Annotated in this window: 56 protein-coding genes (1 of these 56 running past the window's edge); 36 read left to right on the forward strand and 20 right to left on the reverse strand. The window is 37.4% G+C overall.

Going from position 1 to position 57,671, the window contains the following annotated elements; all coding sequences use genetic code 11:
* Positions 1-644: 644 nt before the first annotated feature.
* Positions 645-1,106 carry a VOC family protein gene (locus tag EKM60_RS02715; RefSeq protein WP_125712193.1) on the reverse strand — a complete coding sequence of 154 codons (462 nt, stop codon included), beginning with the start codon at positions 1,104-1,106 and terminating at the stop codon, positions 645-647.
* Between the two features lie 195 nt (positions 1,107-1,301).
* Here EKM60_RS02715 and helD point away from each other — a divergent pair, with 195 nt between their 5' ends.
* Positions 1,302-3,608: an RNA polymerase recycling motor HelD gene (gene helD, locus EKM60_RS02720; RefSeq protein ID WP_125712195.1), complete on the forward strand. Its 2,307-nt coding sequence runs from the start codon at positions 1,302-1,304 to the stop codon at positions 3,606-3,608.
* Between the two features lie 328 nt (positions 3,609-3,936).
* Positions 3,937-5,256, forward strand: a complete 1,320-nt coding sequence (locus EKM60_RS02725) for a replication-associated recombination protein A (protein WP_125712197.1) — start codon at positions 3,937-3,939, stop codon at positions 5,254-5,256.
* Between the two features lie 154 nt (positions 5,257-5,410).
* Here the strand turns inward: EKM60_RS02725 and EKM60_RS02730 are convergent, their stop codons facing one another.
* From EKM60_RS02730 to EKM60_RS02740, 3 genes are all read right to left on the reverse strand, one after another.
* A complete protein-coding gene (locus EKM60_RS02730; RefSeq protein WP_125712199.1) occupies positions 5,411-5,797 on the reverse strand; it encodes a hypothetical protein in 387 nt (128 codons plus the stop codon).
* 87 nt (positions 5,798-5,884) lie between these two features.
* Positions 5,885-6,520, reverse strand: a complete 636-nt coding sequence (locus tag EKM60_RS02735) for a GPP34 family phosphoprotein (protein WP_125712201.1) — start codon at positions 6,518-6,520, stop codon at positions 5,885-5,887.
* A 10-nt stretch (positions 6,521-6,530) separates the two neighbouring features.
* Positions 6,531-7,115, reverse strand: coding sequence for an SGNH/GDSL hydrolase family protein (locus EKM60_RS02740; protein WP_125712204.1), 585 nt, complete (start codon positions 7,113-7,115; stop codon positions 6,531-6,533).
* Positions 7,116-7,207: 92 nt separating this feature from the next.
* Between EKM60_RS02740 and coaA the strand changes: the two genes are divergently transcribed.
* The 16 genes from coaA (at position 7,208) to EKM60_RS02820 (ending at position 28,580) form a co-directional block, all read left to right on the forward strand.
* Positions 7,208-8,134 carry a type I pantothenate kinase gene (coaA, locus tag EKM60_RS02745; RefSeq protein WP_125712207.1) on the forward strand — a complete coding sequence of 309 codons (927 nt, stop codon included), beginning with the start codon at positions 7,208-7,210 and terminating at the stop codon, positions 8,132-8,134.
* A 65-nt stretch (positions 8,135-8,199) separates the two neighbouring features.
* Positions 8,200-9,750 (forward strand): glutamine-hydrolyzing GMP synthase, encoded by a 1,551-nt coding sequence (gene guaA, locus EKM60_RS02750; protein WP_125712208.1) that lies wholly within the window; start codon positions 8,200-8,202, stop codon positions 9,748-9,750.
* A 337-nt stretch (positions 9,751-10,087) separates the two neighbouring features.
* Positions 10,088-11,614, forward strand: a complete 1,527-nt coding sequence (locus EKM60_RS02755; RefSeq protein WP_125712210.1) for a type I restriction-modification system subunit M — start codon at positions 10,088-10,090, stop codon at positions 11,612-11,614.
* Positions 11,604-12,794 carry a restriction endonuclease subunit S gene (locus tag EKM60_RS02760; RefSeq protein WP_125712212.1) on the forward strand — a complete coding sequence of 397 codons (1,191 nt, stop codon included), beginning with the start codon at positions 11,604-11,606 and terminating at the stop codon, positions 12,792-12,794. Before EKM60_RS02755 ends, EKM60_RS02760 begins: the two co-directional genes overlap by 11 nt.
* On the forward strand, positions 12,787-15,930 hold the full coding sequence (locus tag EKM60_RS02765; RefSeq protein WP_125712214.1) for a type I restriction endonuclease subunit R: 3,144 nt from the start codon (positions 12,787-12,789) through the stop codon (positions 15,928-15,930). The genes EKM60_RS02760 and EKM60_RS02765 overlap by 8 nt, the downstream gene beginning before the upstream one ends.
* Before the next feature lie 196 nt (positions 15,931-16,126).
* Positions 16,127-17,227, forward strand: coding sequence for a nucleotidyltransferase domain-containing protein (locus tag EKM60_RS02770; RefSeq protein ID WP_164508297.1), 1,101 nt, complete (start codon positions 16,127-16,129; stop codon positions 17,225-17,227).
* A gap of 70 nt (positions 17,228-17,297) precedes the next feature.
* A complete protein-coding gene (locus EKM60_RS02775) occupies positions 17,298-17,681 on the forward strand; it encodes a hypothetical protein (protein WP_125712218.1) in 384 nt (127 codons plus the stop codon).
* Positions 17,632-18,516, forward strand: coding sequence for a hypothetical protein (locus EKM60_RS02780; RefSeq protein ID WP_125712220.1), 885 nt, complete (start codon positions 17,632-17,634; stop codon positions 18,514-18,516). The genes EKM60_RS02775 and EKM60_RS02780 overlap by 50 nt, the downstream gene beginning before the upstream one ends.
* A gap of 428 nt (positions 18,517-18,944) precedes the next feature.
* On the forward strand, positions 18,945-20,225 hold the full coding sequence (locus EKM60_RS02785; protein ID WP_125712223.1) for a replication initiation factor domain-containing protein: 1,281 nt from the start codon (positions 18,945-18,947) through the stop codon (positions 20,223-20,225).
* Between the two features lie 77 nt (positions 20,226-20,302).
* Positions 20,303-20,509, forward strand: coding sequence for a DUF3173 domain-containing protein (locus EKM60_RS02790; protein ID WP_003575700.1), 207 nt, complete (start codon positions 20,303-20,305; stop codon positions 20,507-20,509).
* Positions 20,502-21,776, forward strand: coding sequence for a tyrosine-type recombinase/integrase (locus tag EKM60_RS02795; protein ID WP_125712224.1), 1,275 nt, complete (start codon positions 20,502-20,504; stop codon positions 21,774-21,776). The genes EKM60_RS02790 and EKM60_RS02795 overlap by 8 nt, the downstream gene beginning before the upstream one ends.
* Positions 21,777-21,977: 201 nt before the next feature.
* Positions 21,978-23,222, forward strand: coding sequence for a hypothetical protein (locus EKM60_RS02800; protein ID WP_125712226.1), 1,245 nt, complete (start codon positions 21,978-21,980; stop codon positions 23,220-23,222).
* A 13-nt stretch (positions 23,223-23,235) separates the two neighbouring features.
* A complete protein-coding gene (locus tag EKM60_RS02805) occupies positions 23,236-24,480 on the forward strand; it encodes an SIR2 family protein (RefSeq protein ID WP_164508298.1) in 1,245 nt (414 codons plus the stop codon).
* Positions 24,480-26,123, forward strand: a complete 1,644-nt coding sequence (locus EKM60_RS02810) for an ATP-binding protein (protein ID WP_125712230.1) — start codon at positions 24,480-24,482, stop codon at positions 26,121-26,123. The genes EKM60_RS02805 and EKM60_RS02810 overlap by 1 nt, the downstream gene beginning before the upstream one ends.
* A 241-nt stretch (positions 26,124-26,364) precedes the next feature.
* A complete protein-coding gene (locus EKM60_RS02815; RefSeq protein ID WP_125712232.1) occupies positions 26,365-27,567 on the forward strand; it encodes a hypothetical protein in 1,203 nt (400 codons plus the stop codon).
* A 116-nt stretch (positions 27,568-27,683) separates the two neighbouring features.
* Positions 27,684-28,580: a YitT family protein gene (locus EKM60_RS02820; protein ID WP_125712234.1), complete on the forward strand. Its 897-nt coding sequence runs from the start codon at positions 27,684-27,686 to the stop codon at positions 28,578-28,580.
* 249 nt (positions 28,581-28,829) lie between these two features.
* Here EKM60_RS02820 and EKM60_RS02825 read toward each other — a convergent pair whose 3' ends face one another.
* The 3 genes from EKM60_RS02825 to EKM60_RS02835 form a co-directional block, all read right to left on the reverse strand.
* Complete coding sequence (locus EKM60_RS02825; protein WP_125712236.1) at positions 28,830-29,132, reverse strand: hypothetical protein; 303 nt, start codon at positions 29,130-29,132, stop codon at positions 28,830-28,832.
* Between the two features lie 226 nt (positions 29,133-29,358).
* Positions 29,359-30,357: a lipid II:glycine glycyltransferase FemX gene (locus tag EKM60_RS02830; protein WP_125712238.1), complete on the reverse strand. Its 999-nt coding sequence runs from the start codon at positions 30,355-30,357 to the stop codon at positions 29,359-29,361.
* Positions 30,357-31,589 (reverse strand): carboxylate--amine ligase, encoded by a 1,233-nt coding sequence (locus tag EKM60_RS02835; protein WP_164508299.1) that lies wholly within the window; start codon positions 31,587-31,589, stop codon positions 30,357-30,359. The genes EKM60_RS02830 and EKM60_RS02835 overlap by 1 nt, the downstream gene beginning before the upstream one ends.
* A gap of 343 nt (positions 31,590-31,932) precedes the next feature.
* Between EKM60_RS02835 and EKM60_RS02840 the strand changes: the two genes are divergently transcribed.
* The gene (locus EKM60_RS02840) at positions 31,933-32,508 is read left to right on the forward strand and encodes an SLAP domain-containing protein (RefSeq protein ID WP_125712242.1); all 576 of its coding nucleotides are present in this window, start codon (positions 31,933-31,935) and stop codon (positions 32,506-32,508) included.
* 28 nt (positions 32,509-32,536) lie between these two features.
* Positions 32,537-33,520 carry an Lreu_0056 family protein gene (locus tag EKM60_RS02845; RefSeq protein ID WP_125712244.1) on the forward strand — a complete coding sequence of 328 codons (984 nt, stop codon included), beginning with the start codon at positions 32,537-32,539 and terminating at the stop codon, positions 33,518-33,520.
* Positions 33,521-33,770: 250 nt separating this feature from the next.
* On the opposite strand, the gene EKM60_RS02850 is transcribed toward EKM60_RS02845, so the two are convergent.
* Complete coding sequence (locus tag EKM60_RS02850; protein ID WP_125712246.1) at positions 33,771-34,859, reverse strand: SLAP domain-containing protein; 1,089 nt, start codon at positions 34,857-34,859, stop codon at positions 33,771-33,773.
* Positions 34,860-35,155: 296 nt separating this feature from the next.
* On the opposite strand from EKM60_RS02850, the gene EKM60_RS02855 reads away from it, so the two are divergent.
* Both EKM60_RS02855 and EKM60_RS02860 read left to right on the forward strand, forming a co-directional pair.
* On the forward strand, positions 35,156-35,968 hold the full coding sequence (locus EKM60_RS02855) for an SLAP domain-containing protein (RefSeq protein ID WP_125712248.1): 813 nt from the start codon (positions 35,156-35,158) through the stop codon (positions 35,966-35,968).
* A gap of 179 nt (positions 35,969-36,147) precedes the next feature.
* Positions 36,148-36,372 (forward strand): hypothetical protein, encoded by a 225-nt coding sequence (locus EKM60_RS02860; RefSeq protein WP_125712249.1) that lies wholly within the window; start codon positions 36,148-36,150, stop codon positions 36,370-36,372.
* Here the strand turns inward: EKM60_RS02860 and EKM60_RS02865 are convergent.
* Positions 36,367-36,678, reverse strand: a complete 312-nt coding sequence (locus EKM60_RS02865) for a helix-turn-helix domain-containing protein (protein ID WP_125712251.1) — start codon at positions 36,676-36,678, stop codon at positions 36,367-36,369. The two genes, EKM60_RS02860 and EKM60_RS02865, sit on opposite strands and share 6 nt — an antisense overlap.
* 321 nt (positions 36,679-36,999) lie before the next feature.
* On the opposite strand from EKM60_RS02865, the gene EKM60_RS02870 reads away from it, so the two are divergent.
* The 4 genes from EKM60_RS02870 to EKM60_RS02885 all read left to right on the forward strand — a co-directional run bounded on the left by EKM60_RS02870 (position 37,000) and on the right by EKM60_RS02885 (position 40,269).
* A complete protein-coding gene (locus tag EKM60_RS02870; protein ID WP_125712254.1) occupies positions 37,000-37,827 on the forward strand; it encodes a hypothetical protein in 828 nt (275 codons plus the stop codon).
* Positions 37,828-37,844: 17 nt separating this feature from the next.
* Positions 37,845-38,399 carry an SLAP domain-containing protein gene (locus EKM60_RS02875; RefSeq protein WP_125712256.1) on the forward strand — a complete coding sequence of 185 codons (555 nt, stop codon included), beginning with the start codon at positions 37,845-37,847 and terminating at the stop codon, positions 38,397-38,399.
* Positions 38,400-38,482: 83 nt separating this feature from the next.
* Entirely contained in the window at positions 38,483-39,373 is an 891-nt protein-coding gene (locus tag EKM60_RS02880; RefSeq protein ID WP_125712258.1) for a hypothetical protein, read from the forward strand.
* A 20-nt stretch (positions 39,374-39,393) separates the two neighbouring features.
* The gene (locus EKM60_RS02885) at positions 39,394-40,269 is read left to right on the forward strand and encodes a hypothetical protein (protein ID WP_125712260.1); all 876 of its coding nucleotides are present in this window, start codon (positions 39,394-39,396) and stop codon (positions 40,267-40,269) included.
* Positions 40,270-40,307: 38 nt separating this feature from the next.
* On the opposite strand, the gene EKM60_RS02890 is transcribed toward EKM60_RS02885, so the two are convergent.
* Positions 40,308-41,249, reverse strand: coding sequence for a helix-turn-helix transcriptional regulator (locus EKM60_RS02890; RefSeq protein WP_125712262.1), 942 nt, complete (start codon positions 41,247-41,249; stop codon positions 40,308-40,310).
* Between the two features lie 272 nt (positions 41,250-41,521).
* Between EKM60_RS02890 and EKM60_RS02895 the strand changes: the two genes are divergently transcribed.
* Positions 41,522-41,974 carry a LytTR family DNA-binding domain-containing protein gene (locus EKM60_RS02895; protein ID WP_164508300.1) on the forward strand — a complete coding sequence of 151 codons (453 nt, stop codon included), beginning with the start codon at positions 41,522-41,524 and terminating at the stop codon, positions 41,972-41,974.
* 2 nt (positions 41,975-41,976) lie between these two features.
* The gene (locus EKM60_RS02900) at positions 41,977-42,726 is read left to right on the forward strand and encodes a LiaF transmembrane domain-containing protein (protein ID WP_125712266.1); all 750 of its coding nucleotides are present in this window, start codon (positions 41,977-41,979) and stop codon (positions 42,724-42,726) included.
* 169 nt (positions 42,727-42,895) lie between these two features.
* Here EKM60_RS02900 and EKM60_RS02905 read toward each other — a convergent pair whose 3' ends face one another.
* Positions 42,896-43,354: a nitroreductase family protein gene (locus EKM60_RS02905; RefSeq protein ID WP_125712268.1), complete on the reverse strand. Its 459-nt coding sequence runs from the start codon at positions 43,352-43,354 to the stop codon at positions 42,896-42,898.
* A gap of 168 nt (positions 43,355-43,522) precedes the next feature.
* Here EKM60_RS02905 and EKM60_RS02910 point away from each other — a divergent pair, with 168 nt between their 5' ends.
* From EKM60_RS02910 to EKM60_RS02925, 4 genes are all read left to right on the forward strand, one after another.
* Complete coding sequence (locus EKM60_RS02910) at positions 43,523-44,359, forward strand: SDR family oxidoreductase (protein WP_125712270.1); 837 nt, start codon at positions 43,523-43,525, stop codon at positions 44,357-44,359.
* A 145-nt stretch (positions 44,360-44,504) separates the two neighbouring features.
* On the forward strand, positions 44,505-45,545 hold the full coding sequence (locus EKM60_RS02915; protein WP_125712271.1) for a zinc-dependent alcohol dehydrogenase family protein: 1,041 nt from the start codon (positions 44,505-44,507) through the stop codon (positions 45,543-45,545).
* 95 nt (positions 45,546-45,640) lie between these two features.
* Complete coding sequence (locus EKM60_RS02920) at positions 45,641-46,522, forward strand: LysR family transcriptional regulator (protein WP_125712273.1); 882 nt, start codon at positions 45,641-45,643, stop codon at positions 46,520-46,522.
* An 87-nt stretch (positions 46,523-46,609) separates the two neighbouring features.
* Positions 46,610-46,981 carry a nuclear transport factor 2 family protein gene (locus EKM60_RS02925; RefSeq protein WP_125712275.1) on the forward strand — a complete coding sequence of 124 codons (372 nt, stop codon included), beginning with the start codon at positions 46,610-46,612 and terminating at the stop codon, positions 46,979-46,981.
* Between the two features lie 122 nt (positions 46,982-47,103).
* Here EKM60_RS02925 and EKM60_RS02930 read toward each other — a convergent pair whose 3' ends face one another.
* The 4 genes from EKM60_RS02930 to EKM60_RS02940 all read right to left on the reverse strand — a co-directional run bounded on the left by EKM60_RS02930 (position 47,104) and on the right by EKM60_RS02940 (position 48,836).
* Positions 47,104-47,388 (reverse strand): iron-sulfur cluster repair di-iron protein, ric, encoded by a 285-nt coding sequence (locus tag EKM60_RS02930; protein ID WP_125712277.1) that lies wholly within the window; start codon positions 47,386-47,388, stop codon positions 47,104-47,106.
* Positions 47,389-47,465: 77 nt separating this feature from the next.
* Positions 47,466-48,224, reverse strand: coding sequence for a Fic family protein (locus tag EKM60_RS02935; RefSeq protein WP_125712279.1), 759 nt, complete (start codon positions 48,222-48,224; stop codon positions 47,466-47,468).
* A 38-nt stretch (positions 48,225-48,262) separates the two neighbouring features.
* Positions 48,263-48,610 (reverse strand): DUF2178 domain-containing protein, encoded by a 348-nt coding sequence (locus EKM60_RS11090; protein ID WP_164508301.1) that lies wholly within the window; start codon positions 48,608-48,610, stop codon positions 48,263-48,265.
* Entirely contained in the window at positions 48,600-48,836 is a 237-nt protein-coding gene (locus EKM60_RS02940) for a helix-turn-helix transcriptional regulator (RefSeq protein WP_125712281.1), read from the reverse strand. The genes EKM60_RS11090 and EKM60_RS02940 overlap by 11 nt, the downstream gene beginning before the upstream one ends.
* A 140-nt stretch (positions 48,837-48,976) precedes the next feature.
* Here EKM60_RS02940 and EKM60_RS02945 point away from each other — a divergent pair, with 140 nt between their 5' ends.
* On the forward strand, positions 48,977-49,213 hold the full coding sequence (locus EKM60_RS02945) for a cytochrome b5 domain-containing protein (protein ID WP_125712283.1): 237 nt from the start codon (positions 48,977-48,979) through the stop codon (positions 49,211-49,213).
* A gap of 318 nt (positions 49,214-49,531) precedes the next feature.
* Positions 49,532-52,069 carry a M1 family metallopeptidase gene (locus EKM60_RS02950; RefSeq protein WP_125712285.1) on the forward strand — a complete coding sequence of 846 codons (2,538 nt, stop codon included), beginning with the start codon at positions 49,532-49,534 and terminating at the stop codon, positions 52,067-52,069.
* A 247-nt stretch (positions 52,070-52,316) separates the two neighbouring features.
* Here the strand turns inward: EKM60_RS02950 and EKM60_RS02955 are convergent, their stop codons facing one another.
* The 3 genes from EKM60_RS02955 to EKM60_RS02965 form a co-directional block, all read right to left on the reverse strand.
* The gene (locus EKM60_RS02955) at positions 52,317-53,012 is read right to left on the reverse strand and encodes a Bax inhibitor-1 family protein (protein ID WP_125676519.1); all 696 of its coding nucleotides are present in this window, start codon (positions 53,010-53,012) and stop codon (positions 52,317-52,319) included.
* Positions 53,013-53,132: 120 nt separating this feature from the next.
* Positions 53,133-53,357 carry a hypothetical protein gene (locus EKM60_RS02960; RefSeq protein ID WP_125712287.1) on the reverse strand — a complete coding sequence of 75 codons (225 nt, stop codon included), beginning with the start codon at positions 53,355-53,357 and terminating at the stop codon, positions 53,133-53,135.
* A gap of 91 nt (positions 53,358-53,448) precedes the next feature.
* Positions 53,449-53,853, reverse strand: a complete 405-nt coding sequence (locus tag EKM60_RS02965) for a winged helix-turn-helix transcriptional regulator (protein WP_125712289.1) — start codon at positions 53,851-53,853, stop codon at positions 53,449-53,451.
* A 132-nt stretch (positions 53,854-53,985) separates the two neighbouring features.
* On the opposite strand from EKM60_RS02965, the gene EKM60_RS02970 reads away from it, so the two are divergent.
* Together EKM60_RS02970 and EKM60_RS02975 are read left to right on the forward strand one after the other, a co-directional pair.
* On the forward strand, positions 53,986-55,149 hold the full coding sequence (locus EKM60_RS02970; RefSeq protein WP_125712291.1) for an NADH-dependent flavin oxidoreductase: 1,164 nt from the start codon (positions 53,986-53,988) through the stop codon (positions 55,147-55,149).
* A gap of 151 nt (positions 55,150-55,300) precedes the next feature.
* On the forward strand, positions 55,301-55,561 hold the full coding sequence (locus EKM60_RS02975; protein ID WP_125712293.1) for a hypothetical protein: 261 nt from the start codon (positions 55,301-55,303) through the stop codon (positions 55,559-55,561).
* On the opposite strand, the gene EKM60_RS02980 is transcribed toward EKM60_RS02975, so the two are convergent.
* Both EKM60_RS02980 and EKM60_RS02985 read right to left on the reverse strand, forming a co-directional pair.
* On the reverse strand, positions 55,546-56,625 hold the full coding sequence (locus tag EKM60_RS02980; RefSeq protein ID WP_125712295.1) for a YdcF family protein: 1,080 nt from the start codon (positions 56,623-56,625) through the stop codon (positions 55,546-55,548). The genes EKM60_RS02975 and EKM60_RS02980 overlap by 16 nt on opposite strands.
* 15 nt (positions 56,626-56,640) lie before the next feature.
* Positions 56,641-57,671 carry the 3' end of an AAA family ATPase gene (locus tag EKM60_RS02985; RefSeq protein WP_125712297.1) on the reverse strand. The gene runs 2,140 nt beyond the window's last position, so only the last 1,031 of its 3,171 coding nucleotides appear in the window; its start codon lies beyond the right edge, outside the window; it ends in the stop codon at positions 56,641-56,643.

Raw genomic sequence — 57,671 nt, forward strand, 5'->3', positions numbered from 1 at the left:
TAAGTAGTACGAATATCGCTTAAAGCGGTGGCAAAAGTGATAAAAGCAGTTTGGCTTTGGTATACAAAAGCCAGCGTCTTGAGACGCTGGCTAGTGGAAGAGGCTTATAGCCTCAGAGAAAACCACCCGTTTTACGGGTGGTTTTTATTTAGGACTTATTTAAATTATTGTTTAGCGGGTTAATATTTGGAATCTTAACTTTATACCAGCATACTAATAATATAGTGATTTTGTTGGAGAGCTGGCTACTTCTAGAAAAGAGGTGGACGTTATGGTGCAATCAGTAATCATAACTGAAATTTTTAAGAAGTGGAGTAGCGATGTATGCTTGGATAGTATCAATTCTGGTAATACTCTTTGGGGCTCAACTAATTGTCATACGGGTTGAAAAACTCATTTTGACAGTTACCCATTGTGTATTAGTTATACGGAAATGTTTGAAGATACTAAAAAAGTAAGCACTCCAAACTTTGGCAAGTTAGTGCTTACTTTTTAGTAAAATTAGCCACCGCTTCGGTGGGATCACTATAAAATGATTGACGGTATAACACATTGTAGGTGTTTACCGTCTTTTTTATTGCACCCACATTGTATCAGGTTAAAAGTTAATCATCAATTATTTAAGAGAAGACAATTAACACTATCTAACTATGATCTACACTAGTTGACCAAGGGGATGTATGCAACATCCAGTTGATACCATATTTGTCAGTGAAACCACCCATTTTACCACCCCAGAATTGCTCTTCAAAAGGCATAGTGACTTCTACTTCGTCAGATTTTTCTATTTTGGCGTAAAAGTCGTCAGCAGCTTTGGCACTTTCTGGATCTTCACTATTGATATCGAGCAGTAGTGAAACTTGTCCAGATGGTTCGGCGTTGCCGTTAAAGGCGTCAGCACATTCAACTTTCATACCAAGGATCGTAAATCCAGCGTGCATGGTCAAATTATCTAAGTCGACTCCTTCAGGAATACCAAATTCTTTAGCTTGCTCAGCCTTAGGGCTTAAACGATAAACTTCTGTGGCACCAAAGACTTCTTGGTAGTATTCGATAGCCTCTTTAGCGTTTTTAAAAGCAAAATATGGATAAATTTGTGATTGCATATGACTGATCTCCGTATTAGATTTGATGGCTAAATTGTACCAGATAATTGTCTTCAAAATGAGATAATATTTTATTGTTTTTGAAAGCATTTTGCGACGCTGATTATTGTTATATCAATAGATTGGCGAGTGTCAATTTTTGAATTTACTTTATAAAAATGGTAATATTATATAACTAAAAATTTCGAGGTTAATATGACAGAAAAATCTGAAATTAAGCAACTAGATGAAAAACAAATTGAACAAGCACATTTAGATGATGTGGTTGAAAAAATCAAAACTTCTGAAAAGAAGTTAGAAGAGCATATTGATGTGGCAGAAGAAGACCTGAAGGTTATTAATGATGCCTTTGACGATATTCACGTTGGTATGGATGGTGACGCTATCTCAATGGATGCGGCACTCTCGATCCATGCACAGCAACAGATGCTGGATGAACGTAACAACAGTTGGCACCAATCGCAACAACGTCTGGGTGTTTTAAAACGACTCGAAAAAACACCTTTCTTTGCTCGTCTGGATTTTCAAGAGAAGGGTGAGCCTAAGCGTGAAAAAATCTATATTGGGTTAACTTCCTTTACAGATAAAGCTGATCATTTTCTCGTTTATGACTGGAGAGCTCCAATTTCTTCTATTTATTATGATGGAAAACTTGGCGATGTTGAATATCAAACACCAGATGGTTTGCAGCATGTTGAATTATTCTTAAAGCGACAATTTTTAGTTGAAAATGGTAAGATCCAAGCTTACTTTGATACTCAGGAAACAATTGGCGATCAAATGCTTTTGGAAGTTTTGGATGGTAAATCTTCGACTCATATGAAGGGCATCGTTAAGACTATTCAAGCTGAACAAAATAAGATCATTCGTGACACCAAATCACGACTCTTATTTGTGCAGGGGGCTGCCGGATCAGGTAAAACATCGGCCATTTTGCAACGTATCGCCTTCTTACTTTATAGATATCGTGGCACATTGACATCTAGTCAAGTTGTCATGTTCTCGCCTAATATGCTGTTCAATGATTATATCCAAAACGTTTTGCCTGAAATGGGTGAGCAAAATATGGTCCAGATGACATATGGTCAATATCTGGCACGCCGTTTACCAAATATTTCGATGGAAAGTCTCTCACAACGTTTTGAAAAACAAGATAATCCAGTTAATAAAAATATTTCTAAGTTTGTTTCTGATATTGAATTCTTCAAAGTTTTGACTAACTACGGAAAACTTCTCAATGAGAGTGGTGTTAGTTTCAAAAATATTAACTTTAAGGGTAAAATTTTTATTCCTAAAGAGAAGATTGCAGAAATCTATTACAGCTTTGGTCCACAGTACAATCTTGGCAACCGTTTGGACGCTACAGTTGAACGCTTGCAGAAGATGTTACGCCGTAAAGTAGGTTCAGAGATGCGTTCTAAATGGGTTTCTGAGCAAATTGAAGATTTGAGTCAAGAACAATTGAAGATGCTTTATAACACAGCTGATCAAGAATTCAAAAATGGTGACGAAGAACAACGTTTCTTAGCTCGTAAAATCGTCATGGCCGCTATGCAAAAGGTTTATAGCCAAATTAATCACTTGAGGTTCTTGAGCGTTTCGACTAATTACTTAAACTTTTTGAGAGCTGTACCTAAGATCACAGATTTAAGCAAAAATGGCATTACTGAAGATCAATGGAAGAGTTATGTTGATGAATTCATTGAAATGTTTAATGATAAGCAGATTTCGATGGATAATTTGAGTCCATATCTTTATCTATATGACCTTGTTACTGGTAAACATGGCGAGTTAGATATGAAGTTTGTCTTTATTGATGAGATTCAAGATTACACACCATTTCAGTTGGCATATTTGAAGTATAAGTTCCCAAGAGCACGCTACACAATGCTCGGAGACTTGAACCAGTCGATCTTTACGAAGAAAAATAGTCAAACTTTGCTATCTGAGGTTCAAGGATTATTTGATGCGGATGATACGAGAGTTGTGCAATTGACGCATTCATATCGTTCTACTAAACAAATTACGGATTATACCAAAGCTATTTTGACAAATGGACAAAAAATCGAGCCATTCAATCGTAATGGTGATTTACCTAATGTCATGATGTCTGATAATGAAGACCAAGCTTTGAGTAATGTGGTTGCACAGTTGAAAATAAATGATAAAGATAAATTTACGACTGCGATTATCACTAAGAGCTTGGCGGAATCGGAGCACGTTCAAAAGATGCTATCAGATCAAGGTATCGAAGCAACTTGGATTCGTTCTGAAAATCAACGTTTAGCTTCTGGTACGATTGTCTTGCCATCATATTTGGCTAAGGGACTGGAATTCGATGCAGTTATTATGTGGGATGCTTCGGAAAAGAAGTTTGATGAAGATGAACAGCAGTTGGTTTATACGATTGCTTCACGTGCTATGCATAGATTGACAGTGACAGCTATTGGCGAATTGTCTGAGTTGTTGCAACGGGTACCGGAAAAATACTATACGGAATAAGATTATGGAACAGCTACTGCGGTAGCTGTTTTTTTGATCTGTATCTACGGATAAAAAATAGGATACCTGCAGTAGGACCGATTTCAACCGAGGTCTGAAATCTCGCATTTGAACTTCTACGAATTTCAAATGACGTCCAGTGTTGTAATAACGGAAAACCGCCGTTCTAACAACACTATTACTGCTGGCACCCTATTTTTCATCCTCCGAATTATTCTTTGATCTTATAGATTTTAAACATATAAATTTTGTTCAGTTGACTGTCACGTAACGTTATAGTTTAGAATGGGACTATAAGATATAGGTTAGGAATGTAGGTGGCTTCTTTATGAAACAAGAATCGCTTTTTTCAAATCAGCCTGAGAATACGCCTTTGGCTAGTCGTGTTCGCCCTAAAGATCTGGATCACTTTGTTGGGCAGCAGCATTTATTGGGGACTGGGAAAATTCTCAGAGAAATTATTGAGAATGATCAGGTATCGTCGATGATTTTCTGGGGTCCACCTGGTGTTGGTAAAACTACTTTGGCTGAAATTATTGCTCATAAGACTAAATCTAGTTTTTTGAGCTTTAGTGCTGTGGATAGTAGTATCAGTAAAATTAAAAAAATTATGAAGCAGGCTGAATTGGACCGTGAAATTGGTCAACGAACGATGGTGTTTGTGGACGAGATCCATCGTTTCAATAAGGCTCAACAAGACGCTTTTTTGCCATACGTGGAACGCGGCAGCATTATTCTAATTGGAGCCACTACGGAAAATCCTTCATTTGAAATTAATTCAGCGTTGTTATCTCGCTGTAAAGTATTTGTCTTACAGGCTTTGAAACAAGCTGATATTGTTAAATTGATCGAGAATGCTTTGAGTAATCCGGATGGCTTTGGCAAGCAAAAGATCGATATTGGTCAAGATGAGATTGAGATGATTGCTAACTTTGCTGACGGTGACGCCAGAATGGCACTAAATACTCTGGAAATGTCGATCCTCAATGGTGAAAAAGATGGTCAAACTACTAAAGTAACTACGAAAGATCTGAGTCAGCTGATCACCAAAAAATTCGTCCTGTATGATAAAAATGGTGAAGAACACTATAATATTATTTCTGCTTTGCATAAATCTATGCGTAATAGTGATACAGATGCTGCAATTTATTGGCTTTCTCGGATGCTGGAGGGTGGAGAAGATCCGCTCTATATTGCTAGGCGATTAGTGAGATTTGCGAGTGAAGATGTAGGATTAGCAGATACGAATGCGCTTAATGTTGCCATCAATGTCTTTCAAGCCTGTCAATTTCTGGGGATGCCAGAATGTGATATTCATTTAGTCGAAGCGGTAACTTATTTGTCATTGGCTCCGAAATCAAACGCTGTTTACAAGGCTAGATTGGCTGCCGCCAAGGATGTTAAGCAGACGGCAAATGATCCAGTACCATTACAGATCCGGAATGCACCAACTAAATTGATGAAGGATCTGGGCTATGGAAAAAATTATGAATTGGCTCACTATGCAAAAGATAAATTAACAACAATGAAGACGATGCCACCTTCATTGGAAGGCCATGAATATTATTTACCAACTGAAGAAGGTAATGAAAAAAGATTTAAAGGTCGGCTTGAACAGATCAAAGCTTGGCATAAACGAAATGATTAGGTAAAGAGTGTGACAAGATATGATCATTTAAGGTGCTTTTTTCAAGATTAATAACCTTTTCAGTTAATTCAGTATTTTCGTTAGTCATAAAATTCTTGGTTTGATCAGTGTAATCTATGACGTAACTTTACAGTCAACACAAAAAACGCATCTGTCAGGCGACAGATGCGTTTTGCATTACTTGAATTTTATTTACTCGCAGAACTGGGTTGAAATCGTCCATACGATTATTTGGTGAGGCAAATTTAATATAGATTCTTATCAACTTATTATTTTTGGTTTGACCAATGAAGTACTCTCCTTGACCGTCAACGCCCTGATTGTTAGTGATCTTCCGCAACGACAAATATGGGTGTGACTTTAGGAACTTCTTGCTTTTATTATCGTAACCATACTTTTCAGAATCGCTCTGCTTTAAAACAGCTGAAGTTTCATTCAGAACGCGATTACGTATGGCAAGATCTGAAGATAGCAATGAGGCCATAGGGATAAAAGCAATCAAAAAAACTGTGGCGATTGTTGATAGAATTATTTTGTTCAATTCGATCCTCCATGGTTAGTGCTTCCAGCTAGATAATACCACCAAAAGAGGATTGAAAATTATTTAAGTTTTTCTGAAAAATATGGTCTAACTTAATAACGTCAAAATAACTCTGCTTAATCTTTTTGATAACTCCAATAATTTTTCATAGGTTGGATCATCTTTAGATTTCTCGAGTTTAGTCTTGATCTGTTTCTGTTCAAAAGCTGAGAAATAGGTCTTTAAGTCATGGTTTCCATAGAGTACGACCAATAAAGCAAAAGTCTCGGGAGAAATTTTGTCAGCGGTCAGGATCTCTTTTCTGACTTCAGACACCAATGACTGCTTGACCCTGATGTCTGGAATATAGTTGTTAGTTTTGAAAACTAAGCCAGTCGTAGCCTTAGTTACATCAACTTTTGTAACTAATGAATCGCCGATTTCGTTATAGATGTGTTTAGTGATTTTCTCTTTCGTCGCCATCGCTCTGAGTACGTGTGTAACACTCTTACCCTGATTGCGGTTGATGATCTGGAAAAATTCATTGAGATATGTTTTATCGTCTGGCAAAACCTTATTGATGATGACACTATTATCGGTTAAATCAATAATATCGTTTAAAGCTAGATCAAAAAAGGAACTAGCAGCCAAGTAAGCACGTCGTCTCGTGTTTTTAAAAATACGAATGCTGCCTTTTTCATTGCACGATAAAATAAAATATTTTTGAGGAATATTTAAATTCATATGGTGCTCCTTAATTAGATACTAGCTCAGACTGTTTGGCTAGCGTCAGTTTGATTTGTGGTACTAATAATTCTTCTAAAAGATTGTAACCTTTGCTGGTGAAGTGCAAACCATCAGTCTGTAATAGTTTTTGAACTGAATTTGAGTTAGACATTTCATGCAATAGATCAATGTAGGCAATATCTGACTCTTTTCCAATGTGTTCAGTGACTAAATCAAATTGCAATTGTCTGGTCCAAGGACGACTAGGTACTTTGTGCCAATCCGTATATGGCGGTGAAAGTAAAACGATTTTATCTTTGCCAACAGCATCGATGATAGTTGCTAGGTTTGAAGCAAACTTACCAGGTTTGATCTCGTCGTTAGTTGAGATATCGTTGGCACCAAAGCCAAGAATCAATAAATCGGGATGCAATTCCAAAATATTTTGTTGAATATTTGAAACGGCATTACTAGTCTTATATCCCGGGATCGATAAGTTTATCACTTTGTCGTCAGGAAAATGTTTACTGATACGATCGGTCAATGCATCAGTCATTTTTCCGTCTGAATAACCAGCGAAAATCGAATCTCCGAATAATACTATTTTTTTCATATGTGTTCCTTCTAAAAAATGTTCTATACTATACTAGAATACCAGAAAATTGGTAAAAGTTAATTAACTATTAGGTAAGTAGGTTCATAATTATGAAAGAATTGTCGAACTATAACGAATTCTCCCGTGAGGAATGGAAGCACTTCCATGGTGAATATAATAAACAGGCTATCACTAACGGTGAATTGCGCAAGATCAAATCACTCGATGACGAGATCTCAATTGAAGACGTTAGGTCTGTTTATGCTCCTGTTCGCCATTTGCTTCATATCTATTTGAAGAATTATCGCAAATTAACTAAGCTAAAGAATGACTTTTTGGATCACTCCAATAAAAAAGTTCCCTTCATTATAGGAGTTTCCGGATCAGTTGCCGTCGGTAAAAGTACCACTGCCAGATTGCTGAAGATCATGCTTGAGAGAGCTTATCCGCAATATACAGTTGCTCAAATGACAACTGATGGCTTTTTATATCCTAGTAAAGTTTTGAAAGAAAAAGGTTTGATGGATAAAAAAGGCTTCCCGCAAACCTATGATATGCCAAAACTTTTGAAGTTTTTGAGTGATGTTAAAACACAGAGCGGTCCAATTCGTTATCCTCTATATTCGCATAATATTTACGATATTATCCCAGATAAATATGAAGAGATCGATAGCCCTGATATTTTGATCGTTGAAGGTATCAACGCATTACAGTTGACCCAGAATACCAGAATTTTTATGAGTGATTTTTTTGATTTCTCCATTTATATAGATGCTGACGTCAAAAATATCGAGAAGTGGTTTTTAGATCGTTTTGAAACGTTATTGAGTTTGGCAAGAAATGATCCTAATAGTTATTATTATCAATTTACGCAGTTACCTGAAAAAGAGTCGCTGCAAATGGCAAAAGATGTTTGGCAGAATATCAACTATCCAAACCTGCTAAACTATATTCGACCTACCAAAACACGTGCTGATTTGATCCTACATAAATCAGATGATCACCAAATTGATAAAATTTATTTGCGTAAGTACTAGTAAAAAGTGACATGAGGTAGGATTTTAGATACAATAAAATAAATCAAACTAGGGGGAAATTGGATTTGAACAAACAATGGCCAGATGCAGACAGCATCATTGTTTTGGATTACGGTAGTCAATACAATCAATTGATCACTCGTCGAATCAGAGATATTGGCATTTACTCTGAATTGCTTCCAAACACAATTACTGCCGCTGAAATTAAAGAAATTAATCCAAAAGGTATTATTTTATCAGGTGGACCAAACTCCGTTTATGATAAAGAAGCCTTTTCAATTGACCAAGATATCTACAAACTAGGCATTCCTATGCTTGGTATTTGTTACGGTATGCAACTAATGGCTTACAACTTGGGTGGTAAGGTAGAATCAGCCGATAACCGTGAATATGGTAGAGCTGATATTGAAGTAACTGATGATAATGCAGCTATTTTCAAAGGATTACCTAAGAAACAATACGTTTGGATGAGCCATGGTGACTTGGTTCGTGAAGCCCCTACAGGCTTTAAAGTTACTGCTACAAGTAAGAATGCACCAATCTCATCTATTGCTGACGATGAACGTAAGATGTACGGTGTGCAATTCCATACAGAAGTTAGAAATACTGAATACGGCATGGACATCCTAAAGCACTTTGCTTTTGATGTTTGTGGTGCAGAAGCTAACTGGACAATGGATGACTTCATCAACCAACAAATCCAAAAAATTCGTGCAGAAGTTGGCGACAAGAAAGTTCTTTTGGGACTTTCTGGTGGTGTTGATTCATCAGTTGTTGGTGTCTTGTTGCATAAAGCAATCGGTACACAACTAACAAGTATTTTCGTTGACCACGGTCTATTGCGTAAAGGCGAAGCCGACCAAGTTATGGCAAGTCTTGAAGGCAAATTTGGTTTGAACATCGTTAAAGTTGATGCTCAAAAACGTTTCTTGGACAAGTTGGCCGGAGTTTCTGACCCTGAAAAGAAACGTAAGATCATTGGTAACGAATTTATCCAAGTGTTCGATGAAGAAGCAACTAAGTTGCATGGTATCGACTTCTTAGCTCAAGGAACACTTTATACAGACGTTATCGAAAGTGGTACAAGTACCGCTCAAACAATCAAGTCTCATCATAATGTCGGTGGACTTCCAGATGACATGCAATTCAAGTTGATTGAACCATTGAGAACTTTGTTCAAAGATGAAACTCGTGAATTAGGTGAAAAATTAGGTATGCCACATGACCTAGTTTGGCGCCAACCATTCCCAGGTCCAGGCCTTGGAATCCGTGTTATCGGTGAAGTTACCGAAGAAAAACTTAAGATCGTTCGTGACTCAGATTATATCTTGCGTGACGAGATCAAAAAAGCCGGCCTAGATAAAGAAATCTGGCAATACTTTACAGTATTACCAGGCTTTAGAAGTGTCGGTGTTATGGGTGACGGTAGAACGTACGATTATACAATCGGAATTCGTGCCGTTACATCTATTGATGGTATGACAGCAGACTTTGCTAAAATCGACTGGGATGTACTTCAAAAAATCTCAGTAAGAATCGTAAACGAAGTTGATCATGTCAATCGTGTAGTGTATGACACTACTTCTAAGCCACCAGCAACTATTGAATGGGAATAAAAGGTACATGTAAATTGAACCCGGAATGTTGATTTAACGGCATTTTCGGAAGATATAAAGGATACGATTGGCGGGGAATAAGTTACGTTCCCCGCCAAAATCCCCGCCAAGTTTGGGCCAAATGAGGGCTGAGTTGGCGGGGATTTTTGTTGACTTGTCATTAACGCCCGGGCCATCCGATGTCCTGCAACAAGAATTCGGAAGTTAAGCATTTTGTAAAAACATAAGGTGTGACAGCACTCAGATATTTGTTGAATGAAAGATTACGCAAAGACGAATATTTACTGACCAAATCTAGTAAAATGAAACTAATAAGAATCCATTGGAGGATAAGCTGATGCCAGCCAAAAGCAATGAACTGAAGATTGAAGATAAGCTCTGGGAAGCCTGTGACAAGTTGCGGGGATCGATGGATCAGTCCACTTATCGGAATGTTGTACTAGGACTCATTTTTCTGAAGTACGTGTCCGATACATTCGAAGAACGACACGCTGAACTTGAGGCAACTGAATATCCAGAGGATGCGGAAGATCGTGATTTTTACGATGCCGAAAATATCTTCTGGTTGCCTGAGAATGCACGTTGGTCTGTCATTGCTGCGGCTGCCAAAACGCCAGATGTCGGAACCATTATTGATGCTGCTATGACCTCGATTGAAAATGAGAATGACAGTATCAAAGGTGTGCTGCCAAAGAACTATGCATCTGACGACCTATCTAAGGAACGACTCGGTGAAGTTATTGATCTGTTTACTGATGTGCAGGTTGGGGATGAGGAATCGCGGAAGAACGACGTGCTGGGGCGCGTCTACGAGTTCTTCTTGCGCAAGTTTGCAACAAATGGTGATGGTGAGTTCTATACACCGCGCTCTATTGTCCGAACGCTGGTAGACATGATTCAACCGTTCAGTGGCAAAATCTATGATCCATGCTGTGGTTCAGGCGGTATGTTTGTTCAGTCTGAGGAGTTTGTGAGTGAACATCAGGGAAATATCCTTGACCTTTCTGTTTATGGTCAAGAGTGGAATCCAACGACTTGGCGCTTGGCAAAGATGAACTTGGCAATTCATGGTATCGACAACAATCTTGGCCCACGTAATGCTAACACGCTGCTAGATGATCAGCATCGTGGTGAACGTTTTGATTACGCCCTAGCAAACCCACCATTTAACGTTAAGGATTGGGGTGCGGATAAGGTTGCTGACGATGCACGTTGGAAGTGGGGCATGCCGGGAAACAGCAATGCCAACTATGCATGGATTGAACATATTCTGAGCAAGCTCGCACCTGATGGTAAAGCTGGTATAGTTCTCGCCAATGGTGCACTGTCCACATCAAGTAAAGATGAACTCGCTATCCGCAAGGCTCTACTTGAGGATCATAAGGTGGATGCGATTGTGGCAATGCCATCTCAGATGTTTTATTCGGTTTCGATTCCTGTCGCCGTTTGGATTTTTGATATGAATCAGGCAAGTGCAGGTGAGCGTGATCGGATTGGTGAGACGCTCTTTATTGATGCGCGGGAGATGGGAACCATGACTGACCGTACACATCGTGAATTTAGCCGGAAGGATATTGATAAAATTGCTGGCATTTATCATGCATACACAGGAACTTCTGGCAAAGTGTATAAAGATGTACCCGGCTTTTGCAAGGTGGCAACGCTAGAGGATATTGTTGCCAGTGATTATGTTCTTACACCAGGTCGATATGTTGGACTGGCTGACGAGGAGCAGATGAGCGACGAAGAATTTGATGATGAGATGAATAAATTAAATTCTGCCCTACACGATCAATTTGTACAGAGTGACAAACTTCAGGAACGAATTCTAAATGCACTACGGGGTATTGGTTATGGAGACTAAATTAGTAAAACTCAGTAACGTTGCCGTTATCAACCCGCGTCTACGACTCGCAAAAAATGAAGTAGCACGTAAGATTCCAATGGAGGCCCTGACACCTTTTCAAAAAAAGATTGATAGTTACAGCTTTGAAAAGTACTCTGGTGGGGTTAAGTTTCAAAATGGAGACACCTTGGTGGCTCGTATCACGCCATCGCTTGAAAATGGGAAAACATCATATGTTGATATACTGGACGCGGATGAAGTTGCCTTTGGATCGACTGAATTTATTGTATTGCGAGCGGACAAGCACGTGTTGAATGAAGAGTATTTGTACTACATTGCCACGTCCAACGATTTTCGGCAAGTTGCAATTCAGTCAATGACGGGTACGTCTGGTCGTCAACGTGTGCAAAATGAGGCTATTAGTAACTACGAATTGGAACTGCCACCACTTGATGTTCAACAACAAATTGTATTTTTCCTTGATTCCATAGATACCAAGATCGAACTCAATCAGCAGATCAATAATAACCTATTGAAGATAACTGATGATATGTTCAACAGAGTGTACCTAGGCAATGAACTTGTCAAAAATTCTGGAAAGGTGAAGTTATCGAGCATAATACGAACAAAGTCTGGTACGTTTAATCCAAAGAAAACTAGTGAGGTCTTTGTTAACCATTTCAGTATGCCTGCGTTCGACGCCGCTAGATTTCCGGTTATCAATGCTGCTTCAGGTATCAAAAGCAATAAAAATATAGTTGAGCCATTTTCAATTTTAGTATCTAAGATGAATCCAGATGTAAAGAGAGTGTGGTTGCCAAACACGTCTAAGAAGTTACTAAATGTTGCCTCAACCGAGTTTCTAACATTTAATGCTGATGCACCTGAAATGCAAGCATTTGTGTACGCTGTTGTGAATGATAAAAGGTATCAGAAGTATCTTGAATCCAATACAACAGGGTCGACAAATTCACGCCAGCGAGTATTGCCTAAAGTAGCGTACTCATACGAAATCCCATACGTCAAAGAAGCTGCTCAACAATTTGGATTCCAAATTGTGGATATTATTGACATGATCAAACTGAACAAAGAGCAGAATCAGCATTTGATTAGGCTTCGCAACATACTCTTGCCTAAACTACTTGCTGGTGATATTGATCTGTCAAATATCGAAACGGTGATGAATAATAATGCCTAACACCAAATCATTTACAAACGAACAGGATGTTGAGCTGGAGGCAATCGATGCGCTGGTTTCTTTGGGGTATCAAGATTACCGCAGTGAAAGCTATAAGGACCCCAATGATATCATTGACGCCGAGCGTGACAATGACCACAAACAGGTCATTTTGCGCCAGCGTTTACGTGACGCGTTGGAACGCAATACGCCAGGACTGAAGGACACCATTTATAAAGAGGCAGTCCGTCGGTTTTATTTGGTGACGGACGGCCCTGACTTGATGGCAAACAACCATCAACTACACAAGCTAATTATTGAGGGTGCGAAGGTTAAAGTTTCTGAAGGTGGGCAAGACCACACCTATGTGCTTAAACCAATTGATTTCGATAATGTGGATGCCAACGATTTTGTAGTGACTAACCAGTTTACGATGGAGCAGGGTGAGCGTAAGCGGCGGCCGGACATTACGATATTTATCAATGGCTTGCCACTTGTGACGTTTGAACTGAAGAACCAGGCAAATGTTAATGTAGGAATTGAAGACGCGTTTAACCAGTTACAGACCTACAAGCAAGATATTTCTGACTACATGGCCTACAACGAAATTCTTGTCGTTAGCGACGGGGTGAATGCGCAAACGGGTTCCCTGTCTGCGGGCTTTGATCGCTTCATGCAATGGCGTTCACCTGAGCAGCGCGATGACAAGCAGTTGGATGTCTATGCAATGGAGACGTTAATCAATAACATGATGAAGCGTGACGTTGTATTAGACTTGATTCAAAACTTCATCATCTTTGAGACTGATGGGGCGAAGACTTTCAAGATTCTCGCTGCCTACCATCAATACTACATGGTCAACAAAGCAGTTGAAGCTGCGGCTAAAACTCTCAAAGATCCTGATAGCAATCGTATCGGGGTGGTTTGGCATACGCAAGGTTCTGGTAAGTCCCTCTCAATGGTGTTCTTCTCGGGGATTGTCAGTCGTAAGCTGGGCAATCCAACGATTCTGGTTGTGAATGACCGCAATGATCTTGATGACCAATTAGGACAGACTTTTGCCGCGGCGCATGAATATTTGCGGCAGACGCCAACACAGGCAAAATCACGTACAGAAGTCCGAGACTTATTGGAGCGTAAGGGCGGTGGTATTGTCTTTTCTACTATCCAGAAGTTCGCGCCAGAAGACAACGAAGATAGAATGCCGGTTCTTAATACACGGTCTGACATCATTGTGATCTCTGACGAAGCGCACCGTTCGCAGTATGGGTTGAAGGCGAAATTTACCAAGAATGGGGTGAAGTACGGTTACGCACAGTACATGCGAGAAGCATTACCTAACGCTTCCTTCATCGGTTTTACTGGTACGCCGATTGACTTCAGCGATAAGTCGACGCGTGGTGTATTTGGTGACTACATCGACGTATATGATATGTCTGCCGCGGTGCGTGACCACGCAACCGTACGGATTTACTACGAGAACCACATCATCCCGCTAGATCTTGATCCTCAAGTCCAGCACAAGTACGAAATGGTGATGGAAGAAGCCGGGGTCTACAATGCAGGCGAGCAAACCGAAGAACAGAAGCGTCGCGCTGAGTTTACCAAGCTGGAGCGACTGGCTGGTACGAAAGGACGCTTAGAAGTCCTGGCGAAGCACTTCGTAAAGCATTTCGAGGCGCGTCAAGCGCAGGAGTTCGGTAAGTCAATTATCGTTGAAATGTCACGGCGGAACGCCGTGAAGCTTTACGATGAGATTATCAAGTTGCGTCCAGAGTGGCATTCTGATGATTTGATGAAGGGCAAAATTAAGGTCATCATGACCTCCGACGCTGCCTCTGATGGGCCGGAACTTGCTAAACATCACACGAATGCTTCTGATCGTCGTAAATTGCAACAGCGAATGAAAGACGACCAAGATGAGCTTCAAGTAGTCATTGTGGTAGACATGTGGCTGACCGGATTTGATGCGCCAGCAGTTAATACAATGTACATCGACAAGCCAATGCACGGTCACAACCTGATGCAGGCTATCGCTCGTGTCAACCGGGTCTTCAAAGATAAAGATGGTGGCTTAATCGTTGATTATATCGGGATTGCTGACAGTCTAAAGGCAGCGTTGCAACAATACTCTGATTCTGACCAAGAGCAGACTGGAATTAACGTGGACAAAGCCATCATGTTGATGAAGGAAAAATACGACATCATCACGAACGACTACTTGTACCATGTTGATTACAGTGACTTCACTAGCGATGATCGTAAGAAGAGCCAAAAGGCATTCCGCACGGCGCTAAACGCTGTCGCAATGTTGCAACCTGATCAGCAGCGCAAGTTTGCCGATACCGTTGTTCAGCTCCAGAAAGCGCATGCGCTAGTCGTCACGACGGATCAAGCAGTCGCCATTGCCGGTGAGGTAGGCTTCTTTGTTGCAGTTAAGAATGCGTTGGTTAAGCTGATGCAAACCGCTAGTGATTCACGACGCAAAATTGGTAACAGCCAGTTAAACCTGAAGCTTGATCAATTGGTTAATCAATCTGTTTTGGCAGAGAAACCTATTGATCTGTACGAAGAGCTAGGATTAGAGCGACCGGAGCTAAGCTTACTATCCGAAGATTTTCTGGACAGTGTTGGGCAAATGCCGGAGAAGAGTCTGGCGATGAAGCTGCTTGAACGGTTACTCAAAGGCAAAATCAAAGCGATGACCAAGGTAAACTTAGTTCAGTCGCGTAAGTTCGGCGAGATGTTGGAGGCATCATTAGACGCGTACAACCAACGTGGCGTAACTACTGAATTAGTGATTCGTAAGCTCATTGAGCTCGCTAAGACCATGCAGACTGCGGAGACTGACGGCCAAGATTTGGGGCTATCCATTGAGGAAAAAGCATTCTATGATGCACTAGCCGATGAAAAACGTGCAGCTGAGGAACTCGGCGCTGATAAGCTACAAGAAATTGCCAAAGCTCTAGTTAAAGAAGTGCGCGATTCTGCTCAAAGGACAGACTGGGTACAGCGTGAGTCAGCTCGAGCAAGCATGCGAATCGCTGTTAAGAGGTTGTTGCGCAAGTATGGGTATCCGCCTGATTTTACAAGGTCTGCTGTGGAGACTGTTGTTGAGCAGGCTGAGAAGATGGCATTCAATGAAATCGAAAGGTAGTACTAGCAATTTAAAGGCTGAAATTGGGTAGAATTTTTGAGTTTACGGTACTTTTGTGAAACAAGCAAACATGTGTCTGATCCAAGTAAGAAGTTTCGGGAGGTTCAGTATTTTGATGAGGCTATAAAGAACATATGTTCGAAAATGCTGAATGGGTGTATTATTAATTGTAGAATTCATGTGTGAGGGAGAAAAAATGAGAGATACAACTTTTGTTTTACAAAAAATCTGTAAGCAGATTGCCTTATCGGATACTGCAAAAGAAACCGTCGTGCGAGAATACAAAGCGCTTGGTGAGTTAATTACAAATTCTGACAGAATAACGAGTGATGTCGACGTCAAGCCTCAAGGATCGTACAATTTAGGCACTGCAATTAAGCCGCTTAATGGTTCCGATGACGATTTTGACATCGATTTGGTTGCAGTAATTCACGGTAGTTTGAATGCTGCGGAGACTAAGCACTCGGTTGGTGATGTCTTGAAATCAAGCGGCTTGTACGCCAAAAAATTACTGCCTGAAAAGAATCGTGCATGGACGATTAAGTATCAAGATTCTCACGTTGATGTTGTCCCGGGAGTTGATGGTCAACAGTCAGATATAATGATTACTAATAGAATCGATAAAAACACTTATCGATATCGGCAAAGTAGCCCATTTGAGTTTAAAACTTGGTTTATGCAGAAGGGACAAGACATTTACCAGAACTCAACCTTTTCTAAAGGTTACGTCCGGGCTGAAGTAGAAGCACCAGAGGAGTACAAAGAATACACAATTTTGCAGGAAGTTGTGCAGCTACTCAAGTACCATCGAAACAAAATGTTTGAAAAACGCGATGATAAGTTAAAGCCGATTTCAATGATTGTTACAATCCTTGCAGCAAAAGCATATACAGGACAGGATGACCTGTCTGATGCGCTGGTATCAGTTGTAAATGGACTGCGAAAACAGATTGAGTATGACTTGAATGAAAATCCGCATATCTTTAATCCGACAAACAACAGTGAAGACTTTACGGATAAATGGCAAGATCATCCGGAAAGAAAAGATGCGTTTTTCGAATGGTTGCGTTCTGTAGAGTCGGATCTTGGTACAACCAATCAGACTGAGATCATGCAGTGGCATGAACGGCTATCGAGCATTTATGGTGCTAATCGGGTGCAGAATGCATTTGAAGCACTCGGCGAACGGCAGTCTGAAGTTCAGCGTCAAGGTAGGGTGAGTCTGAACTCCAACGGCGTTTTCGAAGGAGATACAAGTGAGAAAAAAGTCCGGCCACATACCTACTGGGGTGATTAAGAAATCAAACCCGGTTAGGTTCAGATATTTTCGCGAACTATCTAAACTTTTTCCGAATAGGCGAAACATCATGACGCCCAACGGATATTTCCATATTTACGGAATGATCAGTGCAAATTCAGCAAGCTCCAGCTATCGCATTGAATTTCGATCGAAGGGAAAGAAATTGATGGTTCTGTTGCACGGTATTAAGATGCCAGAAAACGGGCTAGAGGGCGTTCCCCATATTTACAAAGAAGAATCCGATTTAGAAAGTGGTACCATTTCATTGTGTTTGTTTAGAAACAAACCAAACCAATGTGAGTTTACGTTTGGTGATGATCCCCAAGAGACGATTATTCCATGGACTAGAGAGTGGATTTATTTTTATGAATTGTTTTTAATGACAGGAAAGTGGTTTGGAAATGGCGAACATCCTCAAAAAACGCGCGGGAAGAGTCATAAGAACAGGTGAATTTATATTCTTGCGCATCGCTGTGCCTGTGCTTTTGATTGTATCAATGGCAATCGTTGCATTAACTTATTTTCCCGAAAAGCAGATAATTACCGTTGCAGAATCTTTGCCAGTGTTTAACGATAATATTGATAATTTAATTGCAGTATTTCCATTTGTTTATCCATTCTTTGTGATTTTATTTTTCTATGTGTTGTACTATCTATTTTTACACTTGATTTTGAGACAAAAAGAAATCCTTCCGGAAAATCACTATTATCTGGTTCCGACTTGGACAATTAAGTTGGCAGCCTTCGTTAATGCCTTGCATGCGGGAAGTGCAACGAGCATTCCAGTTTGGCAATTTTGTGAATACCTATTCAACCATACATCTTTGGGGTGGAGAGGTATTTCTCTTGAAATACCAGATGTGAATGCCGCCGATACGGATACGCAAGTAAAGGTCTTAAAAATCGAGCCTAAACAAATAGTAACAGACGACTCTATACTTTCGGTTGTGGTGGCAGATACTTATCCCATCGATCTGAAGCGTTTACCTAAAGTTGTACTTGCTAATAAGCGCGTTGTACTCCAAACGCTCCAAAATGGCGTTCAGGACCGAGTGCGCAGATACAATCCCAAACTTGTATCGGAATTGTTAGGCACTGTTCGAGGAGCAGAAACTGAAGGAGTAAAGTCGCTGTATCTTCTCCTGAATACAAATCCAAAGCAAATCTCTGAAATTTTTCGTGAAGTGTTCAACGATGCAGGTAGAAACTCTATTGAACATTTATATGTCTTTGAGAGTCAACCCAATCCACCATATCTGTTCACTAAAGCTCACCAAATTTTCTGAAAAGTTTTTCGGATTCGGTAATTGAAAGGCAAGACCATCCTAGCAAGTGAGGATGGCTTTTTTATTTGACGAGTTTTACGTTCGTTATAGCGATTCAGTATTGCCAATATTAAAATTCTGTTACAGCCTAACTTTCAGTTTCAAAACGCGTCCTACAAACCGTCTGTATATGTTGAGAGCGAAAGTTCTCACGGACCTTCCGGAAGGGTCTTGCAACGTACGCCGCCGTGCGCGGCGTGCAGCGCGAAAGCCGCTAGCGCGAGCGGCGGCGGTCGGCGTTAGCCGGCCGCCACAAGCCCCCGGTCTCTAATAGGGGGGCAAATATTAGAGACAAAATACACGTAAGTAGGACGAAAGCGCCGGTGGCAAGCCACTTTGCGTAGGCAGATAGGTGGCTTTGCTGTCAGGTTGCTTCGAAAGGAGCTAACATGCTGAAAGATTTGAACTTAGTCGGCGGGATGACGAATACCGACTGGCTAAACCAGTTTCATGATGAGATGCGCATGCACAAGATTACTCAGGGTCAATTAGCGAAGACGGCTGATTATAGTCGGTCGCATTTGAACCAGTTGCTGACAGGGAAGAGTCCGATTAACAAGCAAGCGCGATTGCGATTGACGTTGGCACTGCGATCGCTGACCGGTCAGAACAATATTGACGTCTGTATTGATTATTTGGGCGTCACCTTCAAGTCACACGACTATGAAGAGCTGGTGACGGAGTTGTTCCAGCTCAACCTCAATCACTTCAGTCTTAAGGAAGGCGCGCGCTATGGTTACAGTGCGACCTTCAAATGTGGCGAAATCGACGTGTTGCTGTCGCCATATCAAGATGTAAATGCAGACGGTTATGATCCTAGTGAGGATAGTGGCACGATGATTGAGTTGAAAGGTCAAGGCTGCCGCTACGTTGAATCGTACTTGCGCCAGCAGGATCGCACCTGGTACGACTTCCTAGAGACGTGCATTGCGCTTGACGGTCATTTCACCCGAGTTGACCTCGCCATCAATGATCGCAATGGCTTGCTTGACGTACCAACCTTGATTGAGAAGTGTGACCGTGATGAATTCACCTCACGTTTTCATGGTTTCCGAGATAATCGCACCAAGCAGTGGAAGGTATCGGGCAGAACCTTGTATCTGGGGTCGCCGCAAAGTGAAGTGTACTTCTGTATTTACGACAAGGCCTTTGAGCAACACCAGAAGCACCCTGAGATTGCGATTGAAGATCAGCCGATACGGACACGCTTTGAAGTCCGGTTACGTCGCAAACGCGCCGCTGCGGCAATTAAGAATTTGTTGGCAGAGCATGATCCAGAGAAAGTTGTGTTCGGCATCATCAATCGCTACCTGCGTTTTTTGACGCCGAGTCACAAAGCGAAGAGTCAGTGGGCGACAGATCCGCGCTGGGATGCTTTCATCGGCAATTATCGCGACAAGCTGCGACTTTCTACCAATCCTGAACCATTGAGTTACGCGCACATTACCCGTTGGCTCAAGAAGCAGGTCGCGCCGTCGCTGAAGATGTTGCAGCTGATTGATCAATACAATGGCACTACTGAGCTGAAGGCGATTATTGACGGCGGCAAGCTGACGCAGCGCCACTGGGACTTGATTCACCACTATCAGCACCACCGTAATGGCGTTTTGACGGATGCAGAAACAAGTGAGACATCAAAAAAGAGCGACTATGCCGACCAAAGCAAGTAGTCACCCTTCACAGATAAGATTTGGGTCCTATCTGGTTTGATTATCTCACTTCAATCAATGAGAAGGAAGTGACGTAATTGGATAAGAGTTTTGTCTGCTATCAAGATCTGATGGCATTAGGGTTTAAGCAGCACACCGCGCGCGATATCATTAGACAAGCGAAGCAAAGGATGGTACAAAAGGGGTATCCCTTGTATCTCAACCGAAACTTAGGGCGCGTGCCGCGTTCTGTCGTTGAGTCCATTCTCGGATCACCGATGAATGGAGCTGTTGAGAATGAGTAAAACCAAATATCCAGGCGTATTCATAGACGCCAAAGGTAACTTCTACTATGAAACCGAGTTAGGCACCGACAAGATGAGTGGCAAGCGCGTCCGCAAGAAAGGGCGGAAGGACAGTCAAGGAATGCCATTCAGTACCGCGTTTGCCGCGAACAAGGAGCTGACGCGGGTGAAGCGTGAATATCATGAGGCGCATGGGTTTACGAACTTCCGCATGACTTACCGCCAATTCATGAAAGACTCGTATATCCCAGCGTACAAAACCGACGTGGAGGAAAGCACCTTCGCCGTCCGTAATCGCAGCTTTGATATCTGTATCGCGCGGTTTGGCGACTTGCTGCTGCGTGACATCGATATCACCGACGTGCAGAACTTCCGCACGTGGTTGCTCACAGATGAGAAAGACGGCGGTGCGGGCTACTCGCAAGGCTATGCTGGATTGGTGTTCGGCTGTTTCCGCAAGTCCCTTGACCACGCGGTGCAGATGCAGTATCTGTCCAGCAATGTGTCGAAGCGCGTTAAGGCGATCCCCAAGGCCAAAAGCAGCGTACCATTTTGGACGAAAGCCGAGTTTGAACAAGTTATCGCGCAAATCTGCATTGATGATATCTACGGGCACCTGAACTTTGTGATGTTGTGGCTGTACTTCCTGACTGGCGTGCGGGTCAACGAAGGCACGGCGCTGTGGTGGCGGGATGTTGACCTCGCTAAGAAGCAGCTGCACGTTGACCACATGCTGGTGATGAAGAACCGGCATGACTGGGAGCGCCACGACTACACGAAGACAGATAGCGGCAAGCGCATCTTGACGCTCGACGATGACACCGTGGGGATTCTGCGGCGCTGGCGCGAGGTGCAGACGAGTTTCGGTTTGGGCGGGATTGATGACTTCATCATGACCTACGACGGCTTGCCGATGACCAAGTCCACGATCTCGCGAATTATCCACCGCTACGCCAAGTTAGCGAAGGTGCATCCAGTCGAAGGCAAAGGGCTGCGCCACAGTCACGCGTCGTATCTCATCAATGAGTTCAATGTCTCAGTGCTGGTGTTGTCTAAGCGCTTAGGGCATTCGTCACCTGAGATTACGCTGAAGCACTACTCGCACTTGTGGGGCGGGCTGGATGCCGACATCGCCGAACAGATTGCGGGTAATATTACGATCAAGACAGCGGGTCAGAATCAGGTGCGGTTCGTGGGTAATCAGGCGGTGAAGTACGATAAATTAAGCCCCGCCAAACTCCCCGCCAAAACGACAGTTGAGGCATAGGAAGCCAGTGATGACGCGGGTTAGCGCCGCTGAAGATACGCTTGAGTGGGAATAAAAGCTTTTATTACGTCGAGAATTGTTAGAAAATTATTAGTAACTTTAGTGCCTAAAAAATAATTACAAATATTTAATTAAGAGATCATACAAATTATTTTCAATTTGTTTGATCTTTTTTAGAATAACTATTTCCTTGGGGGAAAAATGAAAATAAGTAAATCTACAATTTTAATTATGACATTAGTTTTAATTATATTTTCAGGATTAGTTGGCATTTATTATATGATGAAGAAGAAAAATACTAATCCATTTATATGGGAATTTTTACTTTGTATTTTAATATTACCTATAATATTTTTAAGCTTAAAATTCAGTTCTCAATCAAAAGTATGGACTTCAAAAATAATAATAGAAATAGCAACTTTAATTCTAGCATTATGGGGAGTGTCTAGTAGTATTTCTAGTTATTTTAAAGATTCGAGGAACACTGAAATACAAAATAAAATAAATGAGCCTAAATTTCAGACTACTTTGACTATGCCCTGGAAAGTTGAAAGTAATGGAATAGATTATCCTATTTGGAAGCTTAATAATTACGGTGAGAGTAGAGTTTCCATAGAAAAAATATCCAATAAATTTTATTTATCTAGTGTTATGAGAATAAATTATCTGATGCCGCCTTCTTATATGATTCAGTCGAGTACATATGCGCCAATAGTTATTCCACTTCCATCAATGAGTGAAAGCGTTTCATCTTTGTCTGGGGAAACGACGGGGACACTTGCAACAGTAAATAGGGTAAATATAGTATCAGGACTTTCAAAGGATGAATGGATAGCATTTCAAAGTAAATTTAAAGACATCGGGGAAGATACAACGGGTATTAGAGATGATCCTTCTAGTAACATTGATGGGCAAATTTATAAGGTGACTCCGTCGAGGGTAATTAGAATTGAAAAAAATAAAAATGAGCCTGGCAATGTAACTTCGATAGATCTTCCTAAGGAATGGGAAATAATGTGTAAAACTGATATAGATTATAGGGTTGATGGTCAGAATATTAAGAAAAAGGTTTTGTTATCGACAACTAATAATAATTTATGGAATTATTATTTGAGTAGAGAGCAATCTATGAAATCGTTAGATATCGTTTTTAAGGATGCACAAGAAGTTTCCAGTTTAAGATATCAGTCAGAGGATTCATATTTTGATATAGCAGTTAATCAAATTAATCAGGCCTCAGATCAAAAGCACCTATCGCAATTTGCAAGATATTTTGAGACTTCCTTTGGAAATGATAGCCAAAACATTAAAAATGCACAATTCATATATTCTAGCGATGAATCCAATATTATAGGAATAAAAAATCCAAGATTATCAAGAAATGTATCAAGTGATAAGGACAAATATCCACACTCTATACCAAAGATTGCTGAATTTAAAAATTAATTTGGGGGAAATTATGAATAAAATTCCATTTTATAAAGCAAATAACTTAATCTTGTCAAAAGATGACGATAAATTCTACGAAGGTGATACACTTTTGAAAAAAGATGAATCGGGAGGCACTGGTTATTCTAGCGATGACTTTGACCAACTAATTCGTGGTGTAGTTTCAGAGTTTATTGATCAGTCGTTTGATCATATTGTTTTTTTAGTAGGCGCTGGTGGTTCAGTGGTCATGAGAGATGAAGAATTAGATCCTAATTACGGTAAGACCGTAGCGATGCTCTCTATAACTGTATTTAGTCAACTTAGAGAACAATCTTTTAGGTTTCCAAATGATAAGGAAGATAAAGAAGTCTTTAGTATTCCAGAGATGTCAGAAGCTATTCGTTATGGGGAAATCACTAATAAAGATGGAGATCTTCTTGTCGATGGTAAGCCATTTAATTTTGAAGATTTTTTATCAAAATTACTTACTTATATTGAATTTGTTGATATAAATGAAAAGGCAAAGTGGGAAGACTCTCGAAGAGCCATTTATACGATTATTGAACGTGAAACAAGTTATAATTATGATTCTATGAAACTTAAGCATGCGGCAGTCTTAAATACTCTTTCAAAGAAATTATCTAGTGAAAATAAGCTTTGTGTTGTTACAACAAATTACGATACTTTGCTTGAAGACGCAGCCGATAAACAGGGGTATACAGTTTTTGATGGTTTTTCTTTCTCAAGAATCCCTAAATTTGATGATGATATGTTCGAATGGCATTTGAGCAAGCATGTATCAAACGTAAAAACACGTGAAAATATATATAAGGATCAAGTTATTGATTTACTAAAAATACATGGATCATTGACTTGGAGAAGGTCAGAAGACGGGGAAAGTGTTATAAGACTAGCAAAAGGTACAGAAGGAGAACCAGTAATGATTTTCCCTAGCAGTTCTAAATATATGCAAAGCTATCAACAACCATATTTTGAACTGTTTAGTAGATTTCAAGAATTGTTAAAGCAACCAAATACATTATTAATCACAAGTGGTTTTAGTTTTGCTGATGATCATATTTCAAGAATGATTATACAAGCAATTACACACAATCCAAGTCTATTTACGCTAATATCAGACTATTCTATTAATCCTGAAAAGCCTAATAATAATTGGCAAAAGCTTATGAGTATGCAAGATGAAACGTATTCAATTGCTTTTTTAAAAGCCACTTTGAACGATAATCTTGCATTTTATATGGGAGGTCAATAATGAATGCTGATCAGTTTTACAATGAGATTAATAAAGAAAATTTCTATCTTGGAATTATTTCTCAAGTGTATAGAAATAGGAGTTTAATTCAAGTTGAGAATTTAAGCTTATTTAAAGAAAGAAAAATAAAACGAGAGAAATTGATTCCAAATACAATTAATTTTTATGTAGTTATTGAAGATATTCAGGGACTTTTTATTGGGGAAGTGTACCAGTCAAAGGTGCAAGATAATGATGTAGTAAATCGAGAAATTAGTTCAGGAAGAGTTGAGAATGTTTTTCCTGAAATGGCAATTGATATAATTGGATATTTAAATGGTAATGATACGTTTATGCTTCCAGGATTTAAGATGGTTGGTGTGAATGATAAGGTTTATGTTGCAAATGAAAATATAACTGAAAAATATCTTGAATCTCTTGAGACAAATATTTATTATTATCCAGATACAAACTGTCCTCAGAGCAAGATTAAGGGATTTGCTAGTATTGTGAATAATGAGAATGCTGAATTTTCTATTCAACCTAACAGTTTAATGAACCGTCACCTTTTGGTTGTGGGCGCAACAAATTCTGGAAAATCGACTTCAGCTCTTTCAATTTTAGATGAATTATTTAAAACAGATAGAAAAATACTGATTATTGATCCAACAGGAGAGTATAGTGAATCATTTCCTGAAAATACGGTAACAAAACTTAATCTAGGTAAAAATACATTTTTGCCAGTAGGACGAATTTCAATGAGACAGTGGGAAATGCTGTTTCAGACTAATGACAATACTCAAGGATCCGTACTTTCTTCAGCAATAAAATCACTTAGATATCAGAGCAAAGAAGGTAAAAATTGTGTTTACAAAAAGAAGGGAAAAAAAGTTCAAGAAGTTGAGAGGGATATTTCAGGAGTTACAGATGCTGATTCAAGTTTTGATTTGATGTTACTTGCAGAGCAGATTAATGAAGAATCGGTTGAAATTGGATCAAAAAATCCAAATATGGGAAAATATGTTTTCGATTCTTTTAGGGCGAATACAAATGCATGGTTAGTGCAAAAGGTTCGACACGAATTCAGTTATTCTAGTCTAACAGACTTTTTTTCTAACCCTCCAGATGAAAGCTATGCTCTAATGGATGAATTAGATAAGTTTTGTGGAAGCAAAAATGAATCGTTATATATTGATGCTTCTAATATTGGTACTACAGATGGAATTGGTGCTATGATTATTGATCTTATTAGTAATTATTTAATTGGTAAAGAAAAAGAAAAAATAAATCCTTTTGTTATGTTTATTGATGAGGTTCATAGATATACCCATTTTACAAATGAAAGTATAGCAGTGATTTCTGGGATTACTAATATTGCCAGAGAAGGTAGAAAAAAGGGAATATTCTTATTTCTAACTACTCAAAGCCCGGTAGATGTTCCAAAAATTGTTTTTAGTCAGATAGGTACATTGCTAATTCATAGACTTACTAGTCAAGATGATTTATATACTGTATTCAATTATTTGGACGAAAAAAGTCAGAAACGTATTAGTAAACTAAATCAAGGGGAAGCAATACTAACAAGTATTAATTTACTACAGGACTTGCAATTAAAATTTAATAAGTCTAGCAGGAAACATGATAATGTTACTCCGGTAATTTAAATCATTTAATAATTATATAGTACCCTTTGACTATCGGTGTCCTAGTTATCTTAATTACTTTGGATTGAAATACGCGTTAATTTTTAGTAGTAAATCTTTATAGCACATTTTATCAAGTATTCTTTTCTGGTTTGTGGTTAGTTATTTACAGGAAAATAATCATTCATTTACACAATATTTACGATACCAAAATATAGAACCACTACCCTAAAGTTATTAAATTGCTAAAAGGGGTGCAGGTATGAAGAAGAGTTTCGGTATTGTAACGATACTATTAACACTAATTATTTTAGTATCCGGATGTAAATCACAGACGAAAGCACAATCAAAACCATATGATTCCAAAGTTTCATCGGTGAATAAGACAGCAAAAAAGATCAAGGATGAAAACAACATCACCAAGAAGGTATCGTCTTTAAAAGATTTAGAAGATGAATACCAAAAATATCAAAACAACAAAAAACACTACAAACAAGTAGATTCAGCATATCGTCATAATATAAAGACGATTAAGCATTCAATTCAGGACAAAAATAAATCAACAATAAAATCAGATACTACAGCGGGATCAAAGACAGAAACTCAAAAGACACTGGAAAAGAAAATTTCCAGTTTAAATGATTTAAAAAAGGAAATAACTCCTGAACGAGATGTGGTTTATACGGCTTCAGATTTTGAGTCTGTAAATAATGATATTGATAAACAAATCAATAATAATAAATCTCAAATCACTTCGTATATTCTTTCAACAGATTCTCCTCAAAAATATATCGACGCATATAAGCAATTTTCCATGAAGGGTAATCCTAAAGGTGCTGCAAGAGGCGGATCAGATATCCGTTCAATGGGATTCTATGAGGCAATTGGTTTGAATAAGACGGATTATTTTGCAATGTTCACTGGAACATTCGACTATTATGGCAATGCGGTTGAACAGGGCTGGATAACTCAAGCACAATCAGACAAAGCATTTAAAGAAGCACAGGATAAAATTCTGGCAGGTAAGTATGCGACACATCCGGTTAACATTCACAACATGAACTTTTATCAAATTGGTATTGGTAACTATTCTGGACTTGTCGGTTCGTGGAAAGAGATTGCTGAGGGAACTAACTTTAATAGAGGTGATGGTCCTCAAGATACGACTCCTTCCGGACAAAAGTTAACGATCACAAAAGATAGTATTAGTGACGGTCAAGTTATGATGAGTCGTAAATCAGGTGATGGAACATACTTTACAATTCAAGATGATTCTGGACAGGTAACTTTTGATGAAGAAGATGCACTTACATTGACGGCTGAAGTTGGTGCTCAAAATTATATGATTGTTTTTTATCCTAAAGGAGTGCCAATGCAAGATCAAACTGGCGATGATCCTAGTAAAGAACGTATTTTCATTCGAACAAGTAATAATGACTTTTCAGAACTTTTCGCACGAGACTAAAAAAACTCCTTGGTTTGAATATTTTCAAACTGAGGGGTTTTTATTATGGTTAAATTCTGCTCGATTCAGTGTACACTATTACTGATAGCTTAAATTATTATATTGGGGGAAAAGATATGAATTTTAAGTGGTGGACCAGAGATAATAGCTTGGAACTATTAATGATTACCTTGGGGTGTGCCATCTATGCCTTTAGTTTGGACATGATTTCTATTCCCAATGGTCTAGCTGATGGCGGCTTGAGTGGTGTTACATTGATTATTCGGTATTTTTTTAATATTAATCCTGGTATAAGTACTTTAATACTGAATATACCGCTGATATTAATTGGTTTTCGGTATTTGGGTAAGCGAGTTATGTTCTATACACTGTACGGAACTTTTTGCTTGTCATTATTTTTAATCCTATGGTCTAAACAAACCATCATTGGACCATTACCATTAAAACATGATCTATTGTTATCATCCCTTGCTGCCGGAGTATTATCTGGACTAGGAATAGGGCTAGTTTTTCGTTACAACGGGACAACTGGCGGTAGTGATATCATTGCACGTGTAGGACAAAAAAAGTTCGGTGTGTCGTCTGGTAAAGGAATTCTAATTATGGACTATCTGGTACTATTGTTATCATTGTCGTATTTGGATTTCTATCACATAATGTATTCCTTGATCGTTAGTTATGTGTTGGCAAGATTAATTGACTTAGTGCAAGAAGGTCCCAACCGCGCCAAAGCACTGTTCATTATTTCTGACCAATATGAAGAAATCGCTAAGTTGATCGATACGACACTGGAACGTGGATTGACATATTTGAACGCCGAAGGTGGCTATCAAAATGATAAAAAACAGATCATTTATTTGATAATTCAACCACGTGAAGTACCACAATTAAAAAGACTAATTCGATCCGTGGATGATAAAGCTTTTGTTTCAGTAATTGATGCCCATGAAGTAATAGGCGAAGGATTTAGTTATCAGCGAAAAAGATACCATATGAGTTTACGAAAACGTTAAAAAAGAGGTCGCTATCACACTTTAAATAATCAAGTGTGATAACAACCTCTTTTAATATATTTTAACTAAATATAAATTAATCGGAAGGATCGAGAATATTAACCAGCTATGAGAGTGGCGTTATTGCTTTAGCAATTACACCACCGGGCGAGTTGGAAAACTTGCCGAACTTGCAAGGTTTCAAACCTAGTTCCGAGACCTTGGCTTGGACCGTTCCGCATAGCAGGTGAATATTCTCGCTCCTGGAGATTACATCTCACTAATATCCAATAAATTATTCTTAGGATCGTGATACATAATAGCAGCACTACCCATATCCCTCAATTCACGCCACCATTCTTCTTGTTGTGGTGTAAGAGTAAGTTTGTATGTAATACGAATGTAGTTCACAGCACTAGCTGCACGTGCAGTTAAGTCATCAATATCAGCACCTTCATCAAGACGTTTGTAAGCCTTAAATAAAGGGTCTTGGAGACGCGTATTAGATGTTGAGTTGTACAAGTTCTTGATCAAAGCTTTAGCCTTGTTAAGTTGGTCGTTTGTTTCAGTCATTTTGTTACACCTTTCTAAAATAAGAAGATTTATCTATAAATATATTCCTCATATATATTGTAACTCGCAAAAATATCAACAACTTGACGAAACGACAATAGGTATATGAATTTTTTTTAGAGCAAACAAAAAAGAATCTATATCAAGCCTAATTAATTCAGGCATAAGATATAGATCCCATATTTATATATGTAAAATAAAATTAGTCCTGGAGACGACCACAAAACTATTTATTAAGGAACTTCTTATATCCTTCTTCATCCATAACATGATCGATCTCACCGATATATTCAAGATACTTGTTATCCTTAGTGAAACCATGCTTGAACTTATATAGTCCATCGCTAATGTCGAATCCAAAGATTCCACCGAAGTCATAGCGATCTCTGTGAGTTGCAATAGCATGTTCGATCATTTCCCATTGTAATAGGTGAGGTGCCATGAAATTACGGTGAGTATTCAAACTTCCACCATACATGTACCAAGCTTTGTCACCATATTCAAAGCAAATTGATCCGGCTATAACTTCACCATCAACTGAGGCTAGATAGATGCGCATCATATCTTTACCAGAGAAGGCTTCAACCATACGGTCAAAGTAAGCTTTAGGACGATAAGTAATATCGTGTCTGTCACTCATGATCTTGTATGTTTCGTAAAATTGGTCCATGAATTCTTGAGTGTCGCCACTTTCGACTGTAACACCCTTACGTTTAGCTAAACGAATGTTGTAACGTGTCTTTGAGTGGAATGACATTAGAACGTCTTCTGGGTCAGCATCTTTGATATTCAAAACGAAGTTGAAACGTGGTTGGATAGTACTGTGAGCTTCACTTAATGGAAGATTTCTGTTTCTCATAGTGTAACCATGAGCCAATAGTTTTTTGTTCAATTCTTCATTGAAAGGAACTTCTGGGTCGATTCTCAATAAGAAGCAGTTGTTTTCTTTTAGAACAGGTTCTGCTTCAGCAACTAAAGCGTCCAAAGTATCAACGTTGAAATCATCGCCAACGTAACCTTTTGAACAGTATGCAAGTCCATTGATAGTTAAAATAGACATAGCAGCTGTAGGGTTGTCGATGTCGCCTAAATAAACATAGAAGCCATCCCAGTTACTTTTAACGTGTCCCCATTCTAGTGTTTGGGTAACTGAAGTGAAAGCAGCATCCTTGATGTAATCTTGATATTTCTTTATTTCTGGATCATTTTTTGTAAGTACAGGCATTATAGGTTCTCCTTGTTAGTAAAGTATATTTGATATCGTTGCCAGTATTGGTGGTAATACTTATAAAGTCGCCAATTACGTTTGATGGATTTATCTAGTGAATTGTAGAGTGTATAAGAATACTTCTTTTGTTGGATCAACTTTTGAACTTTGGCTTTGATCTTATCGTTTTCGATATATTTTACGGCTAATTTCTTTGGAACCCCGAGCCATAAATGATCAGCTTTAGCAGCAACTGTTTCAGTAAAGGGTTTATTTAAGGCTAAGTCATTAACGACTTCAGCGAAGATATTATAACCGCTGGCAGTTGTGAAGTAACTGGAACGACCAGGACGGACGTTGACGTCAAAAGCTTTGAACTCTTCATCTCTGGCGTCGTATTTCAAATCGAAATTGACGAAGCCATGAAACTTGATCGTTTCAAGGAAGTTCTTTATTTGTTTGTAGAGTTTTTCATTGTAGTCATTAACAATGGCAACGTAGTTACCTATTAAATTAGGTGTGACATCTTCTAAGACGGGATGACCTAGCACCATCATTCGTACGTGTCCGTTGTGATCTACATAAGCGTTTAAGGTACGCATATGACTATCATCACCGGGGATGAACTCTTGTAAGATCATCGTGTCAGAGTATCCAGCTTGATAGATTTTATCGACAGTTGAGCTTAATTCGTCAGCGTCGTCTAGAATGAAGGCTTTTTTCTTTCCATCAAAGTGTAATCCGAGATATTCAGTTGTATTTGCTGGTTTTAAAGCTACTGGAAAGTCGAACTTAGAAATAAAGTTGTGATAATTTTCAGTAGTGATCAACTGTGTCCCTGGAATTGGCAAGCCGGTTTGTTCAGCTAACTTATAGAATTTATCTTTATGAGTTAATGAAGTAAGTAATTCTTGGTCAATAAAAGGAACGTCAAAAAGACCCTCAAGCTCACTTTTATTACGGATCACTTGTTCAGCATACTGATCACTGGCAGCAATTATAATTAAGTGTTGATAGGTTTTCTTTAATTCTTTACCGGTTTCGTTAATTGCGTTAACGAATTCCTCATCGTTAGTAAAGTGTTTGACAATAACGTTTAGAATTTTGGAATCCCTAGTCATGATCAGATTTCCACGGCCAAAACAAGTTGGTTTGATGTGAAAAGCTTCATGCAAGGAACGCGCAATTCCGTAGGCGTTGTTATCAGTCCCCAAAATTATTGGCATAAAAGTTTCTGTTTGTACCATCATACATCCCCTAATGATTATTTCATCAGTTTATAGTTTGAATAAATAGAGTCAATTGAATCCTCAATTCTAAATGGTATCACAGAAAGCATTATTATAGGAAATAATTTTCCGAGTTTAGAGATAGCATCCTCATAAAATGATATAAAAATTTGAAGAAATTAAGTTAGTTTTGAATCAGTATTACTCACGAACAAAATCTCAATTATCATCGGAACAAAACTAGATATTAGGAATAAATATCCATATAAATAAAATTGCTTTATTTTAATAACCCCCATTTAATCGGGATTTTAATAGATGTATAATTTAGCCGTTAAATTTAGGGAAATGGGAGATTAAAATAATGAAATTTAGATCAAAACCGGTCGCAATTATTGCCGCATTGGCTATGGCGACTACTGGAGCAATTACAGCTTTATCAAGTAATAGTGCACAAGTAGATGCTGCCACTGTTGCGACAGTTCATGCCGGAGTTACAGCAAGACTCTATACGGCAGACGGTGTTATGGTTTCTAATCGTGCACTTGCACCAAGCACACCATGGCAAGTAGGCAAAACAGCTACTATTAATGGAGAAACAATGTACCAAGTTTCTACTGATGAATATCTTCGTGCCTCTGACTCAACGTTAACAGGCCAAGATACTCCAGCCCCAACACCAGCAACTACTTTAATAGCAACTGTTGGTAACAAACCAGCTCCATTGTATCTAACAGCTACAAAAGGTGATCCACAACCATATAGTGAATTAGCTGCTAATACATCTTGGAAAGTTAGTCGTGTTGTCACAAATGGAACTGACACATTCTATGAGGTTTCACTTGGTGTATTCATAAAAGCTACCGATTCAAGTTTAAATATGACACCAACAAATGTTGAGACTTATTCGGGATTCACAGCATATTTAGGATATAAATAATATTTGGGTTAATAGATAGGGGAGAATCATGCAGAAAAAGTTAAAATTGGCGGCATTATTATTTATTGGGGCACTTATTTTGGCTGGATGCAGTAGTCAAAGTCAAAGTAGTAATAATAATTCTGGCAGGAAGACAACTACTTCAAAAGTAAGTGACAATGGTCATAAATCTACTACTAGAACTAAGCAGGGGGATACGCTTTGGGATAGCAGTAAAGACAGCAAGTTAAAGAGCTTTATCGATCAATGGGCGCCAACTATGAAGCAATCATATGTTAAATATAATGGGAAGAACTCTTTAAAAACTTCGACCGGAACTAGATATCCCGATGACTTGTCGAATGTAACCGTTGAAGGCGCTAATACGTCGATTGGCTGGAGTAAAGATGGTGAAGGTAATTACGACTATGACGTTGTTGCAATTTATAATTACGATGGCACGGTTCCTCCATTACCAAATCACATCACTTATTTCTTCACTTTTCACAAAGGACAACCAATCGTCTTAGTAGATCAAAGTCGTGATGGGACACCTAATCTAAAGGAAACAGAAAATAATGACGTTAAGTCAGCCTTTTCTAATATTGCGGCTGGTAAGAGTACAAGTACAACAACTAATAGTAATAGTTCCAATAATAGTCAGGCATCATCTAAGAAGAATACTACAGCAAATGTTACTGATCCTAATGTAATTGGATTGATGGTGTATCAATACTCTAGACCTAAAGATGATGGTATATCCATGGAACCCGATTTAGGAGTTTATAGAGATGGTGATAAATATTGGATCGGAATAGGTACTTTAGCTTCAAGTGTTGCCTATAAGTTCAGTGGTAATACAGTTACTTACTATACTAAAGATTTCAGTGGTGGACAGTCAGATGCAGATGCACCACTAGTTCCGCATGATATTAGTTTGAAGATGTTGGTAGATAAATTTTATTCAACTGATGCAGATAAACAAAACGTTGATTCAGTAGCAGCCCAAATGCCTGCCATTTCAGGTGATTAAAAAAGCTTCAGGAATCCTTATATTAGAGGATTTCTGAAGCTTTTTTTGTTTTGTTATATTCGATGTTATTGTTTTGTATTCTATTAAAAGTACAGCGTACTAATAAACCTCGAAGACTTGACAGGTCGAATGGGCTTATTTTTTAGTTGAACACCTGCCACCACTTGGGTGGAGTTGTAATGGCAAACCTCTGCAGGGTTTGTCATTTTTATTACACTTATATTTTAGCAGGTATTATTTCAATTTTCTATTAAATAGAATCTTTAGATATGAATTTAGTATTAGGATTTGAGCCTGTGTAATCATACAATGCATTGAATTGACCAAATGTATCGTAATCCCAGTCAGCATCAAAAGCAGCAGCATTACCACTGATACCTAAACCAACGTTAGGACCTGAATAGATCAAAGCGGCACGGTGTCCGTAGTGGCCTTTTTGTCCAGCGCTGGTTAGATTATTTCCTTCGTTATACCATCGTGACAATAGGTAGTAGGCTGTATCTTTGTCAGATGTAACGTAGGCCCATTTAACCAAGTAATCTAATCCTGCACCGGATAAATTCTCGGAAGTACTTCTAGAAGCAGTTGAGTGATCTAGAGTATTACCAACCTGTTGTTCAGCACGTTGTTGAGCGTAGTTCATCATATCTGATGTTACGGTAACAGGTGCGGTACCATTAGCCTTGTGCAAAGCATTCAAGTATTCACCAAAGTATTTATTGATGTTTTCCATGTTTGGCTTGTAGGTATTTACTTCGTTACCAGTATCAGGATCAAATGTCTTATTAAGATCAGTTAGATGGCTTACTTCTACATGAGGAAGAGTGCCTTCATCACCATGAACTTGATAGTTATATAAGGTGATATATTGATGATTAGAAATTTGATAGTATGTTTTGCCTGTTGATGATTCAAAAACGGATTTTGAAACAACCCAATCTGAATATTGATCAACACGACCGTTAATTGATCCGTCGCGGTCGTCATAAGTATTTGCATAATATTGTTCAATTAGGATATCTACTGGACGACTGTTTTGGTCATCGTTACTTCCTGTCAAACTAGCAGTATCAGTCGACTTCAAGTATTCATTTGTTGAAACTTGGTAGTAGTCGATGCCATTCATTTGAATAGTTTTGCCAACTTGCCAAGGTGTATTAGCAGCAAGTCCTCTATTCTGTACGAGTGTACCGTCTTGTGTGTATAGACGTGTTACAGAGACGTTTTTTGTTGTAGCAACCTCTGCAGCATCGGCGGTGTTGCTTAGTGCAGAACTAGTAGCAAAGGCAGCTAGAGCCAATCCAGACACAGCCAGTGACTTTAATAATAATGATTTCATTAGTTTCCCCCTATAACTTAATAATTCTCTTATTAAGGATTACAAATCCTATATTAAGTTAAATATTTGGTTCTTTCAATATATTTCTAAAGATGAGATAGATAAGACGTAAGCTCTTTTATTTGACAAAAAATATCGAAAAATTGGACTTTGTTAAAAGTCATATTGTTACTTAATCCATAAAATATTAGATATAGGAGTTATTTTTATTATTAAAATACTTTGTTGATTTTGCACTGTTTCGTATATATACTAAAATCAAGTTCCATATAAAAGCGCTTTCGGGGGGATTCAATATGAAAAAGAGAATTATGGGTAGTCTATTTGTTGCTGGAATGACAGCCGTTACAATTGGTGCATTTAGCAACTTAACAAACGTATCAGCTGCAGGTGTTGCTACAACATTTGACAAGATCGTACGTATGTACAAGCCAAATGGGGATTTGGTAACGAATCGTGCTTTAGGAGCACACACTCCATGGCAAGTTGGTGAAACTAGAACCATTAATGGTGAGACAATGTATCAAGTATCAACTTCAGAATTTGTTAAGGCTGGAGATGTGTCTTATGATGCTGGTCCTGGTGGCAATACAGATGCTAATACAGATAACAAGGCCAACTCTAATGTTGTTATATCTACTTATTATTCGATTGGATATAATGATAAAGACGGAACAACTACATCTTTACATGTCAGTTCTACAAATCCTAGCTTGATTGGTTCATTCAAAGTAGGCAGAATTGTTAACAATGGCATTAGTACATATTATCAAGTTTCAACACATACTTGGATCGATGGAGCTGGCAGAGGTGATGATGATTTTTACAAGCCTACAGTTACCGGTGACCAAACGATTGAATATGACGACAATTTCAGTCCTGTTGGTAAGACTGTATTGGGTATGACGGCTGACGGTATTCGCAATATGTTAGTAAACGATTACCAATGTGATGCCACTGCGTTAGCCGCTGTTCCAGATAATTGGCTACTGTTCAATTACGCTGATTTTGTTGAAGCACAAGATCGACCAAATACTGGATTTGTTTCTTATATAAATGACACATATCCAGATGTTCATGGATATGCATTTGGTCTTTGGGTGGAATAAATTAAATTAGTAATTCAAAAGATAATTGTAACGATATTAAATCGTACTGTTGATGCAGTACGATTTTTTTGACAAAAAATATCGAAAAATTGGAATTTGTTTTGAATACGACATAATATGTCGCACCCATATGCTATGGTATCCACATAAATGATCGTTACAGATGTGGAGGAATGGTTATGGATTCTAGGGATGACTTTTTAATAAATTTGAAAAAATTGCAGGATCTGAAATTTATGATTTATGAATTCAGCAATAGACGTGTAGACTTCCATGATTTTGGAATCCTTACATTGGATCTTCGAACAGAGTCGATTGAACTGGATGCAGAATATAAGCAACTAAAAAAGGACCACACAATTGAAGAAATTGCATGGTCCATCGTTCATAAATATGATTTATAGATCTTTTATTTTCATAATCAGTTTAGCCAACTCGCGGCGTTTATCTTCAGGAAGAGTAGATAAGTAGTTGATCAGATCTAATGTGTCAGGATCTTGTAGGTTTTCATTCAAAAAGAAATCACGTAATTGTAGGTTTAATGCCTGTGCAATATCGTTTAATTTTTGAATCTTGATGTTATCTAATTTTCCGCGTTCAATTATCGAAATTAAGCTGGGCGATGATCCAGATTTTTCGGCTAACTGTTCGATAGTCATATTCAGAGCTTTTCTTCGTTTTCGAATTGTCTTGCCGATCTCTTCAAGCATGAACTTCCCCCAATTTAAGTGTTGTGTCTGTGAATTCAATCTTAATGGAATTTTTATGCTTGTGACAGATTAGCATATGTATCTTTTTACTATTAATCCACATGTGTATACATCATTTATAAGAATTTTTTCTATTTAATAGGATAAATCATGACGAAATGTCAAAATTTATTTGGTTAAAAGTGCATCGTACCGAGTACTTTACTTAGTATTATATGTAGATATTTTTCTTGAAACTAAAATAATCGGTTGATTTTATGTAATTGCATATATATAATTAAATTAATTTCAATATGTGTATATATATTAGGGGGATTCAATATGAAAAAGAAAATTATGGGTAGTATAGTTGTTGCTGGAATGGCAGCGGTTACAATTGGCGCGCTCAGTAACTTAACAAACGTATCAGCTGCAGGTGTTGCTACAACATTTGACAAGATCGTACGTATGTACAAACCAAATGGTGATTTGGTTACAAACCGTGCTTTAGGGGCACATACTCCATGGCAAGTTGGCAAAACTAGAACCATCAATGGCGAGACAATGTACCAAGTATCAACTTCAGAGTTTGTTAAGGCAGGGGATGTGTCTTATGATGCTAATCCTGGTGGCAACACGGATACAAACACTAATACAGATAATAAACCTAATTCTAATGTTGTTATAACTACTAATTATTCAATTGGATATAATGACAATGATGGAACAACTACAGATGGACATATAAATTCTAAAAATCCTGACTTGATTGGTTCATTTAAAGTAGGCAGAATTGTTAAGAGTAGTATTGGAACGTTCTACCAGGTATCAACACATACTTGGATCAATGGAGATGGCATGGTTGATGGAGATGGTGATGATTATTACATACCTAAAGTTACCGGTGACCAAACGATTGAATATGACGACAATTTCAGTCCTGTCGGTAATACTGTATTAGGTATGACAGCCGACGGTATTCGCAACATGCTAACAAACGATTATCAATGTGATGCCACTGCATTAGCCGCTGTTCCAGATAATTGGCTATTATTCCATTATGCAGATGTTGTTGAAGCAGGAGACCAACCAGATACTGGATTTGTTGCTGTTATAAATGAAACATATCCAGACGTTCACGGTTACTCATTTGGCTTTTGGGTAGAATAAAATCTTAGGGGAGATTTATGATGAATAAAAGAACAATAGGCAGTTTATTTATTGCCGGAATGGCTGCATTAACTGTTGGTATTTTTAGTAATTCAACAGATGTTTCAGCATCCGGAGTTGCTACAACATTCGATCACGTTACACGTATGTATAACAGAGATGGAGATTTAATAACAAATCGTGCTTTAGGTGCTAATACTCCATGGCAAGTAGGAATATTTGCTGAAATCAATGGAGAAAAAATGTACCAAGTTTCTACAAATGAATTTGTTAAAGCTTCTGAAACAAGTTATGAGGGTCCAGTTGTTAAGAGTATTACGGATGATGATTTAAGAGGAACATGGATAAATGGTAACATTAGATATTATTTTAATGTTGGTAGATTAATTATTAACAATAATAGTGAAAACACCAGATATGACGGTTACTATACTATTGCATCTGTAAAGGGTGACCAAGTCACAATAGTGTTTAATGATGATGATTCAGAAGGCTGGACTCAAACATTTACTTATGATGGTAATTCATTGACATCTAATTCAACAAGTTTGGTTTTATATAAAGTAAATTAATGCTAATTTAAAAGATAATTGTAACGATATTGAGTCGTACTGTTGATGCAGTACGACTTTTTAAATTAAAACGGGGGATCTTTATGAAAAAACGAGGAATATTTTTACTTGGAATTATTGCACTTCTATTAGTAATTACTGGATGTGCTAGTCAAAGTAAACAAAGTGCACCAATAAGTAAAATTGAGACAAAGCAATATGACAAACTTTCTAAAAGTGATCGTGATAATATTCAATTTACCTTCAAACGTCATGAAGGCACGATTGAAGGACAGGGGCAGATTGATTTAACAATCAAAAACCAATCGAATAAGAATATTAAGTTTGATTTAGAAGATTTTAAATATTTGGGAGCAGATAGGTTAAAATCTGATAAATCAGGAATTAAGACAATTAAGTTAAATAAGAAAGTAACTATCAAAGGCATTTTTAAAGATATTGATGAAACTGTTTTTAACGATCCAGGACTATTCTGTTATAAAAGTACTGATTTCAAATTAGCATATTTAGATGGTAAAACTTCTAGATCAAGTAATTTGAGCGATTCACAATTAAAGAAAGAATATAGTGATTTTATGTCGAATAAGAATGACGTAACAATGAACTCTGAAAGTTCAACTATTGATAACAATGATTCGAGTGGTAAATCTACTGATAGTTCAACTACAACTGATGATGATAGTTCCGATTCAAACAATGATGACTCAGACAATAATCAATCTGGAAGTAGTAACGCCGTTAATAGTTCTGATGAGGCTATAGCCTTGGTTCAAAAGTCAAAAGATGTCGGTGAATGTTTTGCTTTTCCAAACGACGATAACGATAATACATACCTTTATGATACGAGTACCGGACTTCAAGGTTATTGGATAGGTATTGCTTATCATGGCGCAAGTGGAATCACAACATATCCAACACAATATACGGTATTGACTGATGGAACAATATTAGATGGTAGACCTGATTTAAATTAATATATTAAGGAGAAAAAATAATGAAAAAGAGATACTTAGCTGTAATTCTCTTCTTAATACTATTAATTTCAGGATGTTCAAGTAGTAATGGTACTAATAGAGAATCTTCTAAAACAGACAAAGAAACTGAGACTTATTTTTTTAATAAGATATCTAGTGAGAATAGTTCGAATGTTAAATTCTCGTTTAAGAAAAACACAGGAACAATAGTTGATTCTAGTACGATTGATTTGACGATAACCAATCAATCTAATAAGAATATCAAATTTGACCTAAATGAATTTATTTTATTGAGTGCTGACGATATACATTCTGCTAAATCAGGGATCAAAATAATTAAGCCTAATAAAAAAATAACTATTAAAAAGCTTTTTCAAGATGTCGAAACTGACGTACTAGAAAATCCTGGATTGTTTGTTTATAAGAATGATAATTTTAAATTGGCTTATTTAAATCCTAATAATGATACTTTTAGTTCGAACAATTTGAAAAATAGACATTTAAAAAATGATTATAAAGATTATGTTAATCAAAAAGGTAGCACCACTGTAGATTCTAACAAATCAAATAATAGTACAACTAATGAGAACTCAAATAACAATGATACTAGTTCTGATAATGATTCGGTGAATGCTACAAGTGATACTAAAAGTAACGTTGTCAATAGCGAAGGCCAGGCTATGGCACTTGTTGAAAAGCAAAATGGACCAGCTATCGATGACGAAAGCTATTCGTATAACTCTGGTATGTGGGACACTGCTAGTGGTAAATCTTACTGGGTTATTTTAACTAAACCCAATCCTGATGCTCCCGATATACAAATGCCTATGGGTTCATGGATGGTGTATCCAGACGGAACGATAGTTTCAGGTAGACCAACTGGTAATTCAAATTAGAAAATAGTTGACGTAATTCTCAATATCACAGGTAAAAACTACTCATAATATTTCAAAGTTTTTAGCAGTTCACTTTTGACTTCTTCTACCAATGAAGCGGGAGATTTAACTCGCACTCGAGGTCCTTGTTCCATGATCCACAAGATTAATCCCTGCATATAAGCACTACCCTCAATCAAAACTTCACCGTCTAATTCTTTCTTGATTTTAGCATTGGGAAAATGATCCAAAGCTGTTTGCGGATATCCAGAATAATACAGTTCAAAATTATTTTCTTTGCCATCACTTATGAGATAAGTTTTATTTATTTCTTTACCGTCGTCTTTTTTGATTTCCCATGGTAAGCGAATTTTCTTATTTGGTAATGGTTTGATGGTTTGAAAACGATCTAAGCGATGCAGGATATTCTTATTATATTTTTCGTTATACGTTACGACGTAAAAATAAAAATTATCGAAATACAGACTAATGGGCAATTCAATATCTCTTTTGATTTGCCGCAGGCCATTTAAATAAGTAAATTCAATGGCTGTATTTTCTGAGATATATTTAGAAAAGTTTTTGATACGAGGTAATAGGTCATAATCTGATTTGATCGGTACGTACTTTGATGTGGTACTACTGATCAATTTTTTAGCTAATGGTTGATCTTCTACAGATAGTCGGTTTAATAGTCTATCCATCAGCTGTTCTAATTCGGTTTTATTGAAGGCACGTGTACCGATGACAATTTTTAATAATGCTAATGTTTCTTCAAAAGAAAAGTCTGACTGTTCTTTTAGATAGTATTCTTTTCGTTTGAGATCATGGATGTAAGAGACGTTAAAATTACTTTCTTCTATAGTATCCTTAATATCTCGCAAATATCTTTGGATAGTTTTTGTCGAACAATGATATCGTTCTTTTTCGTCGTCCATGGTGAGTTTGTCGCCTTGGAGCATGCGGATTAACATTTCGGTTATGTGTTTGCTGGCATTCATGATATTCTCCTTTCGTATTATTATAATAAAAACTTTAATGAGTATTTCTCTATCTTGTAAATAATCTAGGCAACTATACTAAAGGTGAGAGAGTTGTACTCCCTCAAAGATATACCTACGTTTCTTTAATGTTTCCCTGATTGCCGACCCAAACTTCCCGTGGGTCGGTATTTTTTTGACCACTTATTCGATAAAAGTGACCACTTAGACAAATGGGCTATCAAGTAACTGTTATATGTGGTGTAATATTTTTAGCGAAAGGGTTGTGGGACGTGAAAATAAGGGTAGATGTTTCGCCGAAGTATTCAGAAAAAGAGATCGTGATCAAATCTCCTGAAGAAGATGACGAATTAAAGCAAATCGTAGATAAAATTAAACATATTGAAAGTGAATTCAGTCAAATAAACGGTTATATCAATGAAACGGTTTATTCGCTTGATTTAAAAGAAATATTATTTTTTGAGACTAATGAGCGCAATGTCTATGCTCACACCAAAAACAACGCCTTTTTGATTCATTACCGACTGTATGAATTGGATAATAATTTGCCGGATAGCTTCTTGCGGGTGTCCAAATCTGCAATTATCAATGTTGATGAAATCATTTCATTGTCACGGTCGGTAACGGGAAATTTGGTTCAATTTAAAAATACCTATAAAACGATATATGTTTCAAGAAGATTTTTAAAGGAATTGAAAAATAGATTAAATCAAAGGAAGTTTTAAAGATGAGAAATAGAAATGGAATCTTTTGGGGACTGTTTATGTTGATAAGTGCCGGCATTCTGATCGTCAGTCAGATGCATTTGATCAGCTATACATTCAGTTTCTGGACTGTAGTTGTAACAATTTTCTTGGTAGCTGTTTTGATCAAAAGTTTAGTTTATTATGCAATACCGGGAACAGTATTTTCACTGGCATTTCTGGCAATCTTGTATGCTAAACCACTTGGTATAACAGCAATTGTCCCTTGGACGATTTTAGGTGCGGCTTTGCTGATAACGATTGGCTTGTCGATGATATTGCATCCCTTTTTGGCTAAGCATAGACCATGGATGAGATTCGATCATCATGGTAGAAGTTGGCATAATCCTAGAATGCATCATCATGTTGACCATGATGTGGATGTTGAAACGACTGATCGATCGGATGTAAATGTCAGTGTTAGAATGGGTAGCAGTGTTAGGTATGTGACTTCAGATGATTTTAAAGAAGCCAATGTCGATGTATCAATGGGTAATGCCAAAGTTTACTTTGAAAATGTAACAGTTGAAGATACAGCTATTATTAATGTTGATATATCGTTGGGAAATGTTGAATTATATGTTCCTAAAAATTGGAACATTGTAAAAGAGATTGATGATAGTAACATGAGCGGAATAGGTGAGGAAGGTTATCCAAATATTACTGAGGATAGCCCGGTAATTACTGTTCATGGTTATCTATCATTGTCAGGGTTGAAAATAACTTATATATAGAAATAAGAGAGTGCGACAAAACATGTTCAGCTTTCGAGCATTAAGGCAAATGGCTCCAGTAATCCGATTTTGGATTACTGGAGCCATTTGTTTTAAGCGGAAAAATCTATGTTTTGTTACACGTTTATGCGCTGTATATTTAGGACAAGAATATGTCACAGCTTTTTTACTATTTAATTATATTTAATTTTATGCGATCGTCAGAAATATCTTTAGGAGAAAATTCCTCACTTGTTTGACCAACTGTTAACGCGAATAGTGCGGTAAATCCATCTGGCAAAACGGTGTTTGGAATCAGATGAATGCTGCCCATATTGTAATTGGCTCCCAGTCCTTGATCTTCAGCAGCGAGTTCCATATTGTGGACGATAGCTCCGGCTGAAACGTATTCTGCTTTAGTAGGATCTTTGGCAGAAACTACTATCAGAGTTGGTGCATTATAAATGCCAGTTATTTGTGAGAGGACTTGCTGATCCTGAATGACGGTCAATCTGTAATCATCGTAACTACCTAATGAAACAGGCGCAGCATTAGCGGCCAGGATAATTTGATGTAGCTGGTTGTCATTTAATTGGCCAGAATATTTACGAATCGCTTTACGTGAATGAATCATCTTTAAAGTTTCCATAACTAAACACTCCTTTTTGGTACAAGTCCATTTTATCGCATTGAATTATTTAAACAAAATGAATCATAAGTATAACTTATCAATCATCAATTTTTTTAGAATTGGTAAGAGACGAGTTTACTTGTAATATTGTCCTCGAAAGTTAGTTAATACACGGAGGATATATAAATGAATAATGAAGTAGTCGTATTATTTGGTGCCGGAGCTATCGGCGAAGCAATTGTTAGAAGAGTATCTGCTGGTAGAAAGTTACTATTGGCTGATTATAGTGAAGATAAGTTAGCCGAAATGAAACAGAAATTGTCAGAAGCTGGATTCTCAGTTGAAACTATTAAGGCTGATCTATCTTCTAGAACTTCTATTAAAGAAGTAGTTGCCAAAGCACAATCACTTGGTGATATTATGGGATTAGTCAATGCTGCTGGAGTTTCACCATCACAAGCCAGTGCTGAACAAGTTTTGAAAGTTGATCTTTATGGAACTTCCGTACTATTAGAGGAATTTGGAAAAGTTATGGCAGCAGGTGGTTCAGGAATTGTTATTTCGTCACAATCAGGACATCGTTTGCCAGGATTATCAGTTGAAGACAATAAATCATTAGCCATGACACCAACTGAAGAATTGCTGGACTTGCCAATCTTGCAAGAAGACGTTATTACTGATTCATTGGCCGCTTATCAATATGCCAAAAGAACTAATGTTTTACGTGTCGCCGCTGAATCAGTCAACTGGCAAAAACGTGGGGCAAGAATAAATGCCATCAGTCCTGGTATAATTATGACACCACTGGCTTTGGATGAATTGAATGGACCAAGAGGAGACGGATATAGAAAGATGTTTGATTCTATGGTCACGAAACGTCCAGGTACACCAGATGAAATTGCCAGTTTAGCAGAATTATTAATGGATCGCCGCAGCGCCTTTATTACCGGAAGTGATTTTCTCGCCGATGGTGGAATTACTGCACAGTATTGGTATGGAGACGTGGACGAAGTTAGAAATTAAGAGCGGTTCAATGAGCGGTAATACATGAGCATTACCTAGGATAACCAATTTGTCACGTAGTGGCACATTGATTATCCGTAGTAAGCGCAGTGTATTGCTCATTGTAAGCGCGTTTCAAAAGCACAAAAAAGAGGGAGATTTTAATGTGAAAGCAACAGCCTTTATTGAACCAGGAAAAGTTGAAGTACAAGACGTAGAGAAACCTAAAATTGAAAAACCAACTGACGCTATTATTCATGTTTTACGTTCCTGTGTTTGTGGATCTGATTTATGGTGGTTCCGTGGTATTTCCGATCGTGAGAAGAATTCTTTAGTAGGTCATGAAGCAATCGGTATCGTTGATGAAGTAGGTTCAGAAGTTACTGATGTTAAAAAAGGTGACTTTGTAATTGCACCATTTACACATGGTTGTGGTCACTGTGCTGCTTGTTTGGCAGGATTTGATGGTGATTGTATGAATAAAGAAGAAGGCGGAAATGGCGGATATCAAGGCGAATACTTGAGATTTACTAATGCCAATTGGGCCTTGGTAAAAGTTCCCGGATCTCCAAAAGATTATTCAGATGAAACAATCAATTCTCTTTTAACATTAGCTGACGTTATGGCAACTGGTTATCATGCTGCAGCAGCTGCTGAAGTAAAGAAAGGCGATACTGTTGTTGTTATGGGTGATGGTGCCGTTGGATTATGTGGTGTCATTGCTTCTAAGCTTCGTGGTGCTAAACGAATTATTGCCATGAGTCGTCACGAGGATAGACAAAAATTAGCCTTGGAATTTGGTGCAACTGATATTATTGCTGAACGTGGTGACGAAGCTGTTCAAAAAGTTATGGAACTAACAGATGGTGGAGCTGACGCCGTACTTGAATGTGTTGGTACAGAGCAATCAGTTGATACAGCCGTTAAAGTTGGTCGTCCAGGGGCTGTTGTTGGTCGTGTCGGAGTTCCTCAAAAAGCTGAGATGAATACAAACAACTTATTCTGGAGAAATATTGGCTTGCGTGGTGGAATTGCATCAGTTACTACTTATGATAAAGAAATTTTATTGGATGCAGTTTTGAAAGGTAAGATCAATCCAGGAAAAGTCTTCACAAAACGTTTTGCATTAGACGATATTCAAAAAGCTTATGAAGCAATGGATAAACGTGAAGCTATCAAGTCATTAGTTATTGTTAGTGAAGGATAATATTTAAAAATAAAGCATGATTTCGAAATTATTCGAAATCATGCTTTTGTTTTTAGTACAATTAAACTAATTGATTTAATAAAAGGAGCAAAAATATGTTCCAACAAATGCAATATTTCATATCTATCGTAAAAAATCATAGTTTCACACAAGCGGCCGTAGAATGCCATATTTCTCAGTCAGCTATTTCTCAACAAATGAAAGAATTAGAGACTCATTTGGGAGTTAAATTACTCGAAAGAAAAGGCCGCAGTTTTGAAGTTACTGAAGCTGGACAATATTTCTATACACATAGCCAGGACATTTTGGATAATATTGATACGTTAGTAGAAAATACGGTCAAGATTGTTAAGGATGAACAAGTTGAATTAAGAGTTGGTTATCTTAAGAATTTTGGTACCACAGAATTTTTACAAACAGTCTCGAAATTTTCTGAGGACTTTCCGCAAGTAAAAATTAAGATCAATAGCGGTAATCACGAAGAATTGTATGAGTTATTACGTACAGGAAAAGTGGATTTGAATTTTTCTGACCAACGAAGAGCACTGTCTAATGAATATGTGAATGAGTTTTTGACGGATAGTAAATTTATGTTGGCTATAAGCAGAACATCTTTTGCTGATATTAATGATCAAATGGATATCTCACAACTGGCAGATATTCCCTGTGTCTTGATTACTGCTAACGATCAAAGAGAGTCTGATGAGGCATATTATCGAGAGATTTTAGGTGTTAAAAGTGAATTCATTTTGGCCGCAAATTATGACGAAGCTCAAATTTTAGTGGCATCAAATCAAGGCTATTTGATTGTAAACGATCGGACAGAAAAGCAATTGAATCCTGGAATCGTTAAAACAGTTAACTTAATAAATGCTAAACAACAGATGGTCCAAAATTACTATGCTTATTGGAAAGCTGATAATTCTGGCTATTATATTGAATCCTTTGCAAAATTACTTAAAGAAAGTTTTGCATAAGTTAGACTTATCAGTTAATCCTCGAATTGAAATAGCTCTATATCAGTATTTTAGGTATTATTTTCATGAAGTTAAGGAGTGATATTTATGACTGATAAAGAAAAAATCATTGAATTATATCGTGATGAAAATAAAGCTATGGTAAGTAAAGATATTAATAAATTAAATGAAATTTTGAACGTATCAATGCATTTAACTCATATGACTGGCTACGTTCAGTCCAAATTAGAGTGGATCGATCAGATTCAAAATGAAGAAATGAAGTATTTGTCATCGGTTGAAGAAAATATCAAAGATATAAAAATTGCTGGCAATAAGGCTAGTTTGATTGGTCAAAATCAAGTTAGGGCAAGCATCTGGGGTGGAGGCATCAATACTTGGCCACTGGAAATGAAAATGTATTTCGTTAAAGAGAACGGTGATTGGATCATAGCTGATCAAGTTGCCAGCACATATTAAAAACAGAAGAGTGACCAAATATAGTCAGATTTTGAGCATTAAGAAAAACAAGACTAGTAATCCAATTTTGGATTGCTAGTCTTGTTTATTTTAAGCGGAAAAAGCTATGTTTTGTTGCACGATTAAGCTTTAGCATTAATGGAATCAGCACTTTCTAACATCTGATAGGTTGCTTCAAACGTTGGACAGACATCTCCAGGAATGGCGTAATTTTGAGTGGTTTCACGAAGTTGATCAAAGTCATCATCCAAATTTTGATCATTTTCAGCTGCCTCTTTTAGGTTAAGATATTCTTCTCTAACAGCGAATACTTCGGGATGATTTTTACCATGTGCAATCGTAATTGCTTTAGTGAATAAATCTAACTTTTCTTGATTTTTATTTAAGTAATCTTTAACAGCAGTCATGTATAAAACCTCTTTTCATTTGATAGTTTTAGTTTATATGAAAGCGGTTAAAAGTTACTTGATTTAAATCAAGAATCCTAATTATTCTTGCGTATTTCGTGCTTTACTTTCCGAGTTGCTAAGAGAGAATTGTCTTCTTTCGTAATGGGTTTTGATAGTTCTTGAAGACGATCACTTTCATTTGGCAAAAGAGCAATCATTCTTTTAAAGGCAGTGTTTTTAGAATCATCATCAATTGCATTGTAGTATCTCATTAACATTAATGTGAATTCTGCTCTGTCTAAATCATTGATAGGTAAAATCAAATAATTTCCGTTTTTGAGTGCACCGATTGCTGAATTGGCAGCGATTAAAGCAGTTCGCTTATTACCATCTTGAAAAGGCTGAAGTTTAGAAATATCTGCGAATACTTTCCAAGCATCGATTTCGCTTTTTTTAGAATTATTGAATGTAGTAACGATATCATCCAAATCATTTCTTGAAATTACATCAGGAGGAAAATATGCATCCGTGCTGTCACTACTTATCAAAATGGCGGTTCTGTCATCAGGATTATAATATGAATTTCTGAGATGACCAGGTATATTAGGCTTTTCGTCTGAAGGAGAATCGAATTCTTTGTTTATGGCAATGATTCCATCCGTATTGAACCCTATTTTTTTAATAGCATTAATACCTTTTAGAGAATCGTTAAAAATAGCAATGTCATCTCTATCTTGCCTTAAAGGTTTAGTGGAATTTTCATCTAATGCTTTTTTTGTTTGATAGATAGTACTTCCATATCCGTTTAATGAGCCTAATGATGCAATGAATCTTGCAAGTGCCGTATTATTCATATAATCACCTCCCAATTTTAAGATAAGTTTACTATCTTTTAGCTAAAATCCCTATGATGTTGCCATAATAAGTAAGATCCACCGATAAGAAATACGATGGAATATTTGATCAAAAAGAAAATCTGCCACATGAATGCGTGTGGAAGAACAAGGTCGCAGATTATAAACGTTACGAACATAAATAGAGCAGAACTGGCAAGGATTTTGCTAGTTCTTTCATCTCCGCTACTGAAAAAATTCCAGCCAAGGAATAGATAAAATCCTCTAAGTATAATTATCAAGCTGATAAAGAATACTGCAAAAGCTCCTCCGACTAATTGATTCCAGTGGGCAGTTGATTCTGAAGACCAAAGAAGCAGTCCAGTGAATAGTCCATTATTGATCATTGTTGTTTCCTTCCTCATATTGAAAAATTTCTTTTAGCGGAACTTTAAAATAATCTGAAATTCTAAATGCCAACAAAAGAGTAGGGACGTAGTTACCTTTTTCCATAACAAAAATAGTCTGTTTGGAAACTCCAACTTTATCTGCTAATTCTTGTTGTGACATTCTAGCTAATACTCGATGTTCGTAAACTGTGTTCGAGATGTTGTCACCAAAATCTTTTTTCATATATCTAACCTCATGCACGTATAATAACTTATAGTTTTAAAAAAGTAAAGTAAACTTATACTCGGGCGTATTACTATTTATAGCTTGATAAATGTGTAATAATGAAATTAGAAATGATTTTGGTATGGGAGGAAAGTATTATGGCAGATAAAGAATTTACTTTAGAAGAGTTGAAACAATATGATGGACAAAATGGCAACAAGGCTTATGTGGCTATTGATGGCGTAGTTTATGATATGACAGATGTTAAACCTTGGGCAGGAGGCAAGCATCATGGAAATACTGCCGGAAATGATCTATCTGATGTGATCATTCACGCTCCACATAAAAAATCAGTTTTATCCAAGTTAACTGCAGTTGGTAAATTAACTAATTAAATTTTATAGATTAATAGAAAATAAATTAGTCGGAAGGGATGAGAATATTTACCAGCTGTGGAAGTGGCGTTATTGCTTTAGCAATTACACCACCGAACGTATTTGGAAATTTGTTGAACTTTACAAGGTTTCAAATCGAGGATGGAGACCTTGGCTCCGTCCGTTTCGCACAGCAGGTGAATACTCTCATCCCTGTAGACGGCTAACTTTAAAATAATTCGATCCGTTATTCTAATAAGAATAACGGGTTTTTAATATGAGTGAATTAATATTGAAAGTCGTATAATAGAAGTATTATAGACATTTAGGGAGGATTTTATGACTGAACTAACGCATTTTTATCAAAAATTCCAGCCAACACATTATGATATCTATTTAGATATTAATCGAGAAACCAAAATGATTTCCGGTAAGACAACTATAACCGGTGAGGCTAAGGTTAAGAATATTTCGATCCATCAAAGTGGTTTAACTATCAAGTCCGTTCAAGCGGGTGGACAAGATGTTTCCTTCACAACAGAAGACCAAAATGATGCACTAAATATTGATTTAACTAAAATTGGCGAAGTAACTTTAACAATTAAATACACTGCACCTTTGACAGATTCTATGATGGGAATCTATCCTTCATATTACGAAGTCGGTGGCGTTAAGAAACAAATTATCGGTACACAATTTGAGACAAACTTTGCTCGCCAAGCATTTCCATGTATCGACGAACCTGAAGCTAAAGCTAAATTTGATATTGCTATCAAGTTTGACGAAAAAATTGGCGAAACAGTTTTAAGCAATATGCCAGAAATTAAGACAGAAAATGGCGTTCACTATTTTGATACTACTGTTCGTATGTCTACATATCTGATTGCTTTTGCCTTTGGTGAACTACAAAGTAAGATAACAACTACTAAGAGTGGCGTAAAAGTCGGAGTCTTTGCTACCAAAGCCCACAAAGCTAATGAATTAGACTTCGCTTTAGATATTGCTAAACGTGCGATCGAATTTTATGAAGATTTTTATCAAACACCATATCCACTACCACATTCATGGCAATTGGCTTTACCAGATTTCTCAGCCGGAGCTATGGAAAACTGGGGTCTAGTAACTTATCGTGAGGCTTATTTAACACTTGATCCAGACAATACGTCACTTGACACTAAACAATTAGTTGCCACAGTTATTACTCATGAGTTGGCTCACCAATGGTTTGGTGATCTTGTAACTATGAAGTGGTGGGATGACCTCTGGTTAAATGAAAGTTTTGCAAATATGATGGAATATGTTTCAGTTGATGCTATCGAACCTGATTGGCATATTTGGGAAATGTTCCAAACTTCAGATGTTCCAGCCGCTTTGCAACGTGATGCAACTGACGGAGTACAATCAGTTCACGTTGATGTTGAAGATCCAGCTGAGATCGACGCTTTATTTGATAGTGCTATTGTCTATGCTAAAGGTGCCAGAATGCTTGTCATGATGCGTGCTTTAGTAGGTGATGATGCTTTACGTAAAGGATTAAAGAATTATTTTGCAGCACATCAATACAACAATGCCAAAGGTGCTGACCTCTGGAATGCCATTGGGGAGGCTGCCGGTATGGATGTCGCTACGATCATGAATACATGGTTGGAACAACCAGGATATCCAGTTGTCAAAGCGTCAATTATTGATGGAGAATTAACCTTGTCACAAGAACAATTCTTCATTGGTGATGGTGTAGATAAAGAACGTCAATGGCAAATTCCTTTGAATAGCAATTACGATGCTGCACCTAAGATAATGGCAGATAAGACTGTCGTTGTTGGAACTTATGATAAATTACGTAAAGAAAACGGTAAACCATTCCGTGTTAATGTTGGCAACAATTCTCACTTTATCGTCAAATATGATGATGAATTATTGAAAGATATTTTAGATAACGTTGACTCGTTGGATGCCATTTCACAATTACAAATTTTGCAAGATCTACGTTTATTGGCTGAAGGAAAACAAATTTCTTATGCTGAGATCGTACCATTGTTACCAAAATTTGCTGCAAGTCATTCAAACGTTGTTATTGCTACGTTGTATCGTGTCGCAAATGATTTGAAGAAGTTTGTTACTCCAAATTCAGATGAAGCAAAATCATTAGAGAAATTATTTGATAAATTAAGTTCAGATCAAGTAACGAGATTAGGTTGGCAACCAAAGTCTAGTGAATCAAACGATGATCAATTGACACGTCCATATGTTTTGAACGCATCATTGTATGCTAAAAATCCAATTTCAATTGAGTCAGCACATGCCATCTATGCAGATAACGAACAACAAGACTTATCCGCTATTTCTGCTGATATTCGACTATTCGTCCTACGTAATGAAGTTAAAAATTACGGAACAGAAGAAGTATTTGATAATTTGCTGGATGAATATCGTAAGTCATCAGATGCTAGTTACAAAGAAGATATCTGTGCCGCTTTAACAGCAACACCAGATGCTAAACTGATCAAAAAATTAGTTGGATTCTTTGAAGATTCAGATACGATCAAACCTCAAGACTTGCGTGCATGGTATCGTGGCTTATTAGCTAATGATGCTGGACAACAAGCAGCTTGGGATTGGATCAGAAATGACTGGCAGTGGTTGGATGATACCGTTGGTGGAGATATGGAATTTACAACTTATATCACTGTTACATCAATGATCTTCCATACACCAGAACGTTTAGCTGAATTCAAAGCTTTCTTTGAACCTAAGCTAAATACACCAGGAATGACACGTGAAATAAGTATGGATATTAAAGTCGTTGAAACACGTGTCAAGCTGATTGAAGCCGAGAAAGATTCTGTAAATTCAGCAGTTTCTGAGCTTGCCGATTAGTCAAATTTTGAAGTAGAAAAGTTAATGTGCAGGTGTTACACTTACGTCGTAAAGAGTTTGAAACATATGTACAAAAAAACCAGTAGTCGTCAGCTACTGGTTTTTTCTTTGTTTAAACGTTGGGATAGGTTGCCAGTTATCCAACAACCAACACCCCGACAATGATCGGAGCAATAAGAGCAGAAAAGCTCAAGAAATCCTTATAAGGATCTCTTGAGCTTTTTTGATGTCATATTTATCTTGTTTGTTATCTATCACCGAAGATAGAAAGGATACTTAAGAAAATATTGATGAAGTCTAGTACCAAGCTGATTGAGGCAACCAGAGCAATAGCACCAAGTGTTTCTGAATTTTGAGCACTGTTATAAATGCGTTTGATGTTTTGTGAATCAAAGGCAATGTAGAATAAGAAGACTACGATAACAGCGATGTTAACTAACAAGGCGGCGACTGTACTGTGGAAGATCAAAATATTGATAACAGAAACGATGATAATTGAGATCAAACCGATCAATAGAGTTCTGCTCCAAGTTGTTAGGTCCTTTTTAGTGAAGAATCCGAATCCGGCAGAAACGATGAATATTACTGAAGTAACGGCCAAGGATTGGATAATGCTTTGAGCTGAGTACAAGTAGAAAACAGGTACCCCGAAAACTGATAGCGCCAACAGGAATGCTACGTAACTGACAAACGTCATTAAATACGAAGTGGTTGCGAAGCGGTTAGCCATGCTGATGAATCCAAAAGCTACAGCAATGACAACTAGTGAAAAGATCAAACTGTGTGCTCCCATCATATTCATGATTGAATATGAAAGTGAACTATTTCTAGCGATGGCGTTAGCCGCGATTGTCCAAAAGGCAACACCTAAACCAGTATACAAATATACTAGTGAAGTGAATCGAGCTAAACCAGCGGTTTTTGCTTTATCTATTGATTGCATTGATTGTCCTCCCTCTCGTGTAAATCATTATAACAATTTTATAATACAATGATAGCATAATTGAGATATTTGGACTTGATGTAGGTCATATGTTAGTTTTTTATATTTTTAGCTGTATTATTAATTTTCCTGTTCGACGGTCTGTTCGGCCATTACTTCTTTGTATAAAGAGATACTTGTACCAATACTGAAAGCTAGAAAAATTGCTATAGAAATAATAAATCCAATTCTACCTACTTTAGATACAGTTTCTTTTTTTGTAAAGAATCCTGTGATCCACATAATTATGAATCCAATTACTACGAGACCGATAATAATCGAAACAGTTGATAATATAATACTCATGAAAATCCTCCAATATTTTTAAGAGCTGTTTTGTCTTTTATATAAATTACGAGAAATAAAAAAATTCTCCCTGAATTTTTCAGAAAGAATTTTATTGTTCTAAAAGTTTTAGCATAGGATTTTCTTCGGGAATTATTTCCGAACTGTCATGTGTGATATGAATATGATCACCATGCTTATTTAGATGATCGGCCTTTTTTTCACCCCAAATAGATAGAGTAACCAGGATCTGGCGCAGTTCCATACCGTCATCAGTTAATGAGTAGACAACTTTGGGAGGTACGGTTCCGTAACTCGTTCTTTGGATAATGCCGTCACTCTCTAGTTCACGTAATTGTTGAGTTAAAACTTTTTGAGAAATTCCCGGCATAATATTTAAGAGTTCACCGTTACGACGTTCTTTCAAACCGATCCAACAAATAAGTGAAGTTTTCCATTTACCTTCGATAATATCTAAGGTCAAATCTATACCTAAATTATAAATAATATTTTTCATAAAGCTTATTCCTCACAATTCTTACCACGCGGTTACTATCTAACTTATAAGTGCGTACTTTTATATTTATTACTCCCAAATTATACTGTAATTGTAAACAAATTCACAATATAAGGTTAGGAGATTTATGAAATGGGAAAATATAAATTTTTGGAGCCATATACTTTTAAGAACGGTGTAACTGTTAAAAATAGAATCGTGATTCCTCCAATGACTGAACAATCCAGTTTGGAAGACGGATCTGTCTCACGTGATGAAACATATTATGCAAGTTTAAGATCAGGTGGCGTGGGGATGTTTATTAGTCCCGTTGCCTATGTAATTCCTAACGGTAAGGGTTTTGAGGGACAATTATCTGCTAGTGATGATAAATTCATTCCTAGTCTAGCCAAAATGGCTAGTGCAATGAAAGGTAATGGAACCAAGGCTATCTTACAAATTTTTCATGCTGGAAGAATGTCTAATAGTGCTATCCTTCGTGGTACACAAACTGAGAGTGCCAGTGCTGTTGCTGCACCTCGTGAGGGAATGGAAACACCAAGAGAATTAACAAATGATCAAATTGAGGAGATCATCAAGGCTTTCGGTGATGCAACAAGACGTGTAATTTTGGCTGGATTTGATGGAGTTGAAATTCACGGTGCTAATACATATTTGATTCAGCAATTCTTCTCACCACATTCAAATCGTCGTACCGATAAGTGGGGCGGTTCAGTTGAGAAGAGAATGAGATTTGGTTTGGAGATCATCAATATCGTTAAAAAGACAATTGATGAATATGCTAAGAAACCATTTATCTTGGGATATCGTATTTCACCTGAAGAAATTGAAGAACCAGGTATTCGAATGGAGGATACTCTCCAATTTATTAATAAATTGGCTGATCAACCATTAGATTACTTACATATTTCTATGGGTAACGCATGGCGCAAGTCATTGAATGATAAGACCGAAGATAGACCAACGATTCTACGTATCAGAGATAAGGTCAATGGTAGATTACCACTCATTTCAGTTGGTTCGATTCAAACACCTGCTGATGCAGAGAAGATCATGGATGCAGGAATTGAATTTGCTGCATTGGGACGTGAATATTTACGTGAACCTCGTTGGATCGAAAAAGTTCAAAGTGGATTAGAAGATACAATTAGATATAGTGTTAACCGTACAGAACTCGATGATCTAGGATTAAATCCTGCATTAATGGACTTCTTGGGAATTTTAGGATTGGATCTTGGCTTTGAAGGTGAGAATAAAAAGACTGAAAACGGCGTAGATGCTGTGTTTAAGGACTAAATAAATATAAAATTCAAAATCCGCCAATAGGAGTTATTCCTAATTGGCGGATTTTTTATGTTGTTATATTTAAAAGAGTATATTATACTGAACTCGTATTTACACACATCTATTTTATTTAATAAGTTAAACCATTAAGGAGAAGAAGATAATGAAATACTCATTTGAAAAGGATTTAGATAACTACGATCCGTCAGAATACATTGATGTGGATGATATCAATCGGTTACTTAATCAAAAAACGGTCAAACATAATTCAAATACGGTTAAAAAATTTCAATTAAGAGATTGGATAAAGAACTTGATTGTAAAACTTGTCAGAAATGGAGTCTATCTTTTAAAAGATTTCAAAGATTTTCTAGTTATTCAATTTAACCAAATAGAAAATAGCTTTTGTTATCTAATTCCATAGCGATGTTCTAACCAAGTAATCACACCACTACCGACAATTATTAAACCAACCGCGGTTGCATGCCAGTATTTATTACGCATAAAGATGGCAATATATTCACGAATAATAGCATTAGGTAAGAAGAATCTAGCCGTATGTGCTCCAACTCCGTCGGCTTTTAAACCGGCTTGTCTGGCAACCATCCCAGCGCGGAAAGTATGATACCCATTAGTAACGAAAATCGTCTTAGCATTGATGGTTTGCTGATCAATGATTTTTTTGGAATAAAGCATATTCTGATAGGTATTCTTAGATTCTGTTTCAGCGATACCATTTTCTTCGGGAAGTCCTTGTTTCAATGCATAGTCCAACATAGCCTTACCCTCGGGGACTAATTCGTCTCCGCCTTGTCCACCAGAGAAAATTATTTTGGCAGATTTGCCAGTTTTTCGTAACTGATTGTAGTAAAATTTCAAGCCTCGATCGATTCTTTGGGCAAGTAGAGGTGATACCCGATCACCATTTAATAAGCCTGCCCCGAGAACGATTATATAATCCTGATTCAACTTGGGACGATTGAATTGGTACAGAACTGCCATGGTCAGATAATTGTAAAACCAGAAGATAACATAGAACAGAACTAGATTTGAAATTAGGATTATCAAGCTGGACCAGGGATGCGGCAATCTGTTATTTATTTCATTGGCAAAGAACGGAAGAACTAGAATTGCTATCCCTAAAATCAGCGTCAACATATTGGCTAGTGAATGGCTTTCCCTTTTCCAGACTACTAGGGCATTCCACAGCAGTAGTAGTGCTTGTAAAGTAAAGAGAAAAGTCATTATTAATATGAAAATAGTAAATATTATCACGCTTATGATGATCAATGGATGATTATTTATTCCTAGGATCGTTATCGCTAATATTGGTAAGAATGTATAGAGAAATAGAGAGAACCAGATACCATTGCTTAAGCGTCTTTTGTCTTTTCGATAAGCAACAGTAAAACAGATTCCAAAAAATATCGGTATTAACCAAAACCAATATAATACGGTTGGAATTGGTACCCAAACTTCTTGATTCATAAAGATTCCTCCAGATTATTTTGTGATTATTTTGACGGTACTGCGACCATCACCAATTTTTTTGATCAATACTTGTTGTCCAATTGCAGTCTTCATAGCATCAATATGGCTAATAACACCAACCATTCGATTTTGCCCAATATTTTCAAGTGAGGCCATAGCTTTTTCGAGAGTTTCATCATCAAGTGATCCGAAACCTTCATCAATGAACAATGCATCTATTTTAACGCCATTAGCTGAGGATTGAACCACTTCGCTTAATGATAAAGCAATCGACAATGCGGCAATAAAAGTTTCACCGCCTGATAATGTGTCGGAAGAACGAGTGGCACCAGTCTCATTATCATAAACGTTGATATCCAGACCATGATCAGTACGTTTGTCAGATCCTTGAGCCGCAATCTCAAAGCTGTAACGATTATTCGATAGATCATTTATAAAGGTGTGATTAGCGTAATCGAGGACTTTACGCAGATAATTTTGAACAACATAGGTTTCGAGTTTCAGTTTGTCGTCGTTTCCGTCTTTACCAGTTATAACATTGTATAAGCTAGTTATTTCAGCTAATTGTTTACCAAAGTCACTTTGACTATTAACGATTTTTTTGATTTTTGAGTAAGTTGAATTGGCATTGTCGAAAGTAAGATTTAATTCGGCTGCCTTTGTCATAGCAGCGTTGTTGAGCTTTTTCTTTTCATTCAAATCTTCTGTAAGTTTGTCAATATCTGGTGTTTTAACGTCGGTTAATTCTATAGTTGTTTTTTGAATATCTTTAGTAAGGAGTTCTTTTTCTTTATTATAGGAAGAAATTATTTCTTTGAGTTCGGAATTTGTACCTTTATTGAGTTCATTGATCCATTTTATTAATATATTTATATCGTTAGTTTTGGCATCGGGGGATGCTAAGGCTTCATCCAAAAGAGCTTGTAATTTTTCGATACTATCTGACTGTTTATCTATTTGTTCAGAATTATCTTTAAGCTGTGTTTTTCCTGATGATAAAGTCAGTTCACTAGTATGTACTTCATTTTTGGATGTCTCCAATT

The organism is Companilactobacillus kedongensis, from assembly GCF_003946625.1.
GTDB lineage: Bacteria > Bacillota > Bacilli > Lactobacillales > Lactobacillaceae > Companilactobacillus > Companilactobacillus kedongensis.

Bases quoted from the DNA above. Each gene is read 5' to 3' on its own strand.
- EKM60_RS02775 (WP_125712218.1), top strand. From the start codon at position 17,298: ATGACGCCCAACGGATATTTCCATATTTACGGAATGATCAGTGCAAAT.
- EKM60_RS02825 (WP_125712236.1), bottom strand. From the start codon at position 29,132: ATGACTGAAACAAACGACCAACTTAACAAGGCTAAAGCTTTGATCAAG.
- EKM60_RS02715 (WP_125712193.1), bottom strand. From the start codon at position 1,106: ATGCAATCACAAATTTATCCATATTTTGCTTTTAAAAACGCTAAAGAG.
- EKM60_RS02820 (WP_125712234.1), top strand. From the start codon at position 27,684: ATGAATTTTAAGTGGTGGACCAGAGATAATAGCTTGGAACTATTAATG.
- helD (WP_125712195.1), top strand. From the start codon at position 1,302: ATGACAGAAAAATCTGAAATTAAGCAACTAGATGAAAAACAAATTGAA.
- EKM60_RS02740 (WP_125712204.1), bottom strand. From the start codon at position 7,115: ATGAAAAAAATAGTATTATTCGGAGATTCGATTTTCGCTGGTTATTCA.
- EKM60_RS02755 (WP_125712210.1), top strand. From the start codon at position 10,088: ATGCCAGCCAAAAGCAATGAACTGAAGATTGAAGATAAGCTCTGGGAA.
- EKM60_RS02945 (WP_125712283.1), top strand. From the start codon at position 48,977: ATGGCAGATAAAGAATTTACTTTAGAAGAGTTGAAACAATATGATGGA.
- EKM60_RS02970 (WP_125712291.1), top strand. From the start codon at position 53,986: ATGGGAAAATATAAATTTTTGGAGCCATATACTTTTAAGAACGGTGTA.
- EKM60_RS02810 (WP_125712230.1), top strand. From the start codon at position 24,480: ATGAATGCTGATCAGTTTTACAATGAGATTAATAAAGAAAATTTCTAT.
- EKM60_RS02925 (WP_125712275.1), top strand. From the start codon at position 46,610: ATGACTGATAAAGAAAAAATCATTGAATTATATCGTGATGAAAATAAA.
- EKM60_RS02950 (WP_125712285.1), top strand. From the start codon at position 49,532: ATGACTGAACTAACGCATTTTTATCAAAAATTCCAGCCAACACATTAT.
- EKM60_RS02885 (WP_125712260.1), top strand. From the start codon at position 39,394: ATGAAAAAGAGATACTTAGCTGTAATTCTCTTCTTAATACTATTAATT.
- EKM60_RS11090 (WP_164508301.1), bottom strand. From the start codon at position 48,610: ATGATCAATAATGGACTATTCACTGGACTGCTTCTTTGGTCTTCAGAA.
- EKM60_RS02800 (WP_125712226.1), top strand. From the start codon at position 21,978: ATGAAAATAAGTAAATCTACAATTTTAATTATGACATTAGTTTTAATT.
- EKM60_RS02835 (WP_164508299.1), bottom strand. From the start codon at position 31,589: ATGATGGTACAAACAGAAACTTTTATGCCAATAATTTTGGGGACTGAT.
- EKM60_RS02930 (WP_125712277.1), bottom strand. From the start codon at position 47,388: ATGACTGCTGTTAAAGATTACTTAAATAAAAATCAAGAAAAGTTAGAT.
- EKM60_RS02725 (WP_125712197.1), top strand. From the start codon at position 3,937: ATGAAACAAGAATCGCTTTTTTCAAATCAGCCTGAGAATACGCCTTTG.
- EKM60_RS02900 (WP_125712266.1), top strand. From the start codon at position 41,977: ATGAGAAATAGAAATGGAATCTTTTGGGGACTGTTTATGTTGATAAGT.
- EKM60_RS02960 (WP_125712287.1), bottom strand. From the start codon at position 53,357: ATGAGTATTATATTATCAACTGTTTCGATTATTATCGGTCTCGTAGTA.
- EKM60_RS02785 (WP_125712223.1), top strand. From the start codon at position 18,945: ATGCTGAAAGATTTGAACTTAGTCGGCGGGATGACGAATACCGACTGG.
- EKM60_RS02830 (WP_125712238.1), bottom strand. From the start codon at position 30,357: ATGCCTGTACTTACAAAAAATGATCCAGAAATAAAGAAATATCAAGAT.
- EKM60_RS02980 (WP_125712295.1), bottom strand. From the start codon at position 56,625: ATGAATCAAGAAGTTTGGGTACCAATTCCAACCGTATTATATTGGTTT.
- EKM60_RS02910 (WP_125712270.1), top strand. From the start codon at position 43,523: ATGAATAATGAAGTAGTCGTATTATTTGGTGCCGGAGCTATCGGCGAA.
- EKM60_RS02940 (WP_125712281.1), bottom strand. From the start codon at position 48,836: ATGAAAAAAGATTTTGGTGACAACATCTCGAACACAGTTTACGAACAT.
- EKM60_RS02760 (WP_125712212.1), top strand. From the start codon at position 11,604: ATGGAGACTAAATTAGTAAAACTCAGTAACGTTGCCGTTATCAACCCG.
- coaA (WP_125712207.1), top strand. From the start codon at position 7,208: ATGAAAGAATTGTCGAACTATAACGAATTCTCCCGTGAGGAATGGAAG.
- EKM60_RS02920 (WP_125712273.1), top strand. From the start codon at position 45,641: ATGTTCCAACAAATGCAATATTTCATATCTATCGTAAAAAATCATAGT.
- EKM60_RS02955 (WP_125676519.1), bottom strand. From the start codon at position 53,012: ATGCAATCAATAGATAAAGCAAAAACCGCTGGTTTAGCTCGATTCACT.
- EKM60_RS02855 (WP_125712248.1), top strand. From the start codon at position 35,156: ATGAAAAAGAGAATTATGGGTAGTCTATTTGTTGCTGGAATGACAGCC.
- EKM60_RS02975 (WP_125712293.1), top strand. From the start codon at position 55,301: ATGAAATACTCATTTGAAAAGGATTTAGATAACTACGATCCGTCAGAA.
- EKM60_RS02780 (WP_125712220.1), top strand. From the start codon at position 17,632: ATGGCGAACATCCTCAAAAAACGCGCGGGAAGAGTCATAAGAACAGGT.
- EKM60_RS02805 (WP_164508298.1), top strand. From the start codon at position 23,236: ATGAATAAAATTCCATTTTATAAAGCAAATAACTTAATCTTGTCAAAA.
- EKM60_RS02870 (WP_125712254.1), top strand. From the start codon at position 37,000: ATGAAAAAGAAAATTATGGGTAGTATAGTTGTTGCTGGAATGGCAGCG.
- EKM60_RS02860 (WP_125712249.1), top strand. From the start codon at position 36,148: ATGGATTCTAGGGATGACTTTTTAATAAATTTGAAAAAATTGCAGGAT.
- EKM60_RS02880 (WP_125712258.1), top strand. From the start codon at position 38,483: ATGAAAAAACGAGGAATATTTTTACTTGGAATTATTGCACTTCTATTA.
- EKM60_RS02735 (WP_125712201.1), bottom strand. From the start codon at position 6,520: ATGAATTTAAATATTCCTCAAAAATATTTTATTTTATCGTGCAATGAA.
- EKM60_RS02875 (WP_125712256.1), top strand. From the start codon at position 37,845: ATGATGAATAAAAGAACAATAGGCAGTTTATTTATTGCCGGAATGGCT.
- EKM60_RS02905 (WP_125712268.1), bottom strand. From the start codon at position 43,354: ATGGAAACTTTAAAGATGATTCATTCACGTAAAGCGATTCGTAAATAT.
- EKM60_RS02965 (WP_125712289.1), bottom strand. From the start codon at position 53,853: ATGAAAAATATTATTTATAATTTAGGTATAGATTTGACCTTAGATATT.
- EKM60_RS02845 (WP_125712244.1), top strand. From the start codon at position 32,537: ATGCAGAAAAAGTTAAAATTGGCGGCATTATTATTTATTGGGGCACTT.
- EKM60_RS02850 (WP_125712246.1), bottom strand. From the start codon at position 34,859: ATGAAATCATTATTATTAAAGTCACTGGCTGTGTCTGGATTGGCTCTA.
- EKM60_RS02795 (WP_125712224.1), top strand. From the start codon at position 20,502: ATGAGTAAAACCAAATATCCAGGCGTATTCATAGACGCCAAAGGTAAC.
- EKM60_RS02840 (WP_125712242.1), top strand. From the start codon at position 31,933: ATGAAATTTAGATCAAAACCGGTCGCAATTATTGCCGCATTGGCTATG.
- EKM60_RS02935 (WP_125712279.1), bottom strand. From the start codon at position 48,224: ATGAATAATACGGCACTTGCAAGATTCATTGCATCATTAGGCTCATTA.
- EKM60_RS02765 (WP_125712214.1), top strand. From the start codon at position 12,787: ATGCCTAACACCAAATCATTTACAAACGAACAGGATGTTGAGCTGGAG.
- EKM60_RS02890 (WP_125712262.1), bottom strand. From the start codon at position 41,249: ATGAATGCCAGCAAACACATAACCGAAATGTTAATCCGCATGCTCCAA.
- EKM60_RS02770 (WP_164508297.1), top strand. From the start codon at position 16,127: ATGAGAGATACAACTTTTGTTTTACAAAAAATCTGTAAGCAGATTGCC.
- EKM60_RS02865 (WP_125712251.1), bottom strand. From the start codon at position 36,678: ATGCTTGAAGAGATCGGCAAGACAATTCGAAAACGAAGAAAAGCTCTG.
- EKM60_RS02815 (WP_125712232.1), top strand. From the start codon at position 26,365: ATGAAGAAGAGTTTCGGTATTGTAACGATACTATTAACACTAATTATT.